Origin of the sequence: Labrenzia sp. CP4, assembly GCF_001579905.1 — a bacterium.
Lineage (GTDB): Bacteria > Pseudomonadota > Alphaproteobacteria > Rhizobiales > Stappiaceae > Roseibium > Roseibium algicola.
The window spans coordinates 4,381,118-4,436,896 of record NZ_CP011927.1 but is presented as its reverse complement, the minus strand read 5'-3'; the positions used below and the strand labels follow the sequence as shown (position 1 = coordinate 4,436,896).

Annotated in this window: 57 protein-coding genes and 2 tRNA genes (2 of these 59 only partly in view); 32 read left to right on the top strand and 27 right to left on the bottom strand. The window is 59.2% G+C overall.

Annotated elements, in window-relative coordinates:
- The 3 genes from ACP90_RS20435 to ACP90_RS20425 form a co-directional block, all read right to left on the bottom strand.
- Positions 1-669, bottom strand: partial view of a carbohydrate ABC transporter permease gene (locus ACP90_RS20435; protein WP_062489693.1) — the 5' portion only. Its footprint begins 210 nt before the window's first position; 669 of the gene's 879 nt are visible here — the first part of the coding sequence; the start codon lies at positions 667-669; its stop codon lies off the left edge, out of view.
- Positions 669-1,571 (bottom strand): sugar ABC transporter permease, encoded by a 903-nt coding sequence (locus tag ACP90_RS20430; protein WP_082809801.1) that lies wholly within the window; start codon positions 1,569-1,571, stop codon positions 669-671. Before ACP90_RS20430 ends, ACP90_RS20435 begins: the two co-directional genes overlap by 1 nt.
- Positions 1,572-1,668: 97 nt before the next feature.
- Positions 1,669-2,973, bottom strand: a complete 1,305-nt coding sequence (locus tag ACP90_RS20425; protein ID WP_145915811.1) for an ABC transporter substrate-binding protein — start codon at positions 2,971-2,973, stop codon at positions 1,669-1,671.
- A gap of 400 nt (positions 2,974-3,373) precedes the next feature.
- On the opposite strand from ACP90_RS20425, the gene ACP90_RS20420 reads away from it, so the two are divergent.
- The 9 genes from ACP90_RS20420 to ACP90_RS20380 all read left to right on the top strand — a co-directional run bounded on the left by ACP90_RS20420 (position 3,374) and on the right by ACP90_RS20380 (position 9,858).
- Complete coding sequence (locus tag ACP90_RS20420) at positions 3,374-4,018, top strand: hypothetical protein (RefSeq protein ID WP_088665256.1); 645 nt, start codon at positions 3,374-3,376, stop codon at positions 4,016-4,018.
- 5 nt (positions 4,019-4,023) lie between these two features.
- Positions 4,024-4,812, top strand: a complete 789-nt coding sequence (locus ACP90_RS20415) for a hypothetical protein (RefSeq protein WP_062489686.1) — start codon at positions 4,024-4,026, stop codon at positions 4,810-4,812.
- 56 nt (positions 4,813-4,868) lie between these two features.
- Positions 4,869-5,609 (top strand): ABC transporter ATP-binding protein, encoded by a 741-nt coding sequence (locus ACP90_RS20410; protein WP_062491820.1) that lies wholly within the window; start codon positions 4,869-4,871, stop codon positions 5,607-5,609.
- Complete coding sequence (locus ACP90_RS20405) at positions 5,606-6,538, top strand: ABC transporter permease (protein WP_062489684.1); 933 nt, start codon at positions 5,606-5,608, stop codon at positions 6,536-6,538. Before ACP90_RS20410 ends, ACP90_RS20405 begins: the two co-directional genes overlap by 4 nt.
- A complete protein-coding gene (locus tag ACP90_RS20400; protein WP_062489682.1) occupies positions 6,531-7,529 on the top strand; it encodes an ABC transporter permease subunit in 999 nt (332 codons plus the stop codon). Before ACP90_RS20405 ends, ACP90_RS20400 begins: the two co-directional genes overlap by 8 nt.
- Position 7,530: 1 nt before the next feature.
- Entirely contained in the window at positions 7,531-8,154 is a 624-nt protein-coding gene (locus ACP90_RS20395; RefSeq protein ID WP_062489680.1) for a hypothetical protein, read from the top strand.
- A 135-nt stretch (positions 8,155-8,289) separates the two neighbouring features.
- A complete protein-coding gene (locus tag ACP90_RS20390; RefSeq protein ID WP_062489678.1) occupies positions 8,290-8,838 on the top strand; it encodes a Chromate resistance protein ChrB in 549 nt (182 codons plus the stop codon).
- 64 nt (positions 8,839-8,902) lie between these two features.
- The gene (locus tag ACP90_RS20385; protein WP_208993609.1) at positions 8,903-9,652 is read left to right on the top strand and encodes a TMEM165/GDT1 family protein; all 750 of its coding nucleotides are present in this window, start codon (positions 8,903-8,905) and stop codon (positions 9,650-9,652) included.
- Positions 9,649-9,858 (top strand): hypothetical protein, encoded by a 210-nt coding sequence (locus ACP90_RS20380; RefSeq protein ID WP_062489676.1) that lies wholly within the window; start codon positions 9,649-9,651, stop codon positions 9,856-9,858. Before ACP90_RS20385 ends, ACP90_RS20380 begins: the two co-directional genes overlap by 4 nt.
- Before the next feature lie 75 nt (positions 9,859-9,933).
- Here the strand turns inward: ACP90_RS20380 and ACP90_RS20375 are convergent, their stop codons facing one another.
- The 4 genes from ACP90_RS20375 to ACP90_RS20355 all read right to left on the bottom strand — a co-directional run bounded on the left by ACP90_RS20375 (position 9,934) and on the right by ACP90_RS20355 (position 13,012).
- Complete coding sequence (locus ACP90_RS20375) at positions 9,934-10,944, bottom strand: zinc transporter ZntB (protein WP_082809799.1); 1,011 nt, start codon at positions 10,942-10,944, stop codon at positions 9,934-9,936.
- A gap of 482 nt (positions 10,945-11,426) precedes the next feature.
- Entirely contained in the window at positions 11,427-11,954 is a 528-nt protein-coding gene (locus ACP90_RS20365; protein ID WP_062489670.1) for an SRPBCC domain-containing protein, read from the bottom strand.
- A complete protein-coding gene (locus tag ACP90_RS20360) occupies positions 11,944-12,276 on the bottom strand; it encodes a metalloregulator ArsR/SmtB family transcription factor (RefSeq protein WP_062489668.1) in 333 nt (110 codons plus the stop codon). The genes ACP90_RS20365 and ACP90_RS20360 overlap by 11 nt, the downstream gene beginning before the upstream one ends.
- A 661-nt stretch (positions 12,277-12,937) precedes the next feature.
- Positions 12,938-13,012 (bottom strand) — tRNA-Thr (locus ACP90_RS20355).
- A gap of 606 nt (positions 13,013-13,618) precedes the next feature.
- On the opposite strand from ACP90_RS20355, the gene ACP90_RS20345 reads away from it, so the two are divergent.
- Both ACP90_RS20345 and murA read left to right on the top strand, forming a co-directional pair.
- Positions 13,619-13,801, top strand: a complete 183-nt coding sequence (locus tag ACP90_RS20345) for a hypothetical protein (protein ID WP_062489664.1) — start codon at positions 13,619-13,621, stop codon at positions 13,799-13,801.
- A gap of 175 nt (positions 13,802-13,976) precedes the next feature.
- Positions 13,977-15,266, top strand: a complete 1,290-nt coding sequence (gene murA / locus ACP90_RS20340) for a UDP-N-acetylglucosamine 1-carboxyvinyltransferase (protein WP_062489663.1) — start codon at positions 13,977-13,979, stop codon at positions 15,264-15,266.
- Positions 15,267-15,345: 79 nt separating this feature from the next.
- Here murA and ACP90_RS20335 read toward each other — a convergent pair whose 3' ends face one another.
- Positions 15,346-15,834, bottom strand: coding sequence for a DUF3124 domain-containing protein (locus ACP90_RS20335; protein ID WP_062489661.1), 489 nt, complete (start codon positions 15,832-15,834; stop codon positions 15,346-15,348).
- Positions 15,835-15,989: 155 nt separating this feature from the next.
- On the opposite strand from ACP90_RS20335, the gene ACP90_RS20330 reads away from it, so the two are divergent.
- The 11 genes from ACP90_RS20330 (at position 15,990) to ACP90_RS20280 (ending at position 23,595) form a co-directional block, all read left to right on the top strand.
- Positions 15,990-16,202 (top strand): hypothetical protein, encoded by a 213-nt coding sequence (locus ACP90_RS20330; RefSeq protein WP_062489660.1) that lies wholly within the window; start codon positions 15,990-15,992, stop codon positions 16,200-16,202.
- A 148-nt stretch (positions 16,203-16,350) separates the two neighbouring features.
- Positions 16,351-16,788 (top strand): DUF2948 family protein, encoded by a 438-nt coding sequence (locus ACP90_RS20325; RefSeq protein WP_031268943.1) that lies wholly within the window; start codon positions 16,351-16,353, stop codon positions 16,786-16,788.
- A 42-nt stretch (positions 16,789-16,830) separates the two neighbouring features.
- Positions 16,831-18,138 carry a histidinol dehydrogenase gene (gene hisD, locus ACP90_RS20320; RefSeq protein ID WP_062491815.1) on the top strand — a complete coding sequence of 436 codons (1,308 nt, stop codon included), beginning with the start codon at positions 16,831-16,833 and terminating at the stop codon, positions 18,136-18,138.
- Positions 18,139-18,168: 30 nt separating this feature from the next.
- The gene (locus tag ACP90_RS20315) at positions 18,169-18,672 is read left to right on the top strand and encodes a UPF0262 family protein (RefSeq protein ID WP_022999901.1); all 504 of its coding nucleotides are present in this window, start codon (positions 18,169-18,171) and stop codon (positions 18,670-18,672) included.
- 5 nt (positions 18,673-18,677) lie between these two features.
- A complete protein-coding gene (locus tag ACP90_RS20310) occupies positions 18,678-19,130 on the top strand; it encodes an arsenate reductase ArsC (protein ID WP_022999902.1) in 453 nt (150 codons plus the stop codon).
- Positions 19,131-19,145: 15 nt separating this feature from the next.
- Positions 19,146-19,760 carry a GNAT family protein gene (locus ACP90_RS20305; RefSeq protein ID WP_062489658.1) on the top strand — a complete coding sequence of 205 codons (615 nt, stop codon included), beginning with the start codon at positions 19,146-19,148 and terminating at the stop codon, positions 19,758-19,760.
- Between the two features lie 117 nt (positions 19,761-19,877).
- On the top strand, positions 19,878-20,096 hold the full coding sequence (gene infA, locus ACP90_RS20300; RefSeq protein WP_006939340.1) for a translation initiation factor IF-1: 219 nt from the start codon (positions 19,878-19,880) through the stop codon (positions 20,094-20,096).
- A 43-nt stretch (positions 20,097-20,139) separates the two neighbouring features.
- Positions 20,140-20,766, top strand: a complete 627-nt coding sequence (locus ACP90_RS20295) for a Maf-like protein (protein WP_006939342.1) — start codon at positions 20,140-20,142, stop codon at positions 20,764-20,766.
- Positions 20,767-20,854: 88 nt separating this feature from the next.
- Entirely contained in the window at positions 20,855-21,058 is a 204-nt protein-coding gene (gene yacG, locus ACP90_RS20290; RefSeq protein ID WP_062491813.1) for a DNA gyrase inhibitor YacG, read from the top strand.
- 487 nt (positions 21,059-21,545) lie between these two features.
- On the top strand, positions 21,546-23,141 hold the full coding sequence (locus ACP90_RS20285; protein WP_062489656.1) for a bifunctional metallophosphatase/5'-nucleotidase: 1,596 nt from the start codon (positions 21,546-21,548) through the stop codon (positions 23,139-23,141).
- A 378-nt stretch (positions 23,142-23,519) separates the two neighbouring features.
- Positions 23,520-23,595: transfer RNA gene (locus tag ACP90_RS20280), tRNA-Phe, on the top strand.
- 63 nt (positions 23,596-23,658) lie between these two features.
- Here the strand turns inward: ACP90_RS20280 and ACP90_RS20275 are convergent.
- Positions 23,659-24,615 (bottom strand): LysR substrate-binding domain-containing protein, encoded by a 957-nt coding sequence (locus ACP90_RS20275; protein ID WP_082809797.1) that lies wholly within the window; start codon positions 24,613-24,615, stop codon positions 23,659-23,661.
- Positions 24,616-24,771: 156 nt separating this feature from the next.
- Between ACP90_RS20275 and chvE the strand changes: the two genes are divergently transcribed.
- From chvE to ACP90_RS20240, 7 genes are all read left to right on the top strand, one after another.
- Positions 24,772-25,851 (top strand): multiple monosaccharide ABC transporter substrate-binding protein, encoded by a 1,080-nt coding sequence (gene chvE / locus ACP90_RS20270; protein WP_062489652.1) that lies wholly within the window; start codon positions 24,772-24,774, stop codon positions 25,849-25,851.
- Between the two features lie 249 nt (positions 25,852-26,100).
- Positions 26,101-27,615, top strand: coding sequence for a multiple monosaccharide ABC transporter ATP-binding protein (mmsA, locus tag ACP90_RS20265; RefSeq protein WP_022999982.1), 1,515 nt, complete (start codon positions 26,101-26,103; stop codon positions 27,613-27,615).
- An 11-nt stretch (positions 27,616-27,626) separates the two neighbouring features.
- Positions 27,627-28,871, top strand: coding sequence for a multiple monosaccharide ABC transporter permease (gene mmsB / locus ACP90_RS20260; protein WP_022999983.1), 1,245 nt, complete (start codon positions 27,627-27,629; stop codon positions 28,869-28,871).
- A gap of 4 nt (positions 28,872-28,875) precedes the next feature.
- Positions 28,876-29,871: an AraD1 family protein gene (gene araD1, locus ACP90_RS20255; protein WP_062489649.1), complete on the top strand. Its 996-nt coding sequence runs from the start codon at positions 28,876-28,878 to the stop codon at positions 29,869-29,871.
- A gap of 3 nt (positions 29,872-29,874) precedes the next feature.
- Positions 29,875-31,617: an L-arabinonate dehydratase gene (gene araD / locus ACP90_RS20250; protein WP_055658459.1), complete on the top strand. Its 1,743-nt coding sequence runs from the start codon at positions 29,875-29,877 to the stop codon at positions 31,615-31,617.
- Between the two features lie 12 nt (positions 31,618-31,629).
- Positions 31,630-32,541: a Gfo/Idh/MocA family oxidoreductase gene (locus tag ACP90_RS20245; protein WP_062489647.1), complete on the top strand. Its 912-nt coding sequence runs from the start codon at positions 31,630-31,632 to the stop codon at positions 32,539-32,541.
- Positions 32,542-32,568: 27 nt separating this feature from the next.
- A complete protein-coding gene (locus ACP90_RS20240) occupies positions 32,569-34,077 on the top strand; it encodes an aldehyde dehydrogenase (NADP(+)) (protein ID WP_062489646.1) in 1,509 nt (502 codons plus the stop codon).
- Positions 34,078-34,229: 152 nt separating this feature from the next.
- On the opposite strand, the gene ACP90_RS20235 is transcribed toward ACP90_RS20240, so the two are convergent.
- The 10 genes from ACP90_RS20235 to ACP90_RS20190 all read right to left on the bottom strand — a co-directional run bounded on the left by ACP90_RS20235 (position 34,230) and on the right by ACP90_RS20190 (position 46,137).
- A complete protein-coding gene (locus ACP90_RS20235; protein WP_055658466.1) occupies positions 34,230-34,949 on the bottom strand; it encodes a FadR/GntR family transcriptional regulator in 720 nt (239 codons plus the stop codon).
- Positions 34,946-35,935: a galactofuranose ABC transporter, permease protein YjfF gene (gene yjfF, locus ACP90_RS20230; RefSeq protein ID WP_055659490.1), complete on the bottom strand. Its 990-nt coding sequence runs from the start codon at positions 35,933-35,935 to the stop codon at positions 34,946-34,948. Before yjfF ends, ACP90_RS20235 begins: the two co-directional genes overlap by 4 nt.
- A complete protein-coding gene (locus ACP90_RS20225) occupies positions 35,935-36,975 on the bottom strand; it encodes an ABC transporter permease (protein ID WP_062489644.1) in 1,041 nt (346 codons plus the stop codon). The genes yjfF and ACP90_RS20225 overlap by 1 nt, the downstream gene beginning before the upstream one ends.
- Complete coding sequence (locus ACP90_RS20220; RefSeq protein ID WP_062489642.1) at positions 36,975-38,489, bottom strand: sugar ABC transporter ATP-binding protein; 1,515 nt, start codon at positions 38,487-38,489, stop codon at positions 36,975-36,977. The genes ACP90_RS20225 and ACP90_RS20220 overlap by 1 nt, the downstream gene beginning before the upstream one ends.
- 77 nt (positions 38,490-38,566) lie before the next feature.
- Entirely contained in the window at positions 38,567-39,520 is a 954-nt protein-coding gene (gene ytfQ / locus ACP90_RS20215) for a galactofuranose ABC transporter, galactofuranose-binding protein YtfQ (RefSeq protein ID WP_022999992.1), read from the bottom strand.
- Between the two features lie 460 nt (positions 39,521-39,980).
- On the bottom strand, positions 39,981-41,141 hold the full coding sequence (locus ACP90_RS20210) for a Gfo/Idh/MocA family oxidoreductase (protein ID WP_062489640.1): 1,161 nt from the start codon (positions 41,139-41,141) through the stop codon (positions 39,981-39,983).
- Between the two features lie 249 nt (positions 41,142-41,390).
- Complete coding sequence (locus ACP90_RS20205) at positions 41,391-42,446, bottom strand: sugar phosphate isomerase/epimerase (RefSeq protein ID WP_022999994.1); 1,056 nt, start codon at positions 42,444-42,446, stop codon at positions 41,391-41,393.
- Positions 42,447-42,531: 85 nt separating this feature from the next.
- Complete coding sequence (locus ACP90_RS20200; RefSeq protein WP_022999995.1) at positions 42,532-43,512, bottom strand: substrate-binding domain-containing protein; 981 nt, start codon at positions 43,510-43,512, stop codon at positions 42,532-42,534.
- 82 nt (positions 43,513-43,594) lie between these two features.
- Entirely contained in the window at positions 43,595-44,611 is a 1,017-nt protein-coding gene (locus ACP90_RS20195) for an ABC transporter permease (protein ID WP_022999996.1), read from the bottom strand.
- Positions 44,612-44,613: 2 nt separating this feature from the next.
- On the bottom strand, positions 44,614-46,137 hold the full coding sequence (locus ACP90_RS20190) for a sugar ABC transporter ATP-binding protein (protein ID WP_055658470.1): 1,524 nt from the start codon (positions 46,135-46,137) through the stop codon (positions 44,614-44,616).
- A gap of 202 nt (positions 46,138-46,339) precedes the next feature.
- Between ACP90_RS20190 and ACP90_RS20185 the strand changes: the two genes are divergently transcribed.
- Positions 46,340-47,374, top strand: coding sequence for a LacI family DNA-binding transcriptional regulator (locus ACP90_RS20185; protein ID WP_062489638.1), 1,035 nt, complete (start codon positions 46,340-46,342; stop codon positions 47,372-47,374).
- Positions 47,375-47,402: 28 nt separating this feature from the next.
- On the opposite strand, the gene ACP90_RS20180 is transcribed toward ACP90_RS20185, so the two are convergent.
- The 8 genes from ACP90_RS20180 to ACP90_RS20145 all read right to left on the bottom strand — a co-directional run bounded on the left by ACP90_RS20180 (position 47,403) and on the right by ACP90_RS20145 (position 54,498).
- Positions 47,403-48,518: an isocitrate/isopropylmalate family dehydrogenase gene (locus tag ACP90_RS20180; protein ID WP_062489636.1), complete on the bottom strand. Its 1,116-nt coding sequence runs from the start codon at positions 48,516-48,518 to the stop codon at positions 47,403-47,405.
- 11 nt (positions 48,519-48,529) lie between these two features.
- Positions 48,530-49,177 carry a 3-oxo-tetronate 4-phosphate decarboxylase gene (gene otnC, locus ACP90_RS20175; RefSeq protein ID WP_062489634.1) on the bottom strand — a complete coding sequence of 216 codons (648 nt, stop codon included), beginning with the start codon at positions 49,175-49,177 and terminating at the stop codon, positions 48,530-48,532.
- Complete coding sequence (otnK, locus tag ACP90_RS20170; RefSeq protein ID WP_062489632.1) at positions 49,174-50,406, bottom strand: 3-oxo-tetronate kinase; 1,233 nt, start codon at positions 50,404-50,406, stop codon at positions 49,174-49,176. Before otnK ends, otnC begins: the two co-directional genes overlap by 4 nt.
- Positions 50,403-51,200: an N-acyl homoserine lactonase family protein gene (locus ACP90_RS20165; RefSeq protein WP_062489630.1), complete on the bottom strand. Its 798-nt coding sequence runs from the start codon at positions 51,198-51,200 to the stop codon at positions 50,403-50,405. The genes otnK and ACP90_RS20165 overlap by 4 nt, the downstream gene beginning before the upstream one ends.
- On the bottom strand, positions 51,197-51,487 hold the full coding sequence (locus ACP90_RS20160) for a putative quinol monooxygenase (RefSeq protein WP_062489628.1): 291 nt from the start codon (positions 51,485-51,487) through the stop codon (positions 51,197-51,199). The genes ACP90_RS20165 and ACP90_RS20160 overlap by 4 nt, the downstream gene beginning before the upstream one ends.
- A gap of 10 nt (positions 51,488-51,497) precedes the next feature.
- Entirely contained in the window at positions 51,498-52,781 is a 1,284-nt protein-coding gene (locus tag ACP90_RS20155) for a TRAP transporter large permease (RefSeq protein ID WP_023000004.1), read from the bottom strand.
- Positions 52,778-53,308 carry a TRAP transporter small permease gene (locus ACP90_RS20150; RefSeq protein ID WP_062489626.1) on the bottom strand — a complete coding sequence of 177 codons (531 nt, stop codon included), beginning with the start codon at positions 53,306-53,308 and terminating at the stop codon, positions 52,778-52,780. Before ACP90_RS20150 ends, ACP90_RS20155 begins: the two co-directional genes overlap by 4 nt.
- Positions 53,309-53,484: 176 nt before the next feature.
- Positions 53,485-54,498 (bottom strand): TRAP transporter substrate-binding protein, encoded by a 1,014-nt coding sequence (locus ACP90_RS20145; protein ID WP_023000006.1) that lies wholly within the window; start codon positions 54,496-54,498, stop codon positions 53,485-53,487.
- Positions 54,499-54,689: 191 nt separating this feature from the next.
- Between ACP90_RS20145 and ACP90_RS20140 the strand changes: the two genes are divergently transcribed.
- Together ACP90_RS20140 and ACP90_RS20135 are read left to right on the top strand one after the other, a co-directional pair.
- Entirely contained in the window at positions 54,690-55,748 is a 1,059-nt protein-coding gene (locus ACP90_RS20140) for a Gfo/Idh/MocA family oxidoreductase (RefSeq protein WP_023000007.1), read from the top strand.
- Positions 55,741-55,779, top strand: the 5' end (the start) of a protein-coding gene (locus tag ACP90_RS20135) for a GntR family transcriptional regulator (protein ID WP_055658487.1). It continues 636 nt past the right edge of the window; only the first 39 of its 675 coding nucleotides appear in the window; it begins with the start codon at positions 55,741-55,743; its stop codon lies off the right edge, out of view. Before ACP90_RS20140 ends, ACP90_RS20135 begins: the two co-directional genes overlap by 8 nt.

The window sequence follows — 55,779 nt, the reverse complement described above, 5'->3', positions numbered from 1 at the left end:
CCAGTGGGTCACCACCGAAATGATGGAAAAGGCGATCAGGGTCGGCTGAACCAGGGGCAGATAGACGTGCCACAGGATGCCGAGATGCCCGCAACCGTCCAGCCGCGCCGCGTCGGAAAGATCCGAAGGCACCTGGCGGAAGGACTGGCGCAGCATGAAGGTGCCATAGCCGGAGGCGATGAAGGGCACGGCCATGGCTGGCAGGGTGTTGATCAGCCCGAACTCATGCAGGGTGACGAAATTCGTCAGGAAGATCGCATAGATCGGGAACATCACCTGCAGCAGGAACAGGCCGAACAGCAGCTTCTTGAAGGGAAACTCCAACCGGGCAAAGGCATAGGCCGCAAGGGTGATGGTAATCAGCTGGCCGAGCAGGATCGAGCCGGTCACCAGCACAGAGTTGACCAGATAGGTGCCGAAGGGGGCGACCGCGAGAGTCGCCGGATAATTAGCGAAATTCGCCACTGCCGGAAGGATGCCCGCCTCCGGGTCAAACACCTCCACCCGGGTCTTCAGCGAGGTGAGAACGATCCAGACCAGCGGGCTCAGCCAGAGGCATGCCAGGGGTAGGAGCAGCAGATGCAGTGCGTTTTTCCGCGCAAAGGACTTCCAGCTTCTGCTGCGACGAGCAGGGGAGGCCGCAGCATTCAGGGAGCGGGTCTCACTCATCAGCGGTCTCCCAGATAGTGGACCCGGCGCCCGAGGGTCACCGCAACCAGACCAATCAGGCCGAGCATGAGGAGGAGCAGGGCGTTGGCGACGGTCGAGGCATAGCCGATGTCCTGATACTGAAAGCCGTTCTGATAGATGTAATAGGTCAGCACGTTTGTGGAATCTGCCGGCCCGCCCTGGGTCATGACATAGACGTAGTCGAAGATCTGATAGCTGTGCAGGATGCCGATCACGATGACGAAATAGAGGGTCGGCGAGATCAGCGGTAGGGTGATGTAGAGCAGCCGCTGGGGCGCATTCAGCCCTTCCAGGCGGGCTGCCTCGTAAATGTCCGAGGGCACGAGTTTCAGCGCCGCCAGCAGAATCAGCATGAAATAGCCCGCGTATTTCCAAGCGCTCATCAGCACGATGGCGGTCAGGGCCCAGCCGCTGTCATAGAGCCAGTCCGGATGTGGCAGGCCGATGGCCGCCAGCGCCTCGTTCACCGGGCCATAACCCGGCGCATAGAGAAAAACCCAGACCATGCCAGCTGCAACGGACGGGATCATCACCGGATAGAAAAAGGCGGAGCGGTAGAGGGTCAACCCGCGCAGCTTGCTGTCCAGGGCCACCGCAAGCAGCAGCGCTGCTAGGATGGACAGGGGAATGGTGGTGACGGTGTAGAACACCGTGTTGCCCAGCACCTTCCAGAACAGGCCGTCCTCCAGCAGACGGGTGTAGTTCTCCAGCCCCAGCCAGAACATGTCTGGATCGCCCAGCACCACATCATGCAGGCTGAACCAGATGGACCGGAGGATCGGCCAGTAGGTGAAGACAGACAGGAACACCACGGAGGGCATCAGAAACACATAGGCGAGCATCGCCTCGTTCCGGTGCGCCCGCGCAAATCTGCGCGACATGAAGGAAGACCTTCCAGATAGGGGACGTCAAAAGTGGGAAAGGGCGGATGCCCAGCCGGCCGGCCGGCCAGACATCCGCCCTCAGAGTTCTTGGAAATCAGCCCTTCATGCGGCGCATGACGCGGGTGATTTCACGGTTGGAGCTCTCATTGGCTTCCTTGAGAGCTTCAGCCGGCTGGATTTCACCAGCCAGGGTCCGGTCGAGCGCACTCTTGAGGAACTCGCGCACCCGGTGGTAGGCAGGAACCTGCAGGAAGGCACCTGCGAACTCAGACTGGTCCAGGGCGACCTTGGCTTCCGGCACATCGGCCAGATAGCTCTGCATGGCGGGGGAGGCCCAGGAGGACTTGCGCACGGCAAGATAGCCGGTGGCCTTGCTCCAGTTGGCCTGGTTTTCCGTGTTGGTCATCCAGCGGGCGAAGGTCCAGCTGGCTTCCTTGCGGGCGTCGGACTGCTTCTTGGCAATCATCAGAGGTCCGCCGCCCTGGGACGCGCCGTAGGTCTTCTTCTTCGGCATGAAGGCGACGCCGACCTTGAAGGGCGACGAAGTGCGCAGGTTGGTGAGCGAACCGGTGGAGTGATAGAGCATGGCGGTGGTGCCGGCCATGAAGTCATTGGCCGATCCCTGCCAGGTGGACGCGGACGGCATGACGCCGGCCCTGACCATCTTGTTCCAGAACTCCAGCGCTTCCAGGGCTTCCGGACGGTCGAACAGAACCTTGTCGTTCTCCCAAGGGGTCAGGCCGTTCTGGCGGCAGTAGCACTCGAACATCCAGTCATGCCAGCCGCCGCCGATAGTCAAGCCCCAGCGCTTCAGTTCGCCGTTCTCGCGCAGGGTGACGGCCTGTGCGGTTTCCAGAAGTTCGTCCCAGGTGACCGGAGCCTTGGAGATCCCGGCCGCCTCGAAGGCGTCCTGATTGTAGTAGAGCACCGGTGTGGACGGCTGGAACGGCAGACCATAGAGACGGTCGCCGGATATGCAGGTGGAAAGGAAGCCCGGCAGGAAGTCCTGATAGATGTCATCGGCCTTCGCCAGGTCCGTGACGTCCTCCAGCGCATCCAGACCCAGGAAGGTCTGCAGAGCGGAGTTGATTGGCAGCCACAGGGCGGGCGGCTCGTTCACGCCGATCGCGGTAATGACCTTCTGCTCGGTGTTGTCGTAGCTGCCGGCATAGATGGCTTCGACTTCGATGCCTTGATGGGCAGCGTTGAACTCGGCGATCATGCCGGAGATGATCTTGTTGATGTCACCGGACACGCCGACCGGATACATGAACTGGATCTTGACCGGACCGGCCGCGCGGGCGGTGGAAATGACGCCCGGCAGGACGCTGATGAAAGGGGCGGCGAGACCAGCACGCAGGATGCTGCGGCGGGAAATGTTGGACTTTGTGGAACTCACGTCAAAACCTCCGTGATTGACATCAAATTCAGCAAAAACCAACGCTGGAAGCGCATCTGACTCAAAAATGCGGAAAGACCATTATTTTCTGACGCTTGACCAGGTTTTTGTGCGCCCTTCCGATTTTTCGGTCTCGTGGATTCTGATGAATTCACGTTGTTAATCCCACATATTTACGTAAGTTTTGTGACGTCGGCGTTATTGAGGCGCTCTTGTGGCCCAATACGATTGCCACTCGGCTCTATTCAAAAAATGCAGTTGATGCCTTGTCGGAAGCCGTGAGACAGCTTTTTTACTTCTTACAAATTTGTAAAATTCCGGCAAAACGTTCCAGGGAACGTCCTGTCACTCTCTGTCCCGAAGCCTCGAACGAGAGGCTGATCTAAACGGGACATGACCCATGCATCCAACTCTTCGAAATTTTCTTCTGTCAGCGGTCCTGATCGCGATTCCAGTGACCGGTTTCGTTGTGGCAGAAAGGTATCTCTTGCCGTCCGCACCCGCGTCGACCGCTCAAATCAACAATCAGCAGGGACTTGGTGACCTGTCTGCGTATCAGGTCATCGTTGCTGACACGCAGAAAATCGCCGACACGGGAGACCTCAAGGCCGCAGAAAAGCGGATCACCGATCTGGAAACGCTCTGGGACCAGAACGCCACCGATCTGCGCAAGGCAGATGCAGGCGCATGGTCGACCGTTGATGCGGCTGCCGACAAAGCCTTTTCAGCGCTGCGCAGCGGAAAACCTGAAATATCTGCTGTGAAGCAGGCTCTTGTCGATCTCTCCCAAACGCTGCAGGCACCGGTCACAGCAGCAACAGCCCAGCCAGTTCAGAAAATCGCCGGCATCGTCGTGACGGACGAAACCGGCCGGGCGCTCCCCTGCGAAGTGCTGATCGGAAAACTGCGCGACACCCTCGCAAATTCTCAACCTTCCGCCTCTGTCGCGGATCTTCAATCGAAAGCACTCGAACGCTGCAATGCGGACGACGACGCACATGCCAATACCTTCTCGGCTCAGGCTCTGGCGCAACTCAAGGGATAAGCATCATGAGCAACATAACTGCAGCAGACCATGATCATCCAATCGAGGTCTCTACCGCTGTCAATCGCGTTCCCGAGGTCACACCCGGCTTCTGGATCATCAAACTCACCGCCGTCACCATGGGCGAGACCGCAGCGGATTTTCTGGCCGTCAATCTTGGTCTGGGACTCGGCACGACAACGCTTCTGATGACGGCAATCCTTGTCGCGGCGATGTTCTGGCAATTCTCCCAGAAACGCTACGTACCGGCGGTCTACTGGACGGCGGTTGTGCTGATATCCGTCGTCGGTACGCTGATCACCGACAACATGACTGATGCCCTTGGCATTCCGCTCCTGAATTCCACGATCGGCTTCACGATTGCACTCGCCGGGACGTTTGCGGTCTGGTTTGCGAGCGAACGGACGCTTTCCATTCATGAGGTCTTCACCTTCAGACGGGAAGCCTTCTATTGGCTTGCCATTCTCTTCACCTTTGCCCTGGGCACGGCGGTCGGGGACCTGATCTCGGAAGCTTTCGGCGTGGGCTTCGCTGGAACCGGGGTTCTCTTTGGCCTCATCATCGCGTCTCTGGCTCTGGGTTATTTCGCGTTGGGTCTTGGTGGACTGTGGGCCTTCTGGCTCTGCTACATCTTCACCCGGCCCCTGGGGGCATCATTCGGCGATTTCCTCGCACAGCCGGCCGACTACGGCGGGTTGGGGTTAGGCACCATCGTGACCAGTGTCGCATTCCTGGCAATCATCGCCCTGACGGTTGCCTACATGACCCTCCGATCTTCCACAAAAACTAAATGACCAAGTTGTCGGACTGTCTGCAAGCCGGGCAGTCCGACAGACCGAGGAGGCAAAACGTGAAAACCATCGGCCCCGCTATCTCAACAGACGGTCTTTCCAGGAACTACGCTGAGCGGGTTGCCCTGCACCCTCTCACGATCGAAATCCCGAAAGGAGAGGTCTTCGGGTTTCTTGGACACAATGGTGCCGGCAAGACCACGACCATTCGCCTTATGACAACGCTGCTGAACCCTTCATCCGGTTCGGCGTGCATTGCCGGCTACGACATCCGCACCGATCCGCTTCTGGTTCGCTCCGCGATTGGGTATTTGCCTGAGAATGTCCGTCTTTACGACCGTTTTACAGCACGTGAAAACCTGACGTTCTTTGCTCAGCTCTCCGGGGTCGGCAACGTTCGAGAAGCCGTTGCGGAGACGCTGGAGTTTCTGAACATTTCCGGGCTTGCCGATCGGCGGGTAGGCACCTTCTCGAAAGGAATGCGTCAGAGGATCGGCCTGGCTCAGGCGATCCTGCACGAACCACAGATCCTTTTTCTCGATGAGCCCACGTCGGGCCTCGACCCGATGGGCGTCCGCCAACTGCGCGAGATCATCGAGAAGCTGCACACCCGCAAGATGACCATCTTCATGAACACGCACCTTTTGAGCGAGGTCGCGCGTACCTGTACTTCCATCGGCGTTCTTGCGCAGGGAAGGCTGGTTTTCCACGATCGGATCGAAGCTGTTTCCAACCGGTATGACGAGCGCAAGCTGGAGGAACTTTACCTCGATGTCGCAAGGCAGGAGGCAGTGGAATGAACCCTGTTCTCCTTGTCGCAAGACAGTCGCTTGCCACCTTGTTGCGGGAACGCAGTGTCATACTTCTCGCCGTGATATTCACGGCAATGATTGCGGTTTCCGCATGGCTGGGCTGGTCGGCCACACAAACCGTGAATGCAATCTACCAGAAGGCTGCCGACTATCTGGCCCAGGCTGGGCAGCCGATACCTCCCAATCCGGTGGCTGAAAGTGCCCCCCTGTCAGTGCTGCGAAACCTGACCGTCTATGTTTCGTTTCTTGGCGCTTTCGCCGCGATCGTGATCGGCCAGGCCATTATCGAAGTCGACCGGCGTTCCGGAGTGCTTCCCCTTGTCGGGACCCGGCCGATTGCCGGTTGGAAAACCGGATTGGGGCGCATCGTTGCCGTTGGCGCCGCGACCGCCGGTCTGATGGCACTGGCCGGAGCGATCGCGACAATCGTGCTCGTTTCAATTCCGGGATTGCCGATGCAAGGCCCGGACTGGCTCAACCTCGCGAGCGCCCTTCTGCTCGGCTGGGTCTATATCTCGATCTTCGGTTTTCTGGCACTCGGTGGAGCCGCGCTTCTGCCGGGCACGGCGAGCGGTTTGCTGGCGGCGACAGTTGTCTGGCTGGCGATTACCTTTGTGCTCCCTGCGCTGACGGGAAACGTCAATCCGACAGCCGCCATCAACCCGGTGTCTGCCTTGGCGACAATTCCCGAGACACCGGTTTTCCGAACCTTCTCTCAGGCTCTGGGGCCATTTTCTCTGTCGGAAGCCTTCGGTTGGCTCGAAGCCAGGACGATGGGTTATCTGCCCGACGGTCTTGCCTCCCGGGGAGGCGTGTCCCCGTTGCTCTCCCTTTCTGCGGCTTTTCTCGGAGCCGGCGTTTTTGCCCTCCTTGCCGCCTGGCGCATGGATCCGAGCACAGGAGGTCCCGATGCCTGACAAGTCCCCGTCACCGATCGCGCAGATCGCAACGATCGGACTGCGCGATGCCCGTGAAGCCATGCGAGACCGGTTCCTGCTGTGGGCCGTCATCTTCCTGACCGTTGCGGCACTCGTGTCGCTTGTTACTGGCAGCATTGCGCTTCACGGCGATGCGGCAACCTATGCAAAGGCCAAAGCTCTGTTGCTGGCCCTTGGCAAGGATGCCTCAGCCCTTGCCGCTCCCGAATTCTATCCCTTGAAGCTTCTGCGCGGAACGATCGAGCAGATCGAGATCCTCGGAGCCGTGATCGCGCTCGTTGCGGGTTACCGGGCGGCTGCGACCGAGCGGGGACGCCAGACACTTGCACTGATCCTCACGCGCCCGATGCGCCATTGGCACTATCTTGCTGCCAAGCTTGCAGGTGGAATGGCTCTCGCGGCGGTCTCCCTGGCGGCAGTGTTTTTAACGATGGCACTGATCCTCCCGCTAATTTCCGGGATCGGACTTACGGGAATGGATCTTCTGCGGCTCGCGATCACCTGGGTCGCCGGAATTGCCTATTTGACAGCCCTGTTTGCCCTTGGTTTCGGGCTCAGCCTCTGGATGCGTTCCCCCGCGACGGGGCTGGTCTACGCCTTTGCCCTCTGGCTGCTTGTGGTTCTGGTCGCCCCCCAGATCGGGGACACGATGGACCCGGACAACCAGGTCGCTGGCGGCATCTACGCTCAGCTTTCGGTTCCCAAGGCCGAGCAGGACCGGATCAAGGCAGGTTTCAGCACCTACGAGACGATCCGCAACGGCATCGAACAGATCTCCGTCACCAAGCATTTCGAGCGGCTCACCTTCGCCGTGCTCGGCATCAAGGACACCTACACCGGTAAACCCCTGGGGCCGATCCTGTCCGAGAAATCTGGCGACGCGCTGTTTCTTTTTCTTTTCACCTTCGGGCTCGCCGGCATCGTCCTGCTGCGCCCGATTGACCCTGACCGTCTGACCAAGGAGACCTGACATGAAGACGATCATCACACCCTCGCTCGCCGTTCTGGCCCTCTGTACCGGACTGTTTCAGTCCCAGGCTTATGCGGCTGATCTCGATGCCGACGGCGATGGTGTCCCGGATATCGCGGAACCGCTGCTGCATACCGATCCGATGAACCCGGACACGGATGGTGACGGCAAGAACGATCTGGACGACACGGATCCGGTTTTTGCCGCAAGTCCAATCAAGCAGGAAGGTGCCAAGCCCAGCTATCGGATTGGCGAACTGCTGGTTGAAAACAACTATGATCCCGAGAAGAAAGCGGATGCCCCCGATCATCTGGAAATCCAGTTGCTCAATCACGGGGCGAAACCTCTCTCCGGCTACACAGTCTTCTACACGATCACGGATGCGGACAGCGGAGCGAAGGAAACCTATGTGCTCCATCCGGATATCACGGTTCCCGCGAAGGGAGAGGCTCGCATCCATGTGGACGAAGGCACTGCACCAGGGCATCTGCGCGCCAATCCCAACTCGATCTATGTCACCAGCCTGGCCGGAAAACACGTCACGGCCTCGATCCAGGCAAACGGTTTCGCACCGGTCACCGCCGAGGTGGAAAAGGATCCGGGCGGTGCGGAAACCGCTGACTGATCTTTCCAGTGCACCGGCAGGTATTGGGCGTCGCGACACCTGCCGGTCTCGATACTGATCAACCCACAAATTTGAAAGAGCGATTGACGCAGGGTGTCATGCCCAAGTTATGACCAGATCAGTTGACATGTAACCATGGCTGAAATTACCTGGCTACTATTGACCTACAAGGTTCCTGCAGACCCAGCAGCAAAACGCGTCGCGATCTGGCGGCGGTTGAAAAGCATGGGGGCTGTCTATTTGCAGAATGGCGTTTGCTTGCTTCCGAAAACGGATGACCACACGCGACGTCTGAAAATGGTCGAGAATGAGGTCGCGGAGGCAAAGGGAGATAGTGTCCTTTTGGAAACCGTGGCTCTCGACGCCGCACAGGAAAATAAAGTCGTTGCCAGGTTCAAGGCGGATCGGGATGACGCCTATGAGGAATTTATCGACAAATGCGATGACTTCGAGCGGGAAGTCGCCAAGGAAATAGAGGCCGCGCACTTCACCTACGCAGAGCTTGAAGAGAACGACGTTGACCTGAAAAAACTTCAGGGATGGTTGGAAAAAATCGAAAAATTGGACTTTTACGGCGGGGAAAGAGCCAAAGAGGCCCAGCATCGCCTGCAAGGCTGTGAGGCTGTTCTGGAGGACTATGCAAAGCGTGTTTTCGATGCCCACGAGGAAAACAGCCGCTCCTGACCAACTGCCGACCGGATGCTGAAATTCGTTGGCATCTCAGGCCCGTAAAATGGGAGAAATGCGAATGATGGAATGGTCTACCGCTGCTCCGGCAATCGGTTCTGCATTTCTGGCATCTGCTGTCGAAATCGTTGAGGCCTTCACGATCATTTTGGCCGTCGCGACGCTTCGCGGATGGCTGCCGGCTGTTATGGGAACTGCAGGCGCCTTCGCCACGCTTGCCGCCATCGTCATTGCACTCGGTCCACTGCTGGACAATGTACCGCTGCACGGGCTTCAACTTATCATCGGTGTTCTTTTGCTTCTGTTTGGCATCGGTTGGCTTCGCAAGGCTGCCTTGAGATCGGCTGGCATTGTGCCGCTACATGACGAGGATGCGATCTTCGCGGCGGAACAGGCTTCACTGAACGAGGAAGTGAGCCGAAAGAAAAGATCCCGCGACTGGATCGCCGGAATTACGGCCTATAAGGCAGTCTTGCTCGAGGGACTTGAAGTGGTTTTCATTGTCGTTGCGGTGGGGGCGGGGCGTGGACTTATCTGGCCCGCAAGCCTAGGGGCATTGGCTGCATGCGCCGTCGTCCTCATCATCGGCGCTTTCCTGCATCGGCCCTTGTCGAGCGTTCCGGAAAACACTTTGAAGTTTGGCGTCGGGGTGATGCTATCGGCGTTTGGCGTTTTCTGGACTGGCGAGGGTCTGGGCATCGAATGGCCCGGCGCCGACCTGTCCCTGTTTATTTTCGCGGCATTATTTCTGGGCACAGGACTTCTTGCTTCCCACTACGCCAAAGCACGTAACTTGGAGGCGGGATCATGACCCTTCTGAAAGATGTGTTGGCCGAGCTCTTTGGAATGTTCGTTGCAGACGCCCGCCTTGCGCTCGCAATTCTGGCTCTGGTTGCATTCACAGCGGTCTTGGTGACGCCAGTCCATCTAAACCCCTTGGTTTGCGGTCTAATTCTTCTGTCTGGATGCCTCATCACGTTGTTTGCTGCCGTACTGGCTGCAACTCGAAATTCATAGGCAATCGGATCATCACAAACTGACCTGGGGACCAAATTCTCCGAAGGGGCGATAGCTTGTTTGCGTTCGCCGGACCTAGCGCATCATGCCCAGGCGCTTGAAGAGCCATAGCTGCGCACTGCCCAGGAAAAGCAACAAACCGCAGACAATCAGGAAAGCCCAAGGATTGCCTGTCCCGGGGATGCCTCCGACATTGATGCCAAGCAAGCCAGTCAACAGTCCCAGGGGAAGAAAAATTGCCGTCACGACGGATAGTACGAACATACGTCTGTTCATAGTCTCAGATCGTTTGTCGATTATCTGGTCATGGATCACCTGAGCCCTGTCACGAATGGAATCCAGTTCCTCTCCCAATCGCGTCACGCGGTCCGCAGCTTCTCGAATTCGGCTCCGATCTCGATCCGTCAGCCAAGGCAAATCCTCGATCTCGAAGGTGGTAAGCGCATCACGCTGCGGGAACATGTAACGCCTGATGGTTATTGCTGTGCGCCGAATATCTGCAAGTGTGTCCTTTGATGCGTTTACGTCGTCTTGCAACAGACTTTCTTCCAGTACGTCAATGCGCTCATTCAAACTTGCAATTGTGGGTTCGGCACGATCTGCGAGCCTAAGCGCCAGCTTTGCAACGAGATCTCCCGGCGAAAGAGGAGCCCTGTTCGACTCGATCGCATCGAATAGATCTCGAACCGCCTTGAGTGGTCTGATCCAGACACCAATCACGCGCTTTTCCTCGATCCAGAGCCGCGTGGAGATCATGTCTTCAGGCTCCGCACCGGGGTTCAGGTTGACACCTCTCAAAATGAGAATTGCACCGCTTCCATGGACTGTGCATCTCGGGCGCGTTTCTTCCGCCGACAGCGCATCCACCACGAAACTGTCGAGATTGCATTTCTGCAGCCATTCCTGCGCCGATGAATTTTCTCGGTGCAAATGAACCCACGAGAAGCCTGGTTCCCTGCAGTCGGTGAAAGGAGGTACAAGCTGTTCCAGCTTTCCACTTCGGGCTCCTCCTTGACCATCGAAAAACAGGACTGCGATTTCCGGGAGGTCGCCACTTTGTCTTTCCGAGGGGACGTTTGTGCTCATTATCTCAAATTGCTCTCGAAGAATTTCTCGCCGATTTGTGAGGTTCCAGACTTTATCGGATTAGTGCCCATTTGATTTGATCTGAGCGCAAAATTCTAGATAGATTTCATGCGGACTACATCCTGTTGATGAGTTGATTTGCGATTTCAAGGACAGCCTCGCAAAGAGAAATGGAATTAATTCCGAGGTCTTTCTGGAAGCCGAAACCTGCCTCTCCACTTCCGAACCCTTTTGGACACTTGCCCGCATCCAGCGCCGCTTCGCACGGAACCTAAGCTTTTCAAAATCCCAGATGACCGGGCCGGGAAGCCCGATCCAGGCGGCATGATCGGCTTGCGGAAAACGGACAGGGCGGCCGTGATGGCAGACTGCTGGGTGAGGGCAGGTCCTGAAGCGATCTGGTCCACAGACCCGCAGCGTAGCGCCTTGGTCGCTCGCGGGATCAGGACCAAACAGACCCCATAAGCCTGTTCCGCCATATCTCACTGTCTGGCGAGGATGTCCCTAAGCCGCCTGGCCAATGGCAAGGAACGCGTCCAACTGCTCGAAGCTGCCAGACAGCCGCCGGTCATCGAAGCCATCATGCTCACGAAGAAGGCCTCCTGCTCTGGCGTCGCATCAAGCGGCGTCCAAGTGAAGTCGACCCTGGTCCGTTCGCCCTCGTCGGCGAACAGCACGGTCGCCAGCATCTCGAGAGGGAACTGTTGGGTGAACGGTGCGCTGATACGGTTTCCGGCGGCGTCCGCGAAGCCGTGCACCCATTCGAGGCGCGACATGGGGTCAACGTCGCGGAAGACGAACTTGCTGTACATTACAGTCCCGTCAGGCGTATCCAAGCGGCCGCGCCACTCGCTGCCGGGCCGCAGATCGAATGCGAGGATCGTTCCTGACGTTCCCTTTGGTCCGAACCACTGCGCAAGCGCCTCCGGCGTCGTCCAAACTTTCCATACTCGAGAGAGCGGTGCGTTGAAGGTGCGGCTGATCGAGAAGCAGGGCGTGTCAGTCGTCACGTGTCTCCGTTGTCGGGTCTGCGAGAAATGCGTCGAGGCGGTCGAAGCTATCGTTCCAGAGGTTCCGCAACTCATCGAGCCAGTTGCGTGCGGCTTCAAGCCCTTCCGGCTTCAGTCTTCGCGGTCTTGCTTGAGCTGCACGCGACTGCTCAATCAAGCCCGCTTTCTCCAGCAGCCTCAAGTGGCGAGACACCGCAGGCTGGCTGATGCCCAATGGGCTCTGCAGTTCGGAAACAGTTGCTTCACCTCGAGCAAGGCGGGTGAGGATAGTGCGGCGGTGGGGGTCGGCTATCGCCGAAAACTGAGCGTCCAAGTTTTTCATAACAATATTGTTAAATAACCAATTTGCTATAATCAGGGGCGTTGAAGGATTTTCGATCGCTTAAAATCGTTTACGACTGATGATCCGGTCTGGCATACCACGCGGAAGGGTCAAATAATGGTAGCTGTCCGGGGCATCTGTTTGAAACCGGACATTCCGGAGTCGGCCCCAATCCGGTCTCTTGTTGCGGTTCCATGAAATGTTGGCACATAGTTGTCCTATAATGCTGAATATCGTCCGCTTGGTCGTGACTATTCGTTTCCAATTGAACTGGCCGAGATGTCGACAAAGACACAAGTTTGATCTTCAGATATGAAGTGATAGTGGCGACCGTTGCTGGGATTTCAGCGTCAGGCTGAAAACAGGTTCCAGCTTTCGCGTCTATTCCCATGAAAGCCAACGCGTCTTCAGGTCTACGTGGTTCAAAGACAATCACCAGCGGAACACATCGATCCTTCCGCTCGTCGGCAATACAACGATACAATACAGAACCAGTAACAACCGACATGTCAGTGATGAGGAAACAAATGCAGTACATAGCTGTTCGTGTTTTGCACGAAAAGTGCTGCAAGATGGTCTCTGTTCCCTGTCTGTTTCCGCAGAAGTTTACAGGAGGGTGAATTTTTCTTTGATCTAAGTGACTGAATTTATTGGATTTAAATGGTGCTGCCGGAGAGATTTGAACTCTCGACCTCTCCCTTACCAAGGGAGTGCTCTACCCCTGAGCTACGGCAGCATCTGGCTTGTCTTTGGGACAGGCGCGGCGTCGAACTTTTTTGCTTGAAAAGCTTGAGTTGCAAGACGCAAGTGCTGGTGCCGATCAACGGTGCCGACCGGAATGAGGGGGCTTTTGCCATAAGACCTTCGGGGACGCAAGCGGTGTTTTGGGATTTTTTTCCGCAGTCATTTGCTCCCTCCCGTCAAAGCCGGGACGATTGAAGGGTTGGCGCGGCAAAGCTGGTGCTTTCGGCCATGTTTCGCCTGTGGATATTAAACAATCCTGCCGGTCGAGGCGCAGAGCAGAATGGCCTTTTTCTGGAGAGGGGAGACTGGCCCTCGCCGGAAGGCGGGTGGAAGCAGCCTCCGGGGAATTGGGAAGTTTGGAAACAGGGAAGACTGAAGGCGGGACACAGCACCATGTGCAGGCTTCTTGGCGCGATGATGCATAAGTCTGATGGGGTGCAGGCTGGCCGCGGACACGTTTTGGGCAGCGATGGGAAGACCGAATGCTGCTGAAGCTGACAGGGTAGGCGGCAAACAATGCACAAGACACAAGATGCCTAGGCAAGCTGCGGGCAGCTTGCTAGACAAATGAATCACAGGATCATCACACAGGCGCGCCATGGGCGAAAAAGACCAGCAGCACAAGTCCGCTGAACGCGGCGGCGGAAAATCCGGCAAGCAGGCAGGCGAAAAGGCGTCGGACAAAGCCGGGGCGAAGTCCCGCGAAGACCGGCTGGCCGAAGCCCTGAGAGCCAATCTGCGCCGCCGCAAGTCTGCTGCCAAGACGCGGGACGCCGACTGAGGACCACCAGCCGGATGTTCGGCAGGACTGTGTCGCCCCAAAAATGCCCGGTCGCAGCCGGTTGCGCGCCTTGCATGGGCCATAACTTGCGTGTAGACCGCACGTTTGATGTGAGTTTCTTGACGTATGCAAAGGGATGGCCGTGCGGTGAGCACGGTCCTGTTCGGGGAAAAACATGGACAGTATCAAGGTCGTTGGCGGTGCGGAACTGAATGGTGTCATTCCGATTTCCGGCGCGAAGAATGCGGCACTGCCGCTGATGATCGCATCGCTCCTGACGGATGAGACCCTGACGCTGTCGAATGTGCCGCGCCTTCGCGACGTTGCCCAGCTTATGCAGATCCTGTCCAATCACGGGGTCGATTACTCGGTGAACGGCAAGCGCAGTGGCCAGGATGACCTTGCCGGACAGACGCTGAACCTGACCGCCCGTGAAATCGTCGACACCACCGCGCCTTATGAGCTGGTTTCCAAGATGCGTGCCAGCTTCTGGGTTATCGGACCGCTGGTTGCCCGCAGCCATGAAGCGCGGGTCTCGCTGCCTGGCGGCTGTGCGATCGGCACACGGCCGGTAGACTTCTTCATCGACGGTCTGGCAGCGCTCGGCGCCGAGATCGAGATCGACGGCGGTTATGTCATCGTCAAGGCCCCGGGTGGGCTGAAAGGTGCTCGCGTCGAGTTTCCGAAGGTTTCCGTCGGCGCAACCCACACCATCATGATGGCGGCGACGCTGGCCAGTGGCGAGACGGAAATCGTCAATGCCGCGCGTGAGCCGGAAGTCGTCGATCTTGCCAAGTGCCTGAAGGCCATGGGCGCGAAGATCGAGGGTGAAGGCACATCGACCATCCGCATCCAGGGTGTGCCGCGCCTTCACGGTGCGCATCACGCGGTTGTTCCGGACCGTATTGAAACAGGTACCTATGCCATGGCTGTTGCCATGACCGGTGGTGACGTTCTGTTGCAAGGCGCCCGTTCGGACCTTCTGGAAACGGCGCTCGAGACACTTCGCCAGACCGGCGCGGACATTACGCAGACTGCCGACGGCATCAAGGTTTACCGCAACGGCAACGGCATCCAGCCGGTGGATATCACCACCGAACCGTTCCCGGGCTTTCCGACCGACCTGCAGGCCCAGTTCATGGCTCTGATGACGAAGGCCGGCGGCACCAGCCGGATTACCGAAACCATTTTTGAAAACCGTTTCATGCATGTGCAGGAACTGGCCCGCCTCGGCGCCCAGATCCATGTGGACGGCCGCACGGCAATGATCGACGGCGTCTCGACCCTGCGCGGTGCTCCGGTCATGGCAACGGATCTGCGGGCGTCCGTCTCGCTGGTTATTGCCGGTCTGGCAGCAGAAGGCGAAACAACGGTCAGCCGTGTCTATCACCTCGACCGCGGGTTCGAGCGTCTGGAAGACAAGCTCACCCGCTGCGGCGCGAAGATCGAGCGCATCTCGGCCTGATCAAACCATCGAATTACGGTGTGAAAGCATGGGCGACGTGGACTGCGCCGCACCCCATGTAATGCATTTTTCGCGAAATCTACTGCGCCGTTTGCCGCTTGATCACCCGGCCTCGTGACGTGAAAGAGGGGCCGGGACCGCCGCTGCCACTGGTCATGATGGCTTCTGCGATTGGGCTGAGGGCACCACTATCCGACGACCACACGAGCAGGAAATTCGCCCCGACGCCGCCAGAAGTGTCGTTGATCGGGATCAGCACTGTTTTCGACTGCAGGGGCGCAAGGTCCACCGGCGCATCAAGCAGAGTGCGCAGCAAGGTGCCATCCTCGTTGTGATAATCGACCTGCTGCAACGTTATGGTGGCTTCAGGGTCGACATTGTGGATGGCAAGTGTTGCCGCCAGAAGGTCGGACCTGTTCGGATGGGAAAAGACCCGCGAATAGGCCGGGACATATATGGTCTCACCCAGAACCTTCTCGGTAAAATCCTGTGACTGGACATCCATCGGCGTCTGGAAAAGAAGCAGGCTGCCTGCCAGCAGGCCGAGGCAGGTGGATCGTTTCAGCATTACGTGCCCGTGCGTTCGTGTGATGGTAGGGTGTCGCCCTGATGTGCTGGCGTCACTTTCCAGAATGCGTGCCCTGATTGCAAGACGGAAGGCAGATGGCGGGTGATTACAAATCGACGCCGGGATAACCTGCGGGACGAAGTTGGAGCGACTGCATGAATGCACAGACAATCCGGTTTTTGGTCCAGCTGGCCTTTGCCTTTGCGGCACTGTTCGCTGTTGTCCTTGTTCCGGCGCCTTACGGGCCGTCTCTGGGCTTCTTCTTGCTTGTGTTCGGGCTCTGGTTAGGCCGTCGGATCTTCCGGCGGATTGCATCGCTGGACGAGGTCAAGGCGGATCTGCGCCAGCGGGTGGATGAAGGCTCTTGAGGGCTCCACGATGCCGCAAGGCATGTTTCAGGGCATTGGAGATTGCCAAAACCGTTATTCCCCATTAGGCAACAGCCTTGGGACCGGGCAGAAAGTCGCTTATATGCGTCCTGCCAGACAACGCATGACCGGATCAGAACAAGAGCAAATGGACCAGCTGAAACTTGCCGCCCTTGACCAGGAAGACCTTCAGGTTCTTTCCGCCCATCTGCAGGACGCGGTGATCACCATCGCGGATATCCGCTATCTGCCGAAGGAGCAGAAAGCCGTGTTCGTGTTGAACCGGTTCGTGTGGGACAAGGAAGCCGACAAGCGATCGAAAGAGCATGAGCGGCGCCGCACGGCGCTGGCCTTCGCGCAGGTCAAGGCCATGAAGGCCCAGAACATCAACCAGAAGGCCAAGGGTGCCGTCCTGGAATTGCTCGCCGTGACCTTCGAGCCGGGCGAAGAGCCGGCCGGCACGATCCAGCTCGCCTTTGCAGGTGGTGGCAGCCTTGCGCTCGAGGTGGACTGCATCGAGGCGCAACTGTCGGACCTGGGCGCCGCATGGTCCACGCCGAACCTGCCGCAACACGACCTCAGCTGACCGCTCGCACGGAATGACAGACGGTGCACGGCACCGCACATGATGGAGAATTGCGTGGTTCTACGCCTTAACATCAACGACGCCCGCTTCGAAGACCAGTTCAAGGCTCTCCTTTCCGGCAAACGGGAAGTGTCGGAGGATGTCGACCAGATCGTCCGGGACATTCTTGAGCGTGTTCGCACGGAAGGCGACAAGGCAGTCCTCGACTATACGGCAAGGTTCGACCGGCTGCAGGCCGAGAGCATGGCCGAACTGACGGTGTCCGCCGCAGAAATTGATGCCGCGCTTGCAAAGGTGCCGCAGGAGACGTTGGACGCCCTGCAGCTTGCCCACGACCGCATTCACGCCCACCATGCCCGCCAGATGCCGAAGGACGACCGCTATACCGATCCCATCGGCGTGGAACTCGGTTCGCTCTGGACCGCTGTCGAGGCTGTCGGCATCTATGTGCCCGGTGGTACCGCAAGCTACCCGAGTTCGGTTCTGATGAATGCCGTGCCGGCCAAGGTCGCGGGCGTGGAACGCATCGTCATGGTGGTTCCGAGCCCGGACGGGGTGCTGAACCCGCTGGTGCTGGCTGCCGCCAGAATTGCCGGTGTCACGGAAATCTATCGTATTGGCGGTGCACAGGCCGTGGCTGCTCTCGCCTATGGAACGCAGACCATTGACCCGGTCGCCAAGATCGTCGGTCCGGGCAATGCCTTTGTGGCGGCTGCCAAGCGCCGTGTCTTCGGCACTGTCGGCATCGACATGATCGCGGGCCCGTCCGAAGTGCTGATCCTGGCCGACAGCGGCAACAATGCCGACTGGCTTGCTGCCGATCTGCTGGCACAGGCCGAACACGATACCGCTGCGCAGTCGATCCTGATCACCGACAGCGAAGATCTTGCGAACCAGGTGGAAGCTGCCGTCGAAGCGCAGTTGAAAACGTTGCCGCGCGAAGATGTTGCCCGTGCCAGCTGGCAGGATTACGGAGCAATCATCCTGGTGGACGATCTGGAGGCGGCAATGCCGCTAGCCAACCGAATTGCTCCCGAACACCTGGAACTTGCCGTTGCCGATCCGGAAGCGCTGCTGAAGAAGGTGCGCAACGCAGGCGCCGTGTTCCTGGGCCATTATACGCCTGAAGCCATTGGCGACTATGTCGGCGGCTCCAATCATGTGTTGCCGACCGCGCGGTCGGCTCGCTTTTCGTCGGGTCTGAGCGTGCTGGAATTCGTCAAACGCACCTCGATCCTGAAATGCAATGCGGATAATCTGCGTCAGCTCGGGCCGGCGGCAATCGCTCTTGGTGAATCAGAGGGGTTGTCGGCGCACGCGCGCTCTGTTTCCATCAGACTGAATTTATAGCTCCCGATTTGAAGAAGAGGCTTCGACCAGATGAGCGAACCGCACCCGGATCCCGAACCGCAACAAACCGGCGGAAAGCTGGTTGATGTGGTTTTGGACGAAGCCTCTATCGCCCGGTCCACACCGGAAGTGGAGCATGACCGTGCTGTTGCGATCTACGACCTGATTGAGGAAAACGCGTTTCAGCCCGTCGGGCATCCGCCTGCGAGCTATGTTCTCAACCTGTCGGTAATCGAAAAGAAGCTGGTTTTCCGGATCAGGACCGATGACGACAAGGAAGTCGTCACTCATGTTTTGTCACTGTCTCCGCTGCGCAAGATCGTCAAGGACTACGACCTGATCTGCGAAAGCTATTACGAGGCCATCCGCCACGCGACACCGAGCCAGATCGAGGCGATCGACATGGGGCGGCGCGGGGTCCACAACGAAGGCTCTGCCATTTTGATGGAGCGGCTGGAAGGGAAGATAGAAGTCGACATGCAGACGGCACGACGGCTGTTTACCCTCGTTTACGCCTTGCACTGGAAGGGCTGACGGATATGGCCGGGCCGGGCATGCGTCCGACTGCGGTGCTTTTTGCCTGCGGAATGAATTCCGTACGCTCGCCCATGGCCGAGGCTCTGACGGCCAAACTCTTTCCCGGCCAGATTTATGTGCGTTCCGCCGGTGTCCGTTCCGGCAAGGTTGACCCGTTCGTGGACGCGGTCATGGCCGAAATAGGCGTCGACATGAGCCGGCACACGCCGAAGACATTCGAGGATCTGGACGAATCCGGGTTCGATCTTGTGGTCACTCTCGCTCCCGAGGCACACCACAAGGCGCTCGACATGACGAGAACGGAATCGGTCGAAGTCGAATACTGGCCGACACTCGATCCGACCCTTGCCACCGGCAGCCGGGAGCAGATCCTGGGCGAGTACCGGGCAGTGCGCGATCAGCTCATGATGCGCATCAAGAAGCGCCTGGACTGGGCGCCGCCGCCAAGCGGCTGAACCTGAAGGAACAAGATGAAATTCGAAATCACGTCGCAGGTCCTGACGGACCGGCTGGTACTGCGTCCCATGGAGCCAGGCGATGCGGTGGCACTCCATGCCTACCAGTCTCTGCCGGAGGTTGCTCGTTTCCAGTTCTGGGAACCACGGAGCCTGGAGGAAATCCGGTCGAAACTGACCAAATGGGCGGACATGAAGTGCCTGGATGGTGAAGGGACACTGGCGTTAGCGGTAGAGGAACGGAAGGACGGTGGTGTCATCGGTGACGTTTCGTTGAGGGTGACGAACGTGGAGGCGCGCCAGGGCACCATCGGGTTCACGTTGAATCCCCAATATCAGGGCAGGGGCTTTGCCACGGAGGCTGGCCGCGCGCTGCTGCGCATGGGGTTCGAGGATCTGGGACTGCACCGCATCTTCGCCAGCTGCGACGCCCGCAACAATGCGTCCTGGGGAGTGATGGAGCGCCTGGGTATGCGCAGGGAGGCCCATTTTCGCGAGCATGCCCTGTTCAAGGGGGGCTGGGATGAAGAGTTCTATTACGCAATTCTTGAAGATGAGTGGCGTGAACAGCAGGAAAATGCCGGGTTTTCCGGCGTAAATCCGGCAGGAAATGGCGATCGCAGGCAGTGATGCATAGGATCTGGCAGTTTCTTTGCATAGCGGTGGAAAGAAAGGTTCACTTTCTGCCGCTAATCCGTTAGTTTCCCCGGCACCCGCGGGCAGGGCCCGCTTTATTCAGGATATCAAATGGCCAAAGAAGAAGCTCTGGAGTTTCCGGGCGTCGTAACAGAACTGTTGCCGAACGCGACGTTCCGCGTAAAACTGGAAAATGATCACGAAATTATTGCCCACACGGCAGGGCGTATGCGCAAGAACCGTATCCGCGTACTGGCGGGCGACAAGGTTCTTGTAGAAATGACCCCGTATGATCTTACCAAGGGGCGGATCACCTACCGCTTCAAGTAAGCGGATCCTTCAAGGTGACCCCGGCTGCAAGGCTCGCTCTTAGATGACCAATGCCCCTCAGTTGATCCTGGCCTCCGCCTCGCCGCGCCGCCTCGCGCTGCTGCAGCAGATCGGACTGGAGCCGGATCACCTCCTGCCGGCCGATATCGACGAAACGCCGAAGAAGCATGAAACACCGCGCAGTCTTGCGCTGCGCCTTGCACGTGCAAAGGCTGAAGCCGTTCGTCAGATGGCCGATGCGTCCGAAGCGATGCAGGACAGTGTGGTGCTGGCTGCCGATACCGTGGTTGCGGTCGGCCGCCGGGCCTTGCCCAAGGCGGAGCTGACCGATCAGGCGCTCATGTGCCTGTCTCTCCTGTCGGGCCGTGGCCATCGGGTGTTCACCGGGGTGGCCGTTGCAGAGGCAAACGGCAAGGTCCGTTCCAAGCTTGTCGAAACCCGCGTGCGGTTCAAACGCCTGACTCGCAAGGACATGGACGACTATATTTCCTCCGGCGAGTGGCGTGGCAAGGCAGGCGGATATGCCATTCAGGGGCTCGCGGGAAGTTTTGTCGTAAAACTGGTCGGATCCTACCCGGCGGTGGTCGGACTGCCCCTGGTGGAAACCGCGAACCTGCTGAGTTCAGCCGGATACCCTGTGCATCAGGGCTGGGCGACAGCGGCAGCCTGAAGCTGTCGAGATCGTGTTCGGCAAGCCGATGATCCATCACCGGCTGCCTTTTCAGCAGTTGGCGCGAAGCAGAAATCCGGAGAGTGAAATGGCCGACAGCCAGAAACCCGAACGGCGCATGCGCCCCTGTCCAATCTGCTCGAAATTGTCGACGCCGGACGATTATCCGTTCTGCTCGGATCGCTGCGCCAAGATCGATCTGAACCGCTGGTTCTCCGAGGGGTACACCATACCCGTGGTGGAGACCGACGATATCGACGAGAGCAATTTCCCGGACGAAGACCGCTCCTGACAGGCCCTGGCGGGCCATATGATCCGCCGGTTCGTTTGCCGGCGAAGCAGGCGCGAAGGCCTTGCCGGTATTCCAGGCAGAACTCGGCGCCTCAGTGCTCCTTTCCCGAAAATCTTCTCAAAAGTCCCCGAAAACCGCCCGCCACCGGAGTTTTCGGGAAGCCTTGCCATTTGCCTGTTCAGCCGGCTGCCACGGAACTTGGCTCGGCAGAGTTGGCGGGATTGAGCTATTTTTAGGCAGCGCTGCAAAAATATTTATCCAGCAAAATTTTTTTCAGTTTCATGCCGCCAAACACTTGCAGCTGTCATAAAACTGCACCAAGATCTTTTTATACCGGCGATCCTGACGCCCTGAATTCCGGTTTTGTCCGGTAGGGTTGATGCCTTTTGTTGAGGGGCGTACGGGGTTTTTAAGAACACCGGGAAGCCGGCGTCAGGCGTCTCGTTCCTGATACGGCATAACCAACCTATCCAAGGGCGAGGGTCCGATGAAAAAACGTTTTCTGAGCGCCGCAGTGCTGTCCGTGACCACGGCACTGTCGACGGCAGCCTATGCCGATTATTCGCTGACAATCTTGCATACCAACGACTTCCACAGCCGCATCGAGCCGATCAACAAGTACGATTCGACCTGCGGTGAAGAGGACAATGCAGAAGGCAAATGCTTCGGTGGCACGGCGCGCCTCGACACGATCATCAAAGATCGCCGCGCGGCCAGCAACAACACGATCCTCGTCGACGGTGGTGACCAGTTCCAGGGCACGCTGTTCTATACCTATTACAAGGGCAAGGCTGCCGCCGAGTTCATGAACAAGCTCGGCTACGACGGAATGACCGTCGGCAACCATGAATTTGATGATGGACCTGAAGTCCTGCGCGGCTTCATGGATGCGGTGGAGTTTCCGGTCCTGATGTCCAACGCGGATGTGTCGAAGGAGCCTCAGCTTGCCGACGTGCTGAAGCCTTCGATCGTCATCGAACGCGGCGGTGAGAAGATCGGCCTGATCGGCCTGACGCCGGAGGACACGGATGAACTGGCCAGCCCCGGCGCGAATATTTCCTTCACCGATCCGGTTGCGGCCGTAACCCGCGAAGCGGAGAAACTTGCTGCCGAAGGCGTCAACAAGATCATCGTCCTCAGCCACTCCGGCTATAACGTCGACAAGGAAGTTGCTGCCAAGGCACCTGGCATCGACGTGATTGTCGGCGGCCACTCCAACACTTACCTGTCCAACACGTCGGACGATGCCGAAGGCCCGTATCCGACCATGATCGACGGTCCGGATGGAACGCCGACGGCCGTCGTTCAGGCCTACGCCTACGGCAAGTTCCTGGGCGAACTGAACGTGACCTTTGACGACAATGGCGTCATCACGGAAGCTGCCGGTGAGCCGATCATTATCGACAACACCATCGTCGAAAATCCGGAACTTGTTTCCCGCATCAAGGAACTCGCGGAACCGCTCGACGAAATCCGCAAGGAAGTCGTTGCCCAGGCCGATGCTCCCATCGGCGCCGACCGGGAAGTCTGCCGGGCCCAGGCTTGCGAAATGGGGATCCTGGTCGCAGATGCCATGCTTGATCGCGTCAAGGGCCAGGGTGTCCAGATCGCCATCCAGAACGGCGGTGGTCTGCGTGCCTCCATCGACGCCGGTGAGATCACCAAGGGCGAAGTCCTGACGGTGCTGCCGTTCCAGAACACGCTGTCCACTTTCGAACTGAAGGGGTCCGATGTGATCGCGGCTCTAGAAAACGGTGTCAGCCAGGTGGAAGAGGGCGCGGGCCGTTTCCCGCAAGTGGCCGGTCTTAAGTATTCCTTCGACAAGACCAAACCTGCCGGGGAGCGGATCTCCGATGTCATGGTGATGGAAGGCGACAGCTACGTTCCGCTGGATTCGGAAAAGGTCTATGGCGTGGTGTCCAACAACTACATGCGCGGTGGCGGCGACGGCTACAAGATCTTCGCGACCAACGGCATGAACGCCTATGACTTCGGCCCGGACCTGGCCGATGTGGTATCCGATTATCTTGCAGGCAAGAATGGTTACTCAGCCTACACGGACGACCGGATCACCGTGAAATAAGATCTACAGGATCGTTGATGACTGTCAGAAGCGCGCCATCCGTGGCGCGCTTCTTTCGTTTGCACGTCAGTATTTGGGGGAGGCCGGGCGCGTACCGCAGCATAGAGGTGATGACTTGACTGTGGGCCAGAGAGCCTCCGACCACGTGCCTTGTTGCGACAGAAGCCGAGATATATGTGACACAGTACGAAACGATTTTGGCCAGGCTCGGGAAAGGTATTGTTTTTCAGAAGGTTAGTGGGGCTGAAAGTTTTCAACAGGTGAGGTGATGCTCTTCGGCAAAAAACTTTGCCGGGGTGCTGGACAAGGTTTCAGGGAGCCTCTATAAGGACCGGGCTTTCAGCGAACGGGGCTCGCCCCGGACCACTTGCAAGGCACGCCCAGATAGCTCAGTTGGTAGAGCAGCGGATTGAAAATCCGCGTGTCGCTGGTTCGATTCCGGCTCTGGGCACCACTCTCCCTCTACAGTTTGTCAAGTTTTTCAAGACATTGCATCGCTTCGGCTTGCGATCCGCAATCACGCGAGTATCGTTTCGCCCGTGATTGCCCGCAGGACTTCGCGTGCCACGATCCGGGCGACAGGCGTCAGAACCTGGCCTTTTCGGGTCAGGAAGGAATAGGTCTCAACCGACAAGGTGAGATCGCTTTCAAGGGCCGTGATCGTGCCCGGGCTTCCGTCAGCATTTTCAGCAAAGCTTGAGGCAACCGATTGAGCGACAGCGGCAATCGCGTTGGTACGCTGCACAGTCGTAACCGTGAACAGAAACGAAGACGTCGTCAGCACCTTGGTGGGCAGTCCAAGCCCCTTGTCGCGCAACGCCTGTTCCGTCGTGGTGCGGATCGGGGCGCCAACAGGAGGAAGGACCCAGTCAAAACCCAATAGGGCTTCTGCAGGTACAGGTGCTGCGAGGCGGGTCAGCGGATGATCCGTCCGGGCGATAAGGCAGGCAGGTTCGCGCAGGAGAGGGCGTTCCTCAAACAGGTCCGGATCTTCATCCACCGGCACGCGGCTGAGGGAAAAGTCGAGCCGCCCGTCCTCCAGCATCGGTGCCAGATCGAGACTGGGACCGACTTCCACCGAAATGGAAATATCCGGGTAGCTGAGGCGCACGTGACGTATCGCGGGCAGGACATATTCGATTGCAGGGCCCGTCACCGACCCGATGCTGACGTGCCCGCTCTGTCCGGACTTGTGCTGTTCGATATCGCGTCCCGCATCGGCAAACTCCTGCAGGATACGCACACAGCGTTCGGCCAGTTTGTGGCCGATGTCGGTCAACTCGATTCCGCGGCCCGATCGCACGTAAATGTCGGCTTCCGCCACGCGCTCAACTTCGGAAATCAGACGCGAAGCGGCCGGTTGCGACATGCCGAGAGCGCTTGCTGCGTCGGTGAGCCGAGTGTGTTTTGCAAGCTCCGCGAGCAATCGCAAGTGGGAGATTTTCATTCCCCGCCGCAGCAAGTCCAAGCTCATGGCCGATTTCCGTTATTTCATATCAATTAAGATATGTAATGATAATGAATAATAATTTGACCGTCATGTTACTTTTCCATTTTGTACTCCCCGGCATCAACCCGTGAATGCCTGTGACTGAATTGGGCCGGCTGGGATCCGGTCCGGGAGGACGATATGAAATTTGTTTCCAAGGCGCTTGTCGCGGTAGCGGCAGCAGCAACCCTTATGTCCGGCGTAGCGCTGACCGGCGCGGCAATGGCCCAGGACAAAGGCTCCATCGGCATCGCCATGCCGACGAAATCCTCGGCACGCTGGATCTCCGACGGCAATTCCATGGTCGAGCAGTTCACCGAAGCCGGCTATGAAGCAGACCTGCAGTACGCAGAAGACGATATTCCGAACCAGCTCGCCCAGATCGAAAACATGATCACCAAGGGTGTGGACGTTCTGGTGATCGCAGCCATCGACGGCACCACGCTTTCCAATGCTCTTGAAAATGCGGCCGCATCCGGCATCAAGGTCATCGCCTACGACCGCCTGATCCGTGACAGCGGCGACGTCGACTTTTACGCGACTTTCGACAACTTCAAGGTCGGCGTGCAGCAGGCAACGTCTCTCGTGAACGGCTTGAAAGAGCGGTTCGGCGACGGCCCCTACAATGTCGAACTCTTTGGCGGTTCTCCGGACGATAACAACGCCTACTTCTTCTACGACGGTGCGATGTCCGTTCTGCAGCCGCTGATCGACGATGGCACGATCGTCATCCAGTCCGGCCAGATGGGCATGGACACCGTCGGTACGCTGCGTTGGGACGGTGCAGTTGCGCAGTCTCGCATGGATAACCTGTTGTCCGCTCACTACACCGACAAGCAGCTGCACGGCGCTCTCAGCCCGTATGACGGCCTGTCCATCGGCATCCTGTCTTCTCTCAAGGGTGTCGGCTACGGTTCCGGCGATCTGAAGATGCCGATCGTCACCGGTCAGGACGCCGAAGTCCCGTCCGTGAAGTCGATCCTGGCCGGCGAGCAGTACTCGACCGTTTTCAAGGATACCCGTGAACTTGCCCGCGTCACTGTCGGAATGGTTGATGCCCTGCTGGGTGGCGGCGAGCCGGAAATCAACGACACCACCACCTACGACAACGGTGTGAAGGTTGTTCCGTCCTACCTGCTGGAGCCGGTTTCCGTCGACGCCAGCAACTGGGAAGAGATCCTGATCGGAAGCGGTTACTACACTGCAGACCAGGTCAAATAAGAACGACAACACCCCGGAGCATCCCGCGTTCAACCGAGCGCACACCGGATGCTCCGCCACTTTGGACGTGATCAGCTTCAGGAGGATCGATCCCATCCGATTGATCTTCCGCTGGTCCGGCAGCACTTACCACCCATCGACACGGCAATTCCGCTCTTCCTCGCAGTCCTGGGAGAGCGGAATGGACCCGGACCCTGATTGTCCGGCTCGGTGGGCGGGTCTTTCCTCGGAATTCGGAGAACGGGGTCGATGGCACTCCTTTCCATGCAGAACATCAGCAAGACCTTTCCCGGCGTGAAGGCGCTGGACCGGGTCAATCTGGATGTCCAGAAGGGCGAAATTCACGCCGTCGTCGGCGAGAATGGCGCAGGCAAATCCACACTGATGAAGGTTCTGTCCGGCGTCTATCCGCACGGTCAATATGACGGCGAGATTGTTTTTGAAGGTGAACCGGCCCGGTTCTCCGGCATATCGGACAGTGAAAAGCAGGGCATCATCATCATTCACCAGGAACTTGCCCTGGTGCCGCAGCTTTCGATTGCCGAAAACATCTTCCTGGGCAACGAATGCGCCAGCAAGGGCGTAATCGACTGGCGGAAAACCAACCAGCGGACAGAGGAACTGCTCGCCAAGGTCGGTCTTTCGGAGGCCCCGACGACCAAGGTCGACTCCATCGGTGTCGGCAAGCAGCAGCTTGTCGAAATCGCAAAGGCCCTGTCGAAGGACGTCAAGCTGTTGATCCTGGACGAGCCCACCGCGGCGCTGCAGGAAAACGACAGCCGCAAGCTGCTTGATCTCATGCTGGAACTCAAGGCGCAGGGCGTCACCAGCATCATCATCTCGCACAAGCTCAACGAAGTCCGGTATGTCGCGGACAGCGTTACGGTGATCCGTGACGGCATGACCGTGTCGAACCTCGACGCCAAGGCAGGCTTGAGCGAGGACGATATCGTCCGCGACATGGTCGGCCGGGATATGACGCATCGGTTCCCGGAGCACAGCCGAACCCCGGGCGATGTCCTGATGGAAGTCACGGACTGGTCCGTCTGGCATCCCGAGCATTCCGAACGGCGTGTGATCAAGAACGCTTCCTTCAATGTCCGGGCTGGCGAGGTCGTCGGCATTGCCGGGCTGATGGGATCGGGTCGGACCGAACTGGCCATGTCCATCTTCGGCCGGTCCTATGGCCGTAACATCAGCGGATCGGTGAAGCTCAAGGGCCAGCCGATTGATGTCAGCACCGTGGACCGGGCAATTGCAGCCGGCATCTCCTACGTCACCGAAGACCGCAAGGCCCTCGGGCTGGTTCTGGACGAGACGATCCGGTTCAACACGACGCTTGCCAACCTGAACGGCGTTTCCTCCGGGCCCATCCTCAAGCGCAACGAGGAAACCCGCGTTGCCGAGAGATACCGGGAAGCGCTGGCGATCCGTACGCCGTCGGTGTTCCAGAAAACGGTCAACCTTTCCGGAGGCAATCAGCAGAAGGTGGTGCTGGCCAAATGGCTGTTCACCGCGCCGGAAGTGCTGATCCTGGACGAGCCGACCCGCGGCATCGACGTCGGCGCCAAATATGAAATCTACACCATCATCAACGACCTCGCCGCGCAGGGCAAAGGCGTGGTCATGATCTCGTCGGAAATGCCGGAACTGCTCGGCATGTGCGACCGGGTCTACGTCATGAACGAAGGGGCTCTCGTCGGTGAACTTGCCGCCGGCGATGCGAGCCAGGAGCGCATCATGTCGCTCATTGTCAACGAGTGAGAGAAAAACCCATGGAACTGGCTGATAGCGACACCAATGCGACGCCGGTCGTGAAGACCAAGGGCATCGGCGAGTATATCTCCTCGCATTTGCGGCAATACGGGCTGCTGTTCGCGCTGATTGCGGTGATGGCCTTCTTCGAGGTGGTTACCGACGGCACGCTGCTGCGTGCAGTAAACATCACCAACCTGCTGCTGCAGAACTCCTACATCATCATCATGGCGCTCGGCATGCTGATCGTCATCGTCTCGGGCAACATCGACCTGTCGGTCGGCTCGGTGATGGGCTTCATCGGGGCGCTCGCCGCGGTCATGATCGTCAACTACGGCCAATCGCCGTACATCACGATGATCGTCTGCCTGGCCATCGGCGGACTGATCGGCGCGGCCCAGGGGTATTGGGTCGCCTATTGGAAAATACCGTCCTTCATTGTGACGCTGGCAGGCATGCTTGTCTTCCGCGGCTTGTCGCTCTGGCTTCTCGAAGGTCAGTCGGTGGGGCCGTTCCCAAAGGAATTCCAGATCATTGCCACCGGGTTCGTACCAGACATGTTTCCGGCCGGCATGGGGGAAGCACTGGCGGATCTCTTCGGTGCTCGCAAGGTCAATGTTCTTGCGCTCGCAACCGGTGTCGTGGCCGCAGCCCTTGTGGTCTGGATCGGCATGCGCCAGCGGGCACAGAACAAGGCCTACGGCATCGAGGATGAGCCGACGAGCTTCTTCATCGCCCGCAACGTGATCATTGCTGCGGCACTGGTGTTCGTGATGTTCAAGCTGTCCCTGTTTCGCGGTCTGCCGAATGTGCTCATCACCATGGGCGTCCTGACGATCATCTATGCCTTCATCACCGAAACGACGACGGTCGGCCGCCGGATCTACGCACTCGGCGGCAACCAGAAGGCTGCCAAACTGTCCGGCATCAAGACCGAACGACTGACCTTCCTGGCCTTCACGAACATGGGCGTTCTGGCTGCTGCCGCGGGTCTCGTATTCGCTGCACGTCTCAACACCGCAACGCCCAAGGCCGGCTTCGCATTGGAACTGGACGTGATTGCGGCCGTCTTCATCGGCGGGGCGTCCATGTCCGGCGGGGTCGGCACCATCATTGGCGCGGTCGTCGGAGCCTTCCTCATGGGCGTGCTCAACAACGGCATGTCGATCATGGGCATCGGTATCGACTACCAGCAGATGATCAAGGGCCTCGTGCTGCTCGCAGCCGTAATTTTCGACGTCTACAACAAGAACAAGCAGGGGTAACGCTATGCTGATTTCCCAGATCCTGGATGATGCCGGCAAACGTGCCGTGGTCGTCCGCAATGGCAGCGAAGCTTCTGTCCTGAAGGGAGTTGCCTCCACCTACGAGCTGGTTCAGGAAGCCATCGCAAAAGGCCAGAGCCTGACCGAATGTATCCGAGGACATGAACTCGGTGCGGCGGTCGACCTGGAACTGCTGGCCTCGGAAGGCCGGTTGCTGCTGCCGATCGACCACCCGGACGCAGCCCATATGCATCTGACAGGCACGGGTCTGACGCACCTGGGGTCCGCGGCAACTCGTGATGCCATGCACGCCAAGGCGAAGAACGACGATGCCAACGTCACGGACAGCATGAAGATGTTCCAGCTTGGCCTTGAAGGCGGTCGGCCGCAGCCGGGCCATGTCGGCGTCCAGCCGGAATGGTTCTACAAGGGCAACGGATCCTGCGCGGTTGCGCCGGGCGGTGATCTTGTCAGTCCCGGTTTCTGCAAGGATGGCGGCGAGGAACCGGAGATTGCCGGGGTATATGTTATTGCCGAAGACGGAACGCCGTTCCGCGTCGGCTTCGCGCTCGCCAACGAGTTCTCCGATCACGTGATGGAACGCCAGAACTATCTGTACCTGGCACATTCCAAACTGCGTCCGGCCTCCTTTGGGCCGGAGTTGATGGTCGGTCCGCTTCCGGAGAAGGTTGAAGGCACCAGCCGGATCTACCGTGACGGCGCAGTGCTTTGGGAAAAGCCATTCCTGTCGGGCGAAGGCAACATGTCCCACACGTTGGCGAACCTGGAACACCATCATTTCAAGTATGACGTTTTCCGCCAGCCGGGCGATTTGCACGTGCACATGTTTGGCACGGCAACGCTTTCCTTCGCCGATGGCATTGGCTGCCGGGAAGGGGACGAGGTCGAGATTTCCGCGCCGGGGTTCGGCGTTCCCCTGAAAAACCGCTTGGCTTTCAAGGCTGCGGAAGCCGGGGCGGCTCAAGTGAAGGTTCTTTAGATCATGGCATTCAAACCGGCGAAATGGCCGCGCAAACTGCGGTCGACCGAATGGTTCGGCGGCACCAGCCGTGACCACATCTATCACCGCAGCTGGATGAAGAACCAGGGTCTGCCGGACGACCTCTTCGATGGTCGCCCGGTTATTGGCATCTGCAACACCTGGTCCCAGCTCACGCCCTGCAACGCGCATCTGCGCGATCTGGCGGAGCGCGTCAAACACGGGATCTACGAGGCCGGTGGCTTTCCGGTAGAGTTCCCCGTGTTCTCGACCGGCGAGAGCACGCTGCGTCCAACGGCGATGATGTTCCGCAACCTTGCCAGCATGGATGTGGAAGAAGCGATCCGGGGCACGCCGCTGGATGGCGTCGTCTTGCTGGTTGGCTGCGACAAGACTACGCCCTCTTTGCTGATGGGCGCAGCCTCTGTCGATATTCCGGCAATTGTCGTCACCGGCGGCCCGATGCTGAATGGCTGGTTCCAGGGCGAACGGGTCGGATCCGGCACGCACCTCTGGAAATTCTCCGAGGCGGTGAAGGCTGGGGAAATGACCCAGGAGGAGTTTCTGGAGGCCGAGGCCGCCATGAGCCGGTCCCCAGGCAGCTGCAACACCATGGGCACGGCGTCCACCATGGCCTCTATGGCAGAGGCGCTCGGCATGGCACTGTCCGGCAATGCGGCGATCCCGGCTGTCGACAGCCGCCGCCGGGTCATCGCGCATCTCTCCGGCCGGCGGATCGTGCAGATGGTGAAGGACGATCTGAAACCGTCCGACATCCTGACCCGCGAAGCGTTTGAGAATGCGATCCGCACCAATGGTGCCATCGGCGGGTCGACGAATGCGGTCATCCATCTGCTGGCCATCGCCGGCCGTGTCGGCATAGACCTCTCGCTCGATGATTGGGACAAGGCAGGCCGGGACATCCCGACCATCGTCAACCTGATGCCGTCCGGCAAATACCTGATGGAAGAGTTCTTCTACGCGGGTGGTCTGCCGGTGGTGATCAAGCGCCTCGGCGAGGCAGGCATGCTCAACAAGGACGCCATCACCGTTTCCGGCGAGACCATGTGGGACCAGGTCAAGGATGTGAAGAACTGGAACGAGGATGTCATCCTGCCGGCGGAAAAGGCGCTGACCAGCCAGGGTGGTATCGCGGTTCTGAAGGGCAACCTTGCACCCAATGGCGCTGTCCTGAAACCGTCTGCCGCGTCGCCGCATCTGATGCAGCACAAGGGCAGGGCAGTGGTCTTTGAAGATATCGACGACTACAAGGCCAAGATCAACGACGATGCCCTCGACATCGACGAGACCTGCGTCATGGTGCTGAAGAACTGCGGCCCCAAGGGGTACCCGGGCATGTCGGAAGTCGGCAACATGGGCTTGCCGCCCAAGGTGCTGAAGAAAGGCATTACCGACATGGTCCGCATTTCGGATGCGCGCATGTCCGGCACGGCTTATGGCACCGTTGTCCTGCACACCTCTCCGGAGGCTGCTGCCGGAGGTCCTTTGGCTGTTGTGAAAGACGGCGACATGATCGAACTGGATGTTGCGAACCGGACAATCCATCTCGACATTTCCGAACAGGAATTGTCCGCACGGCTTGCAGCATGGAAGCCGTCGCACCATGTTCCGGACAGCGGCTACGCCCGCCTGTTCCATGACCACGTTCAGGGTGCCGACACCGGCGCCGATTTCGACTTCCTGAAAGGCTGCCGCGGTTCCGCCGTGCCGAAGGATTCACATTGATGGCAGAAAAAACTGGCGCTGGTGGGCATCGGCAAGATTGCCCGCGATCAGCACATTCCGGCAATTGCCGGTAATCCGGACTGGCAGTTGGAGGCGGCCGTCAGCCGTCACGCTGGCGTTGACGGGATCGATCATTTCCAGACGATCGACGAGCTTCTGGAAAAGCGGCCGGACATCACCACGGTCTCGCTCGCCATTCCACCGCAACCTCGGTTCGAGTATGCGGCCAAGGCCTTGAAGGCCGGCAAGCATGTGATGCTGGAAAAGCCGCCGGGTCAGAGCCTTGCCGAATGCTATGCGCTGGAGGCACTTGCAAGGCAACACGGGGTGACGTTGTTCGCCACCTGGCACTCCCGCTACGCAGATAGCGTACCGGCGCTGAAGGCATTCCTTGCCGAACGCACGTTGAAACGGCTCAAGATCACCTGGAAGGAAGATGTTCGCCGTTGGCATCCCGGCCAGGAATGGATCTGGGAGCCGGGTGGCATGGGGGTCTTCGACCCAGGTATCAATGCGCTCTCGATCCTGACCGAGGTTCTTCCTTATCCGGTTCACCTCACCGGTGCGACGCTGGAGTTTCCGGCGAACCGGGCAACGCCGATTGCCGCCGTGCTGACCTTCGCAGATCCGGTTGGCGCGGAAATGTCCGCCGATTTCGACTGGCGTCAGGAAGGGCCCCAGACATGGGACATCGACGTTGAAACCGACCGGGGCGCCGCAAAGCTGTCACTTGGCGGTGAGAAGCTGGAAATCGACGGTGAGCCCGTTATACAGGGGACGAACCATGAATATGCCAACCTCTACGTCCGTATGGCGGATCTGGTGAAATCGGGCACGAGCGACGTCGATCTCTCGCCGATGATCCATGTGTGCGACGCCTTTTCTCTTGGGCGGCGCGTCACCACTGATCCGTTCGAATTCTGATCCATCTTCAAAACCAGAAGGTTTGACATGACTTTTATGCCTCACGGAAAGCAGCTTGTTGCAGGGCAATGGGTTGCCGGCGATGCAACATTTACCTCCGAACCGGCGCATGGCGCGTCTCACGCTTTTTCCGTCGGTACCGCCGACCAGGTGGACGCGGCCTGCCGCGCAGCGGAAGAAGCCTTCTGGAGCTATGGCTATTCCAGCAGTGAAGAGCGGGCGAAATTCCTCAATGCCATTGCAGACGAGATTGAAGCCCGTGCGGACGCCATCACCGAGATCGGCACGTCCGAAACCGGTTTGCCGGAAGCGCGTCTTCAGGGCGAGCGTGGTCGCACCACCGGCCAGTTGCGCCTGTTTGCCTCGCATATACTGAAAGGCGATTATCTCGACAAGCGTCACGACGAAGCCCTGCCGGACCGCCAGCCTCTGCCGCGCCCGGACCTGAAGCTGGTCCAGCGCCCGATCGGGCCGGTCGCGGTCTTCGGTGCTTCCAACTTCCCGCTGGCATTCTCGACCGCCGGCGGTGATACGGCATCGGCTCTGGCTGCGGGCTGCCCCGTGGTCGTCCGTGGCCACCCGGCCCATCCGGGCACCGGTGAGATTGTCGCCGAGGCGATCGCCGCAGCCATCAAGTCCTGCGGCCTGCATCCGGGTGTCTTCTCCTTCATCCAGGGCAATGGTTTCGAGGTCGGCCAGGCGCTTGTTCAGCACCCGCTGATCACCGCCGTCGGTTTCACTGGCTCCCTGCGTGGCGGCCGTGCCCTGTTCGACATGTGCGCACAGCGCCCGGTGCCGATCCCGTTCTTTGGTGAACTTGGTTCGGTCAACCCGATGTTCCTGCTGCCGGCGGCGCTCTCCGCTCGCGGCGAGGCAATTGCAAAGGGTTGGGCCGGATCGCTGACAATGGGTGCTGGCCAGTTCTGCACCAACCCGGGCGTTATCCTGGTGCTCGAAGGTCCGGATGCGGACGCCTTCGTTGCGACAGCAACAGAAGCCCTCGGCGGCATTGGCAAGCAGACCATGCTGACAGACGGAATTGCGGCCGCCTACCGGTCCGGTTCCAAGCGGGTTGCCGCTTCCAGCGGTGTCCGCGAATTGATCGGCACGTCCTGCGAGACCCGTGAAGCCGCGCCTTACGTCTTCGAGACCACCGGCGACAACTGGCTGGCCAACGAGGAACTGGGTGAAGAAGTCTTCGGCCCGCTCGGCATCGTGGTCCGCGTGAAGGATGAAGCACAGCTTCTGGAAATCGCCAAGGGCCTGGAAGGCCAGCTCACCTGCACGTTGCAGATGGATGCAGGCGACAAGGACCTTGCCCGCAAGCTGATGCCGGTGCTGGAGCGCAAAGCAGGCCGCGTGCTTGCCAATGGCTTCCCGACCGGTGTGGAAGTCGCCGACAGCATGGTTCACGGCGGGCCTTACCCGGCATCGACCAACTTCGGCGCCACCTCCGTCGGCACGATGGCTATCCGGCGCTTCCTGCGCCCGGTCTGCTACCAGAACCTGCCGGACGACCTGCTGCCGGCCAGCTGAGCCGGGTGGGCGATCAAATGACGACCTCATCCTGAGGAGGGCCTTCAGGTCCGTCTCGAAGGATGGGCACCTTGCTCTGAACAAGTGGCCCATCCTTCGAGACGCGCACAAGTGCGCTCCTCAGGATGAGGCGTTTTTTCAAGTTTGAAGCCTCAGATATTCAGTTCGATCTTCCGGCCGGCCAGGATGACGGCGACCATGGCGTCATGAGCGGCTTTCGCGTCTCCGGCCTTGATGGCCGTGACGATGGCGCGGTGACGCTCGACGAACTCGTAGGTTTCCTGGTCGTTGCGCTCGTTGGCCTCGGCAATGAAGAGGGAATAGAGCGCGGCCTGAACGAGATCTCCAAGTGACTGCAGGAAGCGATTGCCGGAGAGCTTCAGGATCATCTTGTGAAACTCCAGATCGGCCACGGCCACGGCGGCCCTGTCCTTGCCGGTGGCAAGGTTGTCGCAGAGTTTGGACAGGGTCACGCATTCCGCATCGGTTGCGCGCTTGGCGGCGCTGCCTGCCGCCGCCGGTTCGAAGATCAGGCGGATCTCGAACAGGTCTTCCAGAAACGGACGCTGGTTGTTGAGCGCGGCGTGCCAGCGCAGGACGTCCGGATCGAACATGTTCCATTCGGATGCAGGCCGGACATGGGTTCCAACCTTGGCTTTCGACTGAATCAGGCCTTTTGCGATCAGCGTCTTCTTCGCTTCCCGCACCACCGTGCGCGAGACGTCGAACATTTCCGAAATGTCCGGGTCCAGGGGGATCATCGTTTCCGGCGGATACTCACCTGCAACGATGGCTCTTCCCAGTTGCTCGACAACCTGATCGGTATGGTTTCCGATCTGGCTTCCCAACCCGCCGGTGGCGACGAAGGTCATGATTGCGCGGCGAACTCTGTCGCTGGTTTTCTGCGCAGTGTCGTTGCCCAAGTGAGTCCCTTCTGAAGCAAGATGAAGCCGAAGAGCAAACCGCCGATCACGATCTTTGTCCACCAGCTCGAAAGCGTTCCGTCGAACACGATAAAGGTTTGTATCAACCCCATGATCAAAATGCCAAAGAATGTGCCTGCGACAAAACCAGTGCCGCCGGTAAGCAATGTGCCGCCGATCACCACCGCCGCGATGGCGTCGAGTTCGACCCCTACCGTCGCCAGTGAATAGCCGGCGGACGTGTAGAGAGAGAAGATGATCCCGGCAAGTCCAGCAAGGCCGCCTGACGTTGCGTAGATGCCGATGGTGGTCCTTGCCAGGGGAACGCCCATCAGCCGGGCGGTCGACAGCCCGCCGCCAAGTGCATAGACATTCTGGCCGAAGCGGGTGCGGTGGGCGACGATGATGCCGACGAGGAAGGTCAGCAGCATGATCATGCCGGTGAGCCGGAAACGTCCGCCGCCCGGAGCCTTCCAGTAAAGCGACTGCAGTGTGTCGTAGAACTCATGGGTAATCGGCACGCTGTCGGTCGACAGTACATAGGCCGCGCCGCGGGCCAGGAACATGCCTGCCAGCGTGACGATGAAGGGCGGCATCTCCAGATAGTGGATCATCGCCCCCATCGCCGCGCCGAAGGAAATGGTGATCGCCAGTACCAGGACAAAGGCGACCAGCGGATGGATCGAGGTATCCCTCAGGATCACAGCCAGAAAGACGCCGGTAAAGGCGATCACCGAGCCGACCGAAAGATCGATGCCCCCCGAAAGGATCACGAAGGTCATGCCGACGGCGGCTATTCCAAGAAAGGCGTTGTCTGTCAGAAGGTTCGCGACGACCCGTGTCGACAGCATCGCCGGGTATTGCGACGCGCACAGCGTATAGGCCAGCACGAAAGTTGCGATGGTGATCAGAAGCGGCAGATGAGTGGAGCGGATCATTGCGGGCTTTCTTTCGCTTCCTTGATGGGGTCGGACGGCTGGGGCTCCGCGGAAGCCCGCAAGATGTAAAGCGCGTGTTTCACGGTCGGAGACTGGATGACCAGGATCGCGATGATGATCAGTGCCTTGATGACCAGATTGAATTCAGGTGGCATGCCGGACAGCAGGATCACCGAATTGACCGACTGGATGATCAGGGCTCCGAGCAGCGACGCCATGATCGAAAAACGCCCGCCAAGCAGCGAGTTGCCACCAATCACCACCGCTAGGATGGCATCAAGTTCCAGCCAGAGACCGGCATTGTTGGCGTCTGCCCCCTTGATATCCGCCGCGACGATAACGCCGGCCAGTGCCGCGCAGACACCGGAAATCAGATAGACCGAGATGATCAGTACGCGGCTGTTGATGCCCGCAAGGCGCGAGGAGCTCTCGTTGATGCCGATTGCCTCGATCAGCATGCCAAGCGCTGTCTTGCGGACCACTGCCGCAACCGCGAGCCCGAGCCCGATCCAGATCAGGATCGGGGTCGGAATGCCCAGGATCGTACCGGCGCCCAGGTGGATGAGCCCAGGATCCAGGAAGGTCAGGATCGTTCCCTCCGTCACCAGCTGCGCAATGCCCCGGCCGGCCACCATCAGCACAAGCGTTGCGACGATCGGCTGAATGCGCAGGACAGCAACCAGAATGCCGTTCCACAGGCCGCAGATCGCACCGACGGCAAGCGCTCCGGCAAGGGCGACGTGCCAGCCGTGTCCATCCTCGGCAAGGGAAGCGGCAACCGCACCAGCAATTGCCATGACGGCGCCAACCGACAGATCGATGCCTCTGGTCGCGATGACCAGTGTCATGCCGATACACAGAAGGGCGGTCGGCGCGCCACGATTGAGCACGTCAATCAGATTGCCGAAGAGGCGACCGTTCTGGAATTCTATCCGGAAGAAATCCGGGAATACCATGAAGTTCAGCATCAGAACGGCAGCCAGGATGATCAGCTGCGGGGTGATCCGCCGGAGGGTGTTGTGAACATGTGCGGTCATCAAACGGCCTCCGCCACGGGTTCGTCGGCAATGGCCGCGACAATGTTGGAAGTCGTAATGTCGTCACCGGCAAGTTCGCATACCTGACGCCGGTCACGCAGCACGATCACCCGGGTGGAATAGGCGACGAGTTCTTCCAGCTCGGACGAGGCCACAAGAAGCGCCATGCCGTCTTCGCGCAGCTTCTCGATAAGGGCGATGATTTCCGCGTGGGCGCCGACATCGATGCCGCGTGTCGGTTCATCCAGGATGAGGAAGGCCGGATTGGTTGCCAGCCATCTTGCCAGCAGTGCCTTCTGCTGATTACCGCCAGAAAGCAGGCGGATCGGCATGTCCAGGCTGGCGAGGCGAATGTCGAGGGCCTTCACATAGGCTTCCGCCAGTTCATTGACCTTTGCTTTTGGTAGTGGCCGGAACCAGCCCTGTCGGGCCTGCAGTGCCAGAATGATATTCTCCCGCACGGAAAGATCGCCGACGATACCGTCGCTCTTCCGGTCTTCCGGACAGAGCGCAAACCGGTGCGCGACGGCCTCACGCGGGTTCTTGATGGTGACCTTCTTGCCTTCCAGCAGCGCTTCGCCCTGGTCAGCCTGCACGGCGCCAAAGATGATTTCGGCAGTTTCCGTACGTCCGGACCCCAGAAGCCCGGCAAGTCCGACGACTTCGCCCTTGCGCACGGTCAGGTCAAACGGCGTGATCATGCCGCGTTTGCCGAAGTTCGTCAGCTCTATCAATGTGTCACCGGTTGCCGACGGGGCGCGGTCGTGAATGCGATCTTCCAGCTGCCGGCCGAGCATCAGCGTCACGATCTCGGTCTGGGTTGCATCTGCAAGCAGACGGGTGCCAACCACACGGCCGTTTCTCAGTACCGTTGCCCGGTCGGAGATCTCGAACACCTGGTCGAGGAAATGCGTGATGAAGACAATGGCAAGACCACGCGCCTTCAGTTTTTCAATGACGGAAAAAACAAGGTCGACCTCATCCCGGTCGAGGCTGGCTGTCGGTTCGTCAAGGATCAGAACCTTGCCGGAAAGCTCGACGGCACGGGCAATCGCGACCACCTGTTGTACGGCGACGGAATAGGCCGACAGCGGTTCGGCCGGATTGACGGAGAGGCCGAACTCGGCAAGCAGATCCCGCGCCATCTTCATCATCTTGCGCTGGGAAATGAAGCCGTGCCACATCGGCTGACGGCCGAGAAAAAGGTTCTCCGCAACAGTCAGGTTCGGCAGCAGGTTCACTTCCTGGTAGACGGTGCCGATACCCAGTTTCTGGCTGTCCTGAGTGCTGTTGGGCGAGATTTCCTGGCTGTTCAGGAGGATGGTGCCGGCATCGCGCCGATAGGCACCGGTCAGACATTTGATCAGGGTGGATTTTCCGGCCCCGTTTTCGCCGAGCAGCGCATGCACTTCACCCGGATAAAGGGTCAGGTCCACTGCATCCAGCGCTATGGCTCCCGGAAAGAATTTGGATATGCCCCGGCATTCGAGCACAGGGTCGGTTACGCTCGCCATGTATCGGCTTCCCCCGAAGTCGGACTTCCTGAACCTTGAGATGCCGGGCGGCAGGCCGCCCGGCATCAGGATCGTTCTTAGTATCCCAGGTCTTTCTTCATCTCGTAGATGGCCATGTTATCATCTTTGAGCGTGTAGAGTTTGGACTCGGTCTGGATCCACTTCGGCGGCATCGTGCCATCTGCAAGGTAGGCTTCAAGCGCGTCCAGCGCCGGGCCAGCCATGTTCGGGGTCAGTTCGATCGTGGCATTGGCTTCGCCGTTTGCCATCGCCAGGTGGATGTCCGGAACACTGTCGATCGAGACGATCTTGATGTCCTCACCGGGCTTCAGGCCGGCTTCCTTGATCGCCTGGATGGCGCCGACGGCCATGTCGTCGTTGTGGGCATAAAGGGCACAGATGTTGGCGCCGCCAACGGCCTTCAGGAAGCTTTCCATGACGACCTTGCCCTGGCTGCGGGTGAAGTCGCCGGTCTGGCTGCGGACGATGTTCAGATTGTCATGGCCGGAAATCGCCTGCTCGAAGCCCTTCTTGCGGTCGATGGCGGGGCTGGAACCGGTTGTTCCCTGAAGTTCGACGATGTCGCACTTCTCGCCGGCAGTTTCATCAACCAGCCACTGGCCGGCGACGCTGCCTTCGTGAACAAGGTCCGACGTGACGGCGGTCATGTAGAGATCTTCCGGTGCGTCGACAGTCCGGTCAAGCAGCACGACCGGGATCTCGGCATCCTTGGCTTCTTCCAGGACTTCGTCCCAACCGGTGGCAACCACAGGAGCGAGCAGGATCGCATCAACACCCTGTGCGATGAAAGACCGGATCGCCTTGATCTGGTTTTCCTGCTTCTGCTGGGCGTCGGCGAATTTCAGATCAATGCCGCGCTTTTCAGCTTCCTGCTTGGTGACAGTTGTTTCAGCTGCACGCCAACCGGATTCAGATCCGATCTGCGAAAAACCGATGGTCAGATCGGCAGCCATGGCGGTCATCGGGACAAACGACATTGCCCCGGCAATAAGCATTGCCTTGAGTTTCATAGGGTCTCCTCCACAAGGTATATTCTCCTCACAAAAATCATTAAGTAATACTTTATTACTTTTGTAAAGCGAGTAGCGTTGTGCGGTGCGAACAGGATGGGTAAGTATCTGTAATAATGAGAAAAATAGAGATCTGGATTGCCTCTTTCCTTCGTCGTTTCCGGACCTGATCCGGCAATCCACGCCGATGCGGGGCCATTTCCGGGAGGCGTGACAGAGGTCAGGAAGGGGCATGGAATCCACGGTTGAGCTATGGCGCGACGAGGAAGGAATGAGGCTCATCATTGGTCCTCCCGGTCCAAGTCAAGATCCAGGGTCCAGTACACACCTCCGTGTGGAATTGCCGAGAGCGGCAAGGATATTGTTCTGTGGCCCTGCTTTCCCGAGGGAGAGTACCCTGAAAACGACAAAAGCCCGGGCAGCAGAGCCCGGGCTTCGTGAAGTGCGACGATGGGCAAGACTATCCGTCCAGCTTCACCCAGGCAGCGTTTTTCGCCGAAGAGCGGACACAGGCGTCGACAAAGCGCACGCCGGCAAGTCCATCCGTGATTCCCGGAACCAGAGAGCTGGCGTTCTTGCCGGACTGGTGGGCACGGATGGCGTCGGCAGCGTCCTTGTAGAGGTTGGCGAAGCCTTCCAGATAGCCTTCCGGATGTCCTGGCGGCACACGGGTGGCCGAGGCGATGCTGTCGAGCATGCCCGCACCACCCCGGGTCAGCAGCTGCTTCGGCTTTCCGAAAGGCGTGTAGTGGAGATAGTTCGGGTCTTCCTGGTGCCACTCGAGCCCAGCCTTGTCGCCATAGATCCGGATCTTGAGATTGTTCTCGTTGCCCGGTGCCACCTGCGAACACCACAGCATGCCGCGCGCGCCGCTGGCGTAGCGCAGCATCACGTGGCCGTTGTCATCCACCTGACGGCCCGGAACGAAGGACTGCAGGTCGGCTGCAAGGCTTTCCGGCGACTGGCCGGTAATGAAGCAGGCAAGATTATAGGCATGAGTGCCGATATCGCCCGTGGAGCCGCCAAGGCCCGTGCGTGCAGGGTCTGTACGCCAATCAGCCTGCTTGTTGTGCTGTTCCACCGTCAGCCAGTCCTGGGGATACTCCACCTGAACGACGCGGATCGTGCCGAGGACGCCACTGGCTACCATCTCGCGTGCCTGCCGAACCATCGGATAACCGGTGTAGTTGTGGGTCAGGAAGAAGAGGGCATCGGAGCTTTCCGCAGCCTTCACGAATTTCTTGGCATCGGCCAGGGTCGAAGTCAGAGGCTTGTCGCAGATGACATGGATCCCGCGTTTCAGGAATTCCTTCGCCGCGGGATAGTGCATGTGGTTCGGCGTCACGATGGCAACGGCTTCTATGCCGTCTTTGAGCCGGGCTTCGCGCTTGGCCATTTCCTCGAAAGAGCCATAGATGCGATCTTCCTTGAGGCCAAGCGCGCGGCCAGATTCAAGAGCTTTCTCCGGGGTGGAAGACAGGGCCCCCGCCACCAGGTCGTAGGCGCCGTCGATGCGCGCGGCAATTCGGTGAACGGCGCCGATAAAGGCATCCTTGCCGCCGCCGACCATGCCGAGCCGGATCGGGCGCGTCTGCACGGTGTCTTTTCCTTCGATGGCCATATCGCTCCTCCTGAAACTGTTTCTGTTCTATCGTGCCGCGCGCTGTAATCGATTACACGCGTTGTTTACATACATAGAAACCTCATGCTGAGGAAGCGCGGATGCGCTTTTTCGTGGGAGGGGCCACTTGTTTTCAAAATTGCAGCCCACCCTTCGAAATGGACCGGGCGGTCCTCCTCATGACGAGAGTGAGAGGTGGCGAGCGTCGTCGCCGACCCTTCCAATTGTTGCCTCGTCGAAGTCAAAACTCTAGTTGATCCCCAGCATCTTCCGGTTGGCTGCCTCGTCACTGCCGCCGTCGGCAAAATCATCAAAGGCCTTTTCGGTCACGCGGATGATGTGAGCCTTCACGAAGTCCGCGCCTTCCCGGGCTCCGTCTTCAGGGTGCTTCAGGCAGCATTCCCACTCAACCACGGCCCAGCCATCGAAATCATTCGCGGCCATCTTGGAAAAGACGGCTCCGAAATCGACCTGACCATCGCCAAGGGAGCGGAAGCGGCCAGCGCGGTCAACCCACGACTGGTAGCCGCCATAAACACCCTGACGTCCGGTCGGGTTGAACTCGGCATCCTTGACGTGGAACATGCCGATCCGGTCTTTGTAGATGTCGATATTGTCCAGATAATCCAGGCACTGCAGCACATAGTGGGACGGATCGTAGAGCATCTTGCAGCGGTCGTGACCGTTGACGCGCTCCAGGAACATCTCGAAGGTGATGCCGTCATGCAGGTCCTCACCCGGGTGAATTTCGTAACAGACATCAACCCCCATTTCCTCGGCATAGTCGAGGATCGGACGCCAGCGTCTGGCAAGTTCGTCAAATGCGGTTTCGATCAGTCCGGCAGGACGCTGCGGCCACGGATAGACATAGGGCCAGGCAAGCGCGCCGGAAAAGGTGGCGTGGGCTGAAATGCCGAGATTGCGGCTTGCGGCCAGGGCCAGTTTGACCTGGTCGACCGCCCAGGCCTGACGGGCGGCAGGATTGCCATGGACATGCGGCGCGGCAAAGCCGTCGAAAGCCGTGTCATAGGCCGGGTGCACGGCAACGAGCTGGCCCTGCAAGTGGGTCGAAAGCTCGGTGATCTCGACACCGTTCTCGCGCGCCGTTCCAATGAATTCGTCGCAATAGGTCTTGGAACTGGCGGCCTTTTCAAGGTCGATCAGCCTGCTGTCCCAACTGGGTACCTGAACGCCAAGATAGCCGCAGTCCGCGGCCCATTTCGTGATCGACGCCCAGGAATTGAACGGCGCTTCGTCCCCCGCAAACTGGGCGAGAAACAACGCCGGACCCTTTATGGTTTTCATGACATTCTCCAGAAATCGGGGAAGGTGAGGTGGAAAGGGCCGGGGTCCCATCGCGAAAGACCCCGGCCTGCTACGTCCCGAAGCCTTAGAAGGGCGAATCCGGGAAGTAGTAGTTTTCAGCATTTTCCGGCGTGATCAGCGTCGCACCGAGAATGTAGCGGCCGGCAACCGGACCATTGGACTTGAAGGCGGCAACCGTCTGGTCCATGGCGGTGGCGATCATCGCCGGCGGATAGAGAACGTCGACCGGAATAAGGGTATCGCCATCCATGATTGCCTTGATGGTTTCCTTCATGCCGGCACCGCCAACGACGAACATGCCGTCGCCGTCACGGCCAGCCTGTTTCAGGGCGGCAACCACGCCAATGGCGATGTCGTCGTCCTGTGCCCAGACCGCGTCGATGTCCGGGAAGCGGGACAGGAAGTCCTGCATCACTTCAAAGCCGTCGTCGCGGTTCCAGTTGGCGTGCTTGTGGTCGAGCACGTTGATGCCGGAGCCTTCGATCTCGGCCATGAACGCGTCGAAGCGCTCATTGTCGATGACCGTCGGAATACCGCGCAGGATGACGATGTTGTCGCCGTCCTTCAGGCGGGTCTTCATGTACTGGGCGGAAACACGGCCCAGTTCCGGGTTGTTGCCGGCCACATAAAGGTCTTCGATGCCCGGCTGGCTGAGGCCGCGGTCGACGACCGTGATCCAAGCACCGGATTTCTTGACGTTCAGCACCGGGTCGGTCAGCGGTTCGGATTCGAACGGCAGAACCACCAGGGCTTTGATCTGGTGAACGGAGACCAGGTCTTCCAGGGCACTTGCCTGTGCTTCCGGATCCGGCGAGTTCACCAGGATGAGATCGACATCCGGGTAAAGCGCCTCAAGCCGCTTTTCCGCTTGTTCCGCGTGCCAGTTCATGCCGGCTGCCCAGGCATGGGTCGGGGTCGGATAGCTGACGCCGATCTTGATTTTTTCCTGTGCAACCGCAGCGCCCGCAAAGGCCAGCGCACCGGTTACCGCGATCACTCCCAAAGCTTTCTTCATGAGCATTGCTTCCTCCTTCAATGCTGCCATCTGGACGCACCTCTCCCGTCCGGTGCGATCCGGTATTTGAATTGGGGACGGGTCCCGGTTCGGTTGAAATCAGGTCAGGGGCTTACTTGCTCTTGCGGAGCTTCCAGTCACTGCGCTGAAGAAACACTGCGACGATGATGATCAGGCCCTGCATGGTTCCATTCAGGTAATTCGAGATCACATCGGTGAAGTTCAAAATGTTGCCGATGGTGGTGAGAATGAGCGCACCAAGGATGGTGCCACCGATCCGGCCATACCCACCCTTCAGCACCGTACCGCCGATGATGACCGCGGCGATCGCCTCAAGTTCCCACAACACGCCGGTGGACGCGGACGCCGAGCCGAGGCGGGGCACGTAAATGATGGTGGCAAAGGAAACGCACAGGCCCTGGATGACATAGGTAAGCGTCTTCACACGGTCCACGTTGATCGCCGAGTATCTGGCGACAGCTTCGTTCGAACCGATGGCCGTGCAATAGCGGCCGAACGCTGTGCGGTTCAGCAGCAGCCAGCCGCAGATGGCAACCGCGATGAACACCCAGACAGGGAAGGGCAGGCCCAGAAACGTGTCGTAATAGACAGGCCGGTAGGTTCCGCGAATATCGAAGTTGAGCGACAGGGTGCCGCCATCGGCAAAGTAGGTCACCAGCGAGCGATAGATGCCCATGGTGCCGAGCGTCACGATGAAGGCTTCGATCTTGCCCTTGGTGGTCAGGGCACCGTTCACCCAGCCGGCCCCGATGCCCAGCACGATGGCAAGGCCGCAGCCGAGCAGAACTGTCGGAACGCCGCTGCCCATGGTTTCGACGGCGTTGTTCATGATGATGATCATGACACCGGAAATGGCTGCCGCCATGGACCCCACAGACAGATCGATGCCTCCGGCGGTGATGACGAAGGTCGCCCCGACAGCAATGATGCCGATGAAGGCAGAGCGGGTCAGAAGGTTGGTCAGATTGCCTTCGCTGACGAAGGCAGGGTTAAGCAGAAAGCCGATGATGCAAAGGATCAGAAGGGCAACTGCGGGGCCAATCGTCTTGAAGTCTATGGAAGACCTCTTGGCCGGCTTGGCCGCTGTATCGTCAGACGCGGTCATCATGGTCAATGGAGTTCCTCCCGTTTCAGCCCGGCGGCGTAGCGCATGATTTCGTTTTCGTTGATGTGATCGCCGGTCAGAACGCCGGTGATATGGCCTTCGCGCATCACCACTACCCGATGGCAAATACCGATGATTTCAGGCATTTCCGAAGAGATGACCACGACCGAAACCCCTTCGGCGGCAAGGGCTGCGATGAAGTGGTAGATCTGTTGTTTCGTGCCGACATCGATACCGCGGGTCGGTTCATCGATGATGACGATCTTCGGATCGCATTCCATGATCTTGGCGAGCAGCAGCTTCTGCTGGTTGCCGCCCGACAGCTTGCCGACTGTGATTTCCTTGTCGCGGGCCCGAACATCGAAGCGGCGGATGGCACGGTTGAGCGCGTCTTCTTCCGCTTTGCTGTCGAGACCGAAATTGCGGACGAATTTCGGCAGGGCGAACAGTGTCAGGTTTGGCCGCATCTTCTTGTCGAGAAGCAGTCCTTTTTCTTTCCGGTCCTTGGTGAGATAGGCCAAACCAAGGTCCCGTGCCTGCGCGACGGTCATGGGGCCGGTGTCGCGTCCAAAAAGCCTGATGGTTCCTGCTTCAAACGGAGCAAGGCCGCAAATCGTCTCGAAGACTGCGGTCCTGCCGGAGCCGATCAGACCCGAAAAGCCCAATATCTCGCCCTTGCGCAGGCTGAAGCTGACGTTGTCGACGGACGGCGCACGCAGGTTCTGGACTTCCAGAACGAGCTCTGCATCGACGTCTGCCTCATGCATGGGCGGGTAGAGGTCGGAAAGCTCCCGGCCAACCATCATCTGGGCCATCATGTCCGGCGTCAGATCGCTGGAGGCACGCGTGTCGATCCACTGACCGTCACGCAGGATGGTGACGCGGTCGGCAATCTCCTTGACCTCGTTGAGCTTGTGCGAAACGAACACGATGCCGACGCCGCTTTCTTTCAGCTTTTCCACCTGGCGGAAGAAAACCTGGGTTTCCTCTTCGGTCAGAACGGCGGTTGGTTCGTCCATGATCAGGATGCGGGCGTTCCGGCTGACAGCCTTGACGATCTCGACCATCTGCTTCTGGGCGATGGTAAGGTCGGAAATGCGGTCGGTCGGGGAAATGTCGAGGCCGATCTCGTCCAGATACTTCCGGACGGTTGCCTGCATGGCCGCCTTGTCCAGAAAGCCGTTGGATTTGATCTCGCGGCCGAGGAACACGTTTTCCTCTACCGTCATCTGTTCGGCGAGGTTGAGCTCCTGGTGGATCAGCACGACGCCGAGTTTCTCTGCGCCGCCGTTCGCGGGCAGGTCGGTCTGCTTGCCGTCGAGACGGATCTGGCCGGAGGTCGGATCATGAAAACCGGAGAGGATTTTCATCAGCGTCGACTTGCCGGCGCCGTTCTCGCCGATCAGGGCGTGAACCTCGCCAGGGCGGACGTCCATGCTGACACTGAACAGCACGGGAACCGGCCCAAAGGATTTGCTGATGTTCACGGCCTCGATGACCGCTGCCGGAGCAGTGGTGTCCACGCTCATTTTTGTTCCTCCCAAGGCGCCAAAGTCCTCTTCCTCAATGGCGCCGTGCGTTTGATGTAAACGTTTTCATGGATCGTGTAAACCTTTACATTGGTCTCTGTAAACCTTTTCATTATGTGCAATGCGTTCTATACAGCGTAGATGGCGTTGCGATTCATGGACTTACCACGGGGCCGCACCGCAGCATGTCTGGAAATAGAAAATGAGCGAACCGGGCGAGCGGCCGGCGACCATTGAAGACGTTGCGAAACTGGCGGGCGTATCCATCGCGACCGTCAGCAGGGCCTTGCGCTCGCCGGAGAAGGTTGCCGAGAGCACGCGCAAGAAGGTTACGGCCGCCATTGCCCGGACCGGCTACACCGCCAACGCCATGGCGCAGAACCTGCGCATGCAGCGCTCGCAGATGGTGCTGGTGCTGGCGTCTTCCATTGCTGATCCAAACTTTGCCGGCATTCTGACAGGGCTGGAAAAAGCGGCAAACGACCGTGGTTATGGTGTCCTCATCGGCAACACCGAAGGTACCAGCGGACTGGAGCAGAACTACCTGCGTTTCCTGTCGACGGGCATGGCCGACGGGCTTGTCTTGCTGACAGGACATATTCCGGTTGCCGGGCAGCCACAAACACCGCTCACCAACCTGCCGCCGATCGTTGCGACCGAGCGTCCGGTCTCGAATCCCGAAATCAGCTACGTCGGCGTGGATGATGTCGCGGCCTCCAAGGTGGCGACCGAATATCTGATCTCCCTGGGGCACCGGCGGATCACCTATATTTCCGGCGGGCCCGCCGACATCCGCAGCGATCTTCGCCATTCCGGATATCTGCAAGGGTTGAGAGAATCACCCGAGGCACTACGCGACTGGCGCGTGGAGGGCGACGGCTCCAGCGAGAGCGGGCGTGCCGCCGTCGAACGGCTGTTCATCAAGGACGACCTGCCGACCGCATTCTTCTGTTTCAACGACAACACCGCCATAGGGGTCATCTCGGCACTTCAACTGCGTGGCTACCGCGTCCCGGAAGATTTCTCCGTGCTTGGTTTCGACGACATTCCCTTTGCCAACAATTTCACGCCCGGATTGACGACAATCCGCCAACCCCGGCAACATATCGGCGAAAAGGCCATGACAATCCTGCTTGATCGCCTTGCGAACCGGTCCCTGGAAACGCGCACTCATCTGCTCCACGGGGATCTCATCGTGCGCGAGAGCTGTGGTGGCATTTCCCGCAAGCTGAAGTGACGTACTGTCGGCTTGATGCCAGTGCGCACTAGGCGCTGGCAGACCTTCTGATCGCAGTCGATGATCCGACAAGCGTAAGCAGCTGGTTCGTGACCGCCCTGGTTCCCATGTCACCGCCGAATTCCATCGGTCGCAACACATTTTCCTGAAAGCCGGTGTCGACTGCGCCGTTGATCAGGTCTGCGGCATCTGCAAGGGAGGGCTTGTCCAACTTCTCGGCGAGATAGTCCAGCATCAGCGCAGCACTCAAGATCGCGGCCAGCGGGTTGGCCTTGTCTTCTCCCATGATGTCGGGGGCGCTGCCGTGGGCAGGCTGAAACAATCCGGTGGTGTCGCCGATCTCCCCACAGGCGGCCATGCCCATGCCACCCACCAGGCCACCGGCAAGGTCCGAAAGAATGTCGCCGAACATGTTTTCCATCACCAGAACGTCGAACTCCCAGGGCTTGCGCACCAGGTCGAGCGCTTGTGCGTCGACGTAATTGTAGCCGACAGGCACGTCGGCAAATTCCGATTTCACTTCGTCGAAGATCTGGCGGAAGAAGGCCAGAGAGGTGAACACATTCGCCTTGTCGACACAGGTGAGCCTGCCCGGATGGCCGCGCTCGCGCCGTTTGCGGGCAAGGTTGAATGCAAAGCGATGCAGCTTGGTGGTGGTTTTGCGCGTGATGCGCAAAACGTCCTGCACTTCGTCATCATTGACTACGAGGCTGCGCTTGTGTGCTGCTGCAGAGTAGAACAGCCCTTCGGTAGATTCCCGCAGGATAACGAGATCGATACCGGCAGCGCGCGGATCGGCGAGCCTTTGCGGTGCGTTGGGATAGGCTTTGACCGGGCGAACACCCGCATAAAGCCCAAAGCGATCGCGCAGGCGCAAATGCGGCGAGATCTCCGTGCCGTTTGCATGCCGGATCGAGGGAAGGCCGATGGCTCCAAGGAAAATTGCATCGGCAAGCCCCGCGCGTTCCTCTCCGCCGTCTTCGATGTCGAGGCCAGTCTCCTTGAAGTAACCCGCCCCTGCCTGGATCTCGTCATAGCGGGGCGCGGGTTCTCCCGTGTGCTTCAAGGCTGTTTCCAGCACGGCAATGGCTGCTTCCGCCACATCGACGCCAATACCGTCACCTTTTATCAGGGCAATTTTCATGGGACTGTTCCTCAAATCCAATCAACGTCGTAGCGCTCGACGATCCGGCCGATCTGGTCCGGATTGAGCGCCGTTGCGGCAGTGCCGCGAAGCAGAAGGGCAAGCCTGGCTGTTGCTTCCAGCTCTTCCATGGCATGGACGGCGGCGGCCAGATCCCGGCCGGCAACAACGGGGCCGTGGTTGGCCAGCAGAACGGCAGAGCGACGGCCCGCAAGTCCTCGGACCGCGTCTCCCATTGCCGGATCTCCCGGCACGAAAAACGGCAGAAGCTTCACCTTGCCGAGCTGCATGATCCCGTAGGCCGTCAGGGGTGGCAGAACGTTGTCCGGATCGATCTCCGGCAACAGGGAAAGCGCAACCGAGTGGCACGAATGAAGATGCACGACCGCACCTGCCGAATGGCGGGTCTCGTAAAAGGCCGTGTGAAGCGGGATTTCCTTCGTCGGCCTGTCACCCGAAAGCAGTTCGCCCTGAACAGAAAGATGGCTGATCCGGGCCGGGTCCAGAAACCCCATGGAGGAGCCGGTCGGGGTAACGAGCAATGTGCCATCCGACAGACGAACGGAGAGATTGCCGGTCGATCCATGTGTCAAACCACGGTCGAACAGCGATTTTGCCATCAGGCAAATCTGTTCGCGGGTGGTTGCGCTTTCGCTCATCGGCTTGTCTCCAGAACGCTGAGCGCCTCGGAGAAGAAGTTCGGTCCACCGAAGTTGCCGGATTTCAGCGCCAGCGCCAGCGGCTGACCGCTCACCTTGAGCGCGGGAACACCCGGCGCGATCTTCGGACCGATATCCAGTGTGTTTGCCCCGAGACCGGAAACAACGGCCCCTGACGTTTCGCCGCCAGCGACCACCATTCGGCTGACGCCGGCGCTGAACAGTGACGCCGCCAGATCGGAAAAAAACTGCTCAATCGCTGCCGCACTTTTTTCCCTGCCGTATTTTTGTTGGGCAGCACCCACCACCTCCGGGTCGGCGGAGGAATAAAGCAGGGGCGAAGCGTCCTGGCGAAGTACCCAGCCAGCGATTTCCTGCACCGACAGTGCCTTCGCCATGATGTCGTCGACAGTCAGTTCACGCGAGGGCGCAATGGCCTTGTAGCTCGCCACCTGGGCGCGAGTTGCCACTGAACATGAACCGGACAGAACCACGGCTTTGCCCGAATGTCCGGTCCAGTTCGCTGCCGCAGGCGCGTGGCCAAAGTTCTTGGGCAAGCCGAGTGCCAAGCCCGAGCCCCCGACAAGAAGCTTTCGTGCCGCGATTGCCCGCCCAATGGTGGCAAGATTATCGTTGCGGATTGCATCCACAATCACCATCGACTTGCCGTCGGCAGGGCAGGCGAGGTTGATTGCGGCCGGACCATCTGCCACGTGATCGAGGGAGACATGACCGACTGCCCAGGACGTCTGACGAGCCAGCACGCGCCGGATGTCCGGGTCGCCCATCGGCGTCAACGGATGGTGGCGCATGCCGCTTTCGCTCAAAAGCCTGTCTGCGACGAAGAGATGTCCCTGGTAGACGGTTCGTCCGTTTTCCGGAAAGGCCGGGCAGACGATCACACATGTCTCGCCAAGCCTGTCGGCAAGGGCTTCCGCCACCGGGCCGATATTGCCTTCGTCGGTCGAATCGAACGTCGAACAGATCTTGAAGACAATCTGCTTGCATCCCTGATCGGTCAGCCAGTCGCAGGCTCGCAGGGACTGGGCAACTGCCTCTGCAGCTGGGATCGTTCGGGACTTCAGACTGATGATGCCGGCGTCCACCGACGCTAGTGCCGGAACATCGGGTACACCGACATATTGAGCCGCCGTCATGCCGCCTTCCGACAGCATCAATGCAATGTCGGAGGCTCCGGTAAAATCATCCGCGATCACGCCCAGCTTCATGAGCGGATCCCCTTGAGCGGACCACGGTCGAGACGGAAGATGTGGTCCGGGCCGTGTTGCGGAAAGAGCGTTCGCACCAGGGGATCATGTCCCGGCACAACAAGGTCTATCGAGCTGGCAAGGTGCTGAATGGTTCCAAAACCATCCAGCATGTCCTGCATGTCGACCACGATCGGGAACGGTTTGGCTTCCAGGAAATTCTCGTAGTAGTGCGCTGCGTCGGAAGCCAGGCACATCCAGCCAGCTTCTGTCAGTACACGAACCGCCTGCAACCCCTTGCTGTGCCCGCCAATGCGATGAACTGTAAGTCCTTCCCGGACTTCGCCATCTCCTTCATGAAAGATTACCCGGCCAGAGTAGAGCCTTTGCACAGCTTCACAGACATGGTCCGCGGTGTAGGGAGCCTTCATCGCGCCCTGGCACATGCAGGGACCTGTGGCGAAAGCCATTTCCGCTGCCTGCAGATGGATGGTGGCATTGGGAAAATGCTTCAAGCCGCCCGCGTGGTCATAATGCAGATGGGTGACGATGATGGTCGTCACGGCCTCAGGTTCAATGCCGAGAGGGGCCAGGGCCTCTACCGGATTGAGCCGGACAGGACGGCCGCGCCGCGCGCCTTCCTCGCCGTCGTAACCTGTGTCGACCAGGATGATCTCGTCCTGCCGCCGCAGCACCCAGATGAAGTAATCCATCTCGTGTGGCTGGTCGTGGTTGTCGTCGAACAGAAAACTGTCCTTGCGCGTGCGCGCATTCCTGTCGGCATATTTGACCGCGAAAACCTGCCAGGGGCTCATGAGGCCACCTTCGCGTAGGTTCGGACCGTTTTCTGCGCGATCATCCCGGCAACCTTTGCATCGAACGACTTGAAGTGAGGGGTTTGCAGATGCGCCTGAAAGGCGTCGGCGTCGTCATAAAGTTCATAGAGAAACACATCGCCGGGGCGATCAGGGGCGGTGCAGACGTCGAATTGCCTGCATCCGGGTTCGTCCTTCAGGGACGCTTCGGCGTTTGCGATCATGAGCGGCAGAAAATCCTTCACCGCCTCGGCCTTGATCTGAAACACCACCGTTACGGCATACATGTTCTTCTCCTCAGCGGAACAGGTTCACCATACCCATCGAAAGGAAGGGTATGTAAGTCACGGCGAGCAGGGCGGCGATTGCGGCTATGTAGAGCGGTGCCATGTTGCGGGCGATCGACAAAACACCGACGCCGGATATCCGCGAGGCAACATAAAGTGTTGCACCAACCGGAGGTGTGAACAGGCCGACGGCCACATTGCAGGTCATGATCACACCCAGATGGACCGGGTCGACGCCGAAGGCTTGCGCGGTCGGCAGGAACAGCGGTGCCGTCAGCAGGATTGCAGGAACCGGATCGAGAACGAGACCGAGGACCAGAAGCACGACATTGACCAGCAACAGGAACATCCAGGGTCCGGTTGAAAACGCCTGCACGAAACCGACCAGGATCTGGGGCATCTGTTCAAGCGTGATCAGCCAGCCAAGGACTGTCGTTGCACCGATCACGACCATCACCACCGCGCTGGTGACGAAGCTGTCGATAAGAAGACGCGGCAGATCGCGGAGTTTGAAGTCCCGGTAGACAACAGTTGTCACGAACAGGCCGTAGACGACGGCAAGGGCCGCGGCTTCCGTAGGGGTTACCCAGCCGGTGAAAATGCCGCCGAGGATCACGATCGGCATGAACAGGGCAGGGGCGGTACCGATGAAGGAACTGGTCAATTCCTTGAAGGTCGTGGTGCGCCCACCGGGGTCGCACTTGGTGGTCTTGCCGACATAATAGCAAACCGCCATGAACAGGGCGCCGAACAGAATGCCGGGAACCATGCCACCGAGAAAGAGATCGGCAACCGAAACGTTGCCGACAAAGCCGTAGATCAGCATCGGAATGGATGGTGGGATGATGATGCCGATCGTCCCGGCTGCCGCCACCAGACCGGCGGCGAAGGCGGTGTTGTAGCCCTCGCGGGACATGTTCTTGATCATGACCGAACCGATGGCTGCGCTGTCGGCAATGGCCGAACCCGAAATGCCGCCGAAAATCATGGATGCGCCGACGACGACCATGCCGAGCCCGCCTGCCATGAAGCCGAAGGCTGCCCTTGCAAAGCCGATGATGCGCAGGCCGACACCGCCGCGGCTCATCATTTCCCCGGCGACGATGAAGAGCGGGATCGCAAGGAAGTGGTTCGGCTCCACCCCGCCGATAAAATTCAGGAACAGCGCCTGCAAGGGGTAACCGAGATCAAAGACAATGATCGGCAGGACAGCGGTGATCAGAATTGCCCAGACCAGCGGAATGCCGATGAAAACGGAGGTCAGGAAGACCGCAACAACGAAGATCAGGATCATGAGAGGGCCTCGCCGCCATCTGAGTGCGCTGCATGAGGAACGACAGGATTTTTGAGGTCGTAGACCATGTTGAAGAGATGGAAGATCAGGGTCAGTGTCATGCCGGCTGGCATGGACGCGTAGAGCAGACCGACAGGCCAGTAGAGAACCGTTGTCTTTTGTGCCCAGGTATGGATCGAGATATTGACACCGGTGTAGATCAGGCTGAGCAGCAGGACGACAATGATCACGTCGATTGCGATCGACAAGACACGTTGACCCGTCAGCGGCACCAGTTTCTCGACAACTTCGGTAACGCGCATGTGCGCGCCCCGGGCAACCGCTGCCGCACAGCCGATGAAGGTGCTCCAGAGCAGCAGGAAGCTGGTCACTTCCAGCGACCATGCGAGGTCGAAGCCGGCGAAGCCGCGAAGCCAGGCGTTGCAGAACACCAGGGTGACGATCGAAAAGCCGCCGAGCGCCAGGCATATATCGACCAGGTGACTGAGCCAGCGAAGCGCAGCCGGATAGTGATCTCGGTAATCCAAGGGTCGTCTCTTCTTGAAAAGGGCCGGAACCGCCGCGTGACGTGCGGTTCCGGCTGTTGAGCCCCGGAGCACCCTGCGTTCTTTCGAACGCCGTTTGGCGCTCCGACCCACAAGAAACGATCAACTGTTCAACGGGCAACCGGCTCGATCACCCGTGCGTTGATCTCGTTGCCTGATCAGTTCTGGGCCGGGAGTTTTTCGCGGATCGCTGCCGCATCTGACAGGATCTGGTCGACGGCTTCCTCGCCGTAGACATCCTTGGCCTTTGCGTAGACCGACTGCACAGCCTCGCGGAACGGCGCGATATCGGGAACGCTGACCGTGGCGCCGGATTCCTGCATTTCCGTGAGTTGGCTTTCGACCGAACTCTTGACGAGGTTTCGGCTGAAGGCTGCGGAATCGGCTGCAGCTTTCATCACGGCTTCCTTGTCTTCGTCGGAAAAGGACTGCCAGGTCTTTTCGGCGACCGTCAGGGGCAGAGGGCTGTAGACGTGGCGTGTCAGCGTGATGTAGGGCGCAACTTCATAGAACCGCAGTGACTTGATGGTGTCGACCGGGTTCTCCTGGCCGTTGACGATGCCCTGCTGAATGGAAATGTAGACGTCGGTAATCGGCATCACGACCGTCTGGAAACCGATGGCTTCCATCGACCAGCGGATCATGTCGTTCGGGAAGACGCGCATTTTCATGGACTTGGCGTCTTCTGGCGAATTCAGCGGTTCGTTGGTGGTGAAGCTGCGGAACCCGGCTTCCCAAGTCGACAGTACCCGGAAACCCTTTTCCGGCAGCTTGGCGAATTCTCCCTGCAGCCATTCGGAATTGTCATAGAGTTCCCAACCCTGCTCGTAGGTGTCGACGAGGAAGGGCATGGCAGTGAGGTTCAGCGTCGGCATGTGCGTGGCGTAGCTGCCCGTGGCCGAGACCGTGAAGTCGATGCCGCCAAGCTGCAGCAGTTCAATGGCTTTCGGATCGTTTGCGAGCGATCCGGACGGGAAGATCTGAACTTCGTAACGGCCGTCCGTATATTCCGCGACCTTCTCCGCAAACAGTTCTGCAGCCTGCTGACGGGATCCGCCAGGGTTGTCCGTATGGCTGAATCGCAAGGTTTCGACAGCCTGCGCGCCGCTCATGCCCATTGTGAGAATTGCCGCGCTCATCAGCAGGCGGCTCAAGGATTTCTTGTCAAGCATTTCAATCTCCTCCCACGGCCGCTCCAAGGCCGTATCAATTTACACATTCGATTGCGTATACGCTAACCAATCCCTTGTCAACGACGCTAATGTCGACTATCAAAAATCCAATGATGGAATTGCCGCTTCGAAACAGGGAAAGCCTTCGGGTCTTCTGCCGATTTCAGGAGTGTGCGGGAGGACGAAAAAAGATGAACGACGGCTCTGCAAAAGACCTGGGCGTCTCGGACACGTTACGCGTTGCCTGTCTTGGAGCGGGCTACTTTGCCCAGTTTCACTACGATGCCTGGCGCAGGGTCGAACGGGTTCGGCTGGTCGGTTCCTGTGATCAGGATCCCGCGAAGGCGAAGGCCACTGGACTGACTGCCTTCAGTGATCTGGAGTGCATGCTGAAGATGGCGAAACCCGATCTGCTGGACATCATCACGCCACCGCCGACGCATTTCAGCGCCATCGAGCTTGCAATCAGGAAGGGGGTGAAGACGATCATCTGTCAGAAACCGTTCTGTACCTCGCTCGAGGAAGCCCGGAAGGCAACGAAGCTGGCAGAAGAAGCCGGCGTAATCATCGTCATCCATGAAAACTTCCGCTTCCAGCCCTGGTACCGGACAATCCGACAGGCTCTGGAACGGCAACTGCTTGGCGATTTGCTTCAGGTAACTTTCCGGCTGCGCACAGGGGACGGGCAGGGGCCGAAGGCCTATCTGGACCGGCAGCCGTATTTTCAGGAAATGCCCAGGTTGCTGATCCATGAGACCGGCGTTCACTGGATCGATACGTTTCGCTACCTGATCGGCGAGCCCGAGGCGGTCTATGCGGATCTTCGCAGGCTCAACCCGGCCATCAAGGGAGAGGACGCCGGCTATTTCATTTTCGACTATTCAAACGGGGTGAGAGCGCTCTTCGACGGCAACAGGCTTCTGGACCACGCCGCCGAAAATTGCAGAACCACACTTGGTGAAGCTCTCTTGGAGGGCACTCGGGGAACTCTGACATTGAAAGGCGACGGCTCGGTGCGCTTGCGTCATTTCGGCGACAAGGACGAAACTCTTCTGCTGGCGGCACAGGATTGGCCTGGCTTTGGCGGCGATTGCGTCAAGAATCTGATAAGCCATGTTGTAGACGGTCTCCTGGATGGAAAGCCGCTGGAAAACGAGGCGCGGAGCTACCTGAAGGTGATTGCAATCGAACAGGCCATCTATGAGTCGGACCGCAAGGGGCAGAAAATCCGGGAGTTTGACTGTGCTTGAGGCTCCGAAACAAAAGACCATCACCACCCAG

Coding starts and splice junctions, on each gene's coding strand:
- ACP90_RS20325 (WP_031268943.1), top strand. CDS start 16,351: ATGGACCAGCTGAAACTTGCCGCCCTTGACCAGGAAGACCTTCAGGTT.
- hisD (WP_062491815.1), top strand. CDS start 16,831: ATGGAGAATTGCGTGGTTCTACGCCTTAACATCAACGACGCCCGCTTC.
- mmsB (WP_022999983.1), top strand. CDS start 27,627: ATGGAACTGGCTGATAGCGACACCAATGCGACGCCGGTCGTGAAGACC.
- ACP90_RS20390 (WP_062489678.1), top strand. CDS start 8,290: ATGGCTGAAATTACCTGGCTACTATTGACCTACAAGGTTCCTGCAGAC.
- infA (WP_006939340.1), top strand. CDS start 19,878: ATGGCCAAAGAAGAAGCTCTGGAGTTTCCGGGCGTCGTAACAGAACTG.
- otnK (WP_062489632.1), bottom strand. CDS start 50,406: ATGAAGCTGGGCGTGATCGCGGATGATTTTACCGGAGCCTCCGACATT.
- yacG (WP_062491813.1), top strand. CDS start 20,855: ATGGCCGACAGCCAGAAACCCGAACGGCGCATGCGCCCCTGTCCAATC.
- ACP90_RS20375 (WP_082809799.1), bottom strand. CDS start 10,944: ATGAGCACAAACGTCCCCTCGGAAAGACAAAGTGGCGACCTCCCGGAA.
- ACP90_RS20330 (WP_062489660.1), top strand. CDS start 15,990: ATGAATGCACAGACAATCCGGTTTTTGGTCCAGCTGGCCTTTGCCTTT.
- ACP90_RS20275 (WP_082809797.1), bottom strand. CDS start 24,615: ATGAGCTTGGACTTGCTGCGGCGGGGAATGAAAATCTCCCACTTGCGA.
- ACP90_RS20205 (WP_022999994.1), bottom strand. CDS start 42,446: ATGAAAACCATAAAGGGTCCGGCGTTGTTTCTCGCCCAGTTTGCGGGG.
- chvE (WP_062489652.1), top strand. CDS start 24,772: ATGAAATTTGTTTCCAAGGCGCTTGTCGCGGTAGCGGCAGCAGCAACC.
- ACP90_RS20145 (WP_023000006.1), bottom strand. CDS start 54,498: ATGCTTGACAAGAAATCCTTGAGCCGCCTGCTGATGAGCGCGGCAATT.
- ACP90_RS20140 (WP_023000007.1), top strand. CDS start 54,690: ATGAACGACGGCTCTGCAAAAGACCTGGGCGTCTCGGACACGTTACGC.
- otnC (WP_062489634.1), bottom strand. CDS start 49,177: ATGAGCGAAAGCGCAACCACCCGCGAACAGATTTGCCTGATGGCAAAA.
- ytfQ (WP_022999992.1), bottom strand. CDS start 39,520: ATGAAACTCAAGGCAATGCTTATTGCCGGGGCAATGTCGTTTGTCCCG.
- ACP90_RS20240 (WP_062489646.1), top strand. CDS start 32,569: ATGACTTTTATGCCTCACGGAAAGCAGCTTGTTGCAGGGCAATGGGTT.
- ACP90_RS20160 (WP_062489628.1), bottom strand. CDS start 51,487: ATGTATGCCGTAACGGTGGTGTTTCAGATCAAGGCCGAGGCGGTGAAG.
- ACP90_RS20210 (WP_062489640.1), bottom strand. CDS start 41,141: ATGGCCATCGAAGGAAAAGACACCGTGCAGACGCGCCCGATCCGGCTC.
- ACP90_RS20395 (WP_062489680.1), top strand. CDS start 7,531: ATGAAGACGATCATCACACCCTCGCTCGCCGTTCTGGCCCTCTGTACC.
- mmsA (WP_022999982.1), top strand. CDS start 26,101: ATGGCACTCCTTTCCATGCAGAACATCAGCAAGACCTTTCCCGGCGTG.
- ACP90_RS20360 (WP_062489668.1), bottom strand. CDS start 12,276: ATGAAAAACTTGGACGCTCAGTTTTCGGCGATAGCCGACCCCCACCGC.
- ACP90_RS20345 (WP_062489664.1), top strand. CDS start 13,619: ATGGGCGAAAAAGACCAGCAGCACAAGTCCGCTGAACGCGGCGGCGGA.
- ACP90_RS20155 (WP_023000004.1), bottom strand. CDS start 52,781: ATGATCCTGATCTTCGTTGTTGCGGTCTTCCTGACCTCCGTTTTCATC.
- ACP90_RS20385 (WP_208993609.1), top strand. CDS start 8,903: ATGATGGAATGGTCTACCGCTGCTCCGGCAATCGGTTCTGCATTTCTG.
- ACP90_RS20305 (WP_062489658.1), top strand. CDS start 19,146: ATGAAATTCGAAATCACGTCGCAGGTCCTGACGGACCGGCTGGTACTG.
- ACP90_RS20380 (WP_062489676.1), top strand. CDS start 9,649: ATGACCCTTCTGAAAGATGTGTTGGCCGAGCTCTTTGGAATGTTCGTT.
- ACP90_RS20420 (WP_088665256.1), top strand. CDS start 3,374: ATGCATCCAACTCTTCGAAATTTTCTTCTGTCAGCGGTCCTGATCGCG.
- araD (WP_055658459.1), top strand. CDS start 29,875: ATGGCATTCAAACCGGCGAAATGGCCGCGCAAACTGCGGTCGACCGAA.
- ACP90_RS20285 (WP_062489656.1), top strand. CDS start 21,546: ATGAAAAAACGTTTTCTGAGCGCCGCAGTGCTGTCCGTGACCACGGCA.
- ACP90_RS20200 (WP_022999995.1), bottom strand. CDS start 43,512: ATGGCAGCATTGAAGGAGGAAGCAATGCTCATGAAGAAAGCTTTGGGA.
- ACP90_RS20180 (WP_062489636.1), bottom strand. CDS start 48,518: ATGAAAATTGCCCTGATAAAAGGTGACGGTATTGGCGTCGATGTGGCG.
- ACP90_RS20315 (WP_022999901.1), top strand. CDS start 18,169: ATGAGCGAACCGCACCCGGATCCCGAACCGCAACAAACCGGCGGAAAG.
- ACP90_RS20185 (WP_062489638.1), top strand. CDS start 46,340: ATGAGCGAACCGGGCGAGCGGCCGGCGACCATTGAAGACGTTGCGAAA.
- ACP90_RS20405 (WP_062489684.1), top strand. CDS start 5,606: ATGAACCCTGTTCTCCTTGTCGCAAGACAGTCGCTTGCCACCTTGTTG.
- ACP90_RS20165 (WP_062489630.1), bottom strand. CDS start 51,200: ATGAGCCCCTGGCAGGTTTTCGCGGTCAAATATGCCGACAGGAATGCG.
- ACP90_RS20220 (WP_062489642.1), bottom strand. CDS start 38,489: ATGGCGAGCGTAACCGACCCTGTGCTCGAATGCCGGGGCATATCCAAA.
- ACP90_RS20335 (WP_062489661.1), bottom strand. CDS start 15,834: ATGCTGAAACGATCCACCTGCCTCGGCCTGCTGGCAGGCAGCCTGCTT.
- ACP90_RS20195 (WP_022999996.1), bottom strand. CDS start 44,611: ATGATGACCGCGTCTGACGATACAGCGGCCAAGCCGGCCAAGAGGTCT.
- ACP90_RS20415 (WP_062489686.1), top strand. CDS start 4,024: ATGAGCAACATAACTGCAGCAGACCATGATCATCCAATCGAGGTCTCT.
- araD1 (WP_062489649.1), top strand. CDS start 28,876: ATGCTGATTTCCCAGATCCTGGATGATGCCGGCAAACGTGCCGTGGTC.
- ACP90_RS20225 (WP_062489644.1), bottom strand. CDS start 36,975: ATGACCGCACATGTTCACAACACCCTCCGGCGGATCACCCCGCAGCTG.
- ACP90_RS20430 (WP_082809801.1), bottom strand. CDS start 1,571: ATGTCGCGCAGATTTGCGCGGGCGCACCGGAACGAGGCGATGCTCGCC.
- ACP90_RS20400 (WP_062489682.1), top strand. CDS start 6,531: ATGCCTGACAAGTCCCCGTCACCGATCGCGCAGATCGCAACGATCGGA.
- ACP90_RS20310 (WP_022999902.1), top strand. CDS start 18,678: ATGGCCGGGCCGGGCATGCGTCCGACTGCGGTGCTTTTTGCCTGCGGA.
- murA (WP_062489663.1), top strand. CDS start 13,977: ATGGACAGTATCAAGGTCGTTGGCGGTGCGGAACTGAATGGTGTCATT.
- ACP90_RS20295 (WP_006939342.1), top strand. CDS start 20,140: ATGACCAATGCCCCTCAGTTGATCCTGGCCTCCGCCTCGCCGCGCCGC.
- ACP90_RS20190 (WP_055658470.1), bottom strand. CDS start 46,137: ATGAGCGTGGACACCACTGCTCCGGCAGCGGTCATCGAGGCCGTGAAC.
- ACP90_RS20235 (WP_055658466.1), bottom strand. CDS start 34,949: ATGACCTTCGTCGCCACCGGCGGGTTGGGAAGCCAGATCGGAAACCAT.